The sequence below is a fragment of the Paenibacillus sp. GM2 genome (assembly GCF_900069005.2).
GTDB lineage: Bacteria > Bacillota > Bacilli > Paenibacillales > Paenibacillaceae > Fontibacillus.
Genome location: NZ_LN831278.1, coordinates 57,672 through 112,371, shown reverse-complemented (window position 1 = coordinate 112,371; position 54,700 = coordinate 57,672). Strand labels below are relative to the sequence as shown.

The following is a 54,700-nucleotide window of genomic DNA, read 5'->3' as shown; positions in this document are numbered from 1 at the left end:
AAAAGAGGCCGGCCCCGCCGCTGCTTGGCTCCGGGGAACCCGGTGAGAAGCTTTATACGTATCGGCTCGGCGGGCCTACCTGTCTCTCGGGCGACAACATCGGCGATTACTCGTTCGATCAGCCGCTGAAGAACGGCGACCGCCTCGTCTTCGGCGACATGGCGATTTACTCCATGGTGAAGAACACGACCTTTAACGGCATGCCGTTGCCAGCCCTTGTGCTGCGCGACAAAACCGGGAGCTGTCAGATCGTGCATGAATTTGGCTACGAAGACTTCAGAATGCGATTGGCTTAGGAGATTTAGGCGCTTTGTATTTCAAGAATAGTTGCAGAAATGCAATTATACTCAGGAATTCGCCTCGAAATTGGGGAATAGCTGCATGTATGCAACTATTCCCTGATTCCGACCCTAATTAAGGAATGATCCAGCCAAATAGTTGCATATTAGTACTTATGATCAGGCACATAAAAAGGACTTGGCATTAGCCAAGTCCTTTTTGCTATTTATTGAACTATCGCCAAGCTATATAACAAACGATGCAGGAATACAGCTGCTTCGGCACGGGTCGCCTGGTCGCGCGGTTTGATCCGATCACGGTCTCCCTGAATCAGACCCTGCTCAACCATTCCCGCGATATGACTTGCTGCGTAATCGGCTACCACCGCCGTATCCTTGAAGCCTTCCAGCGATGCCAAGCTGCCCGAGATCTCTTGTCCCTTTGCCGCCTGGATCGCCCGAGCTGCCATTACCATCATGTCTTGTCTCGTTATCTTCCCTTGCGGAACGAACTTATCGCCATCCATCCCCGTGACGATACCAAGCTGCTTCGCAATCGATACCGCATCATAATAGTAATCCTGTGATTGCACATCGGTGAATGCACCGCTTCCGTCTGCCTTCAAATCCAGTGCCCTCACCAGCATGACAATAAAGTCTGCACGGCTTACCTGCTCGGTCGGACTAAATGTTGCCGCTGATGTCCCCTTTACAATCCCTAAGGCGGCCAGCTGCTCGATCGCTTCCTGTGCCCAGGCATGTTTGCCCAGATCGGTAAACTGCACAGCAGACCGCTCAGCAAATACTCCATACGTTCCGGTCTGACCGACCTGGAAGCTGATTTCCTGGCTCACATCGGAGTACGATGCTCCTGGAATGATATTAGCCGCATCCTGGTTATTGATCGCTAGAATGCCCAGGCTGGAAGCGGCCTCCGTATTAGCTCTAACATACGGAATTGCCATAGTAACTGGTGCCTCCTCATTCTTCCAAGCTATGCTCTTGCCATCGATCTTCACTTCCAGCCGAATGAGCGGTCTGCTGCCGATTTGGGCCTGTGCGGATTTGCTCAGGGCTTGAACATCCCCTGTACCAATGATCCAGCGTATTTGCTTGCCCAGATCAGCAGATTTGTCGAACATCTGCCCGGATAGAACAATTGACGCTTTTGGCGTGTTCATCTTGATCGACAGATTCGGATACTCGGAGAGGAATAAGGCCGGAAGATCCAGCGCATAATTCGCTGCATCACTAATGCTGTCCATCTTAAGCGTGATATTCAGCTTGCCATCCGCATCCGCCTTGGCTTCAGCCATCGCTTTCTGCAGATCCTGTTCGCTCACCATCCCCACGGCTGTTTTCCCATCGGAATCCAGCTTTGTACTTACCTCGCCCAAAACCGAGCCATCGGCTTGTGGCCTCAGTTCAACAGACGTTGAAGCAGAAGGCGAAGTTGGAACAGAGGAACCGCCGCCGCTTCCCCCACTACCATTATTACCGTTATTGCCATGGCCTTCATTCCCGTTGCCATTGCCTGGGTCTGCCTTCTTGTAGTCAAAGCTCACCTTAGCGGGCGTCACCATACCGTCTGTCGATACGTATGCCTCATAGGTTCCTTCCAATTGACCCTTCAGCGTAAATGCGAATTGGACTTTCCCCTCTGCGGTGCTTGCCTTCTTCTCTTCATAATCAACCTTGCCTTGAGGATCCAACACCTTCAAGCTTACTGCGGCTTGGGCTTCGCCATTCATTAGCAATCCGTCAATCATGACTTTCCTTGCTGCCGTGTCCACGGTAGCTTGCAAGCCGTCAATAGCCTGCACCTCAACGTCGCCGGAGAGGTTATATACTCCAAACTCGTAGAAGGAATAACCATAATCCGTGTTCCGATCAACCCCTTGGAATTTGATATATCTCGCGGTTACCGGGGAGAATTGCACCGTTTCTTTGCCATCCTGCGCTGTAATAACTCCGTCATTAGCCATAACATTAGTCCAGGTCTTTTTATCGTCGGATACAAGCAGCTTGTAGGTCTTAGCCCGGGCATATTCCCAATCGATGCGGATCGTATTGAACTCTCGCGCTGCGCCCAGATCAACTTGGAACCAGGTATTGTCTACATAGTCACTCGCCCATCTTGAGGCAGGAAACCCGTCGACGGCCTTTGCCGGTACATAATTAGGATTGCCCCCCTCCGTTGAAGAGGCTTCAACGGCTTTATCCTGTGCCAAGTTGCCTGTGAGATAATATACGATCTCCTTCAGTGTGTTGCAGGCCTCCGTCTTTACCATTCCGGCCTTCGTAAATTGATCCAGCTTAACGTTAAAGCCTTTAAGATACTTGGCAGCTTGTGCCGCGTCCTTTCCTTCATAGCGCTTCATCATTTCCAAGTAGTTATTCAAGGAATGCACCGCTGCTGCATCTGTAATTTTCTGTTCTTCTGCAAAGCGGTCAATGTATGCCCGGATTCCCTCTGCATTCGTGGACGCCTCCACTATATATGAGATTTTAACCGATTTGCCGGAGGTTACCGTAATGAGTAATTCATGTTTTCCCAGCTTGCCAGCCAGAGGGATGACTGTTCCCGACTCATATGCCTTTCCATCAAACAGCGCATTCACCTTGGTCAGTCCGTCATCCTCTCTCAGCTTCCAGGTGAACTGAGCCGACTCTGTCTCCGGCAGCACAACACCGCTTTGGAATGGCTCGCCATTCATCAGTACATCTACTTCGGGAGGCACCGCATTATTCATCTGATACGTCCCTTGTACATATTGATACAGCCAATCATATAGAACCCTGTTGCTCGGATCCGGACTCTTCGCACTGTTATATACAGCGTTATTTCCTTGATAGTATGCATTGAAGCCACCCCTCATCAGGCCGGTCTCAACACCGCTGTTCAAGTAATCGATATATCGTTCGCGGAAGACCCCGTCGGTCAGCATCCGGTCATCGAATTCGAATTCATTGGTCATCCCGTACCGCTTCGCAATATTCGCCGCGTCCTCCAGACGATCATAATCCATCGGTTCAAAGAAATAGTTCGGCTGGAAGGCTACAGCATCAAACCCGACATCCTTCCACATGAAGCTCTTATAAGCCAGGAAATGAGGAATCCAGAAAAATTTCATATTGCTGCGGCCGGAAACCGTCATCGTATGGACCTGGTCGCTAACCAAGCGGATCAACTCCGGTCCATTGTGATCGGTGCCAATCTGCTCTTCCAGCCAGTACATCCCGACAAGCTCAAGATGGGAGTAATCCGCCGTTTCCCATCTTTGCTTCACTTCATCCAGGTACCATTGAACCGCCTTTACCCGGTCTGTAAGCGCTTTAAAATTTTCGGATATATTATCGCCATCCACATCGCCGAAACTGGTTACTCCCTCATCCGGATAAGGGATCATCAGCACAACCTTCTCTTTCTGATTCGGCTGATTCAGCTTGGCGCCCACTTCCTTGGTCGCTTCATTAAGCTGGTCCATGTCTCCTTCGGAAGCAAATGTCTTATTCAAATACCATTCCCAATCCTCTTTCAGCGACGGATTACCTGATCCGGCACCAAACCCGCGGCCCAGATCCGAGAAGGTCCCCAAATACAGAACACCGTCAAAGAGCCAATCGGTTGGCTCCCCGGCCTTATCCACGTAGCTGATATTCGGAATGATCCGCTCCTTCTTCCAGGTTCCCAGATCATTGCTGTAATGCCCGTTATAGAGCAATCCAAGATGCTTAATCCCGGCCGTCGCCTCGCCTGGAGTAAGGAATGCTGGCTGCTGCGTTGGAACGGTTACCGCACCTTGCACCTGTCCGTCGCTACCCCAAATTTCAATCTCATCCACGAAGCTCATCGCCTTGGTATGCATCGAGAACATAACCTTTACGTAACGGGCATAAGCGATTTTCGCATCAGGACCTATGCTCTTAATGCCATCCTTGCTTCCATCCCACTCATAGTTCTCCTTGTATTGTCCGTCTCTCCAGAGCGTCTGAGTGGCATAATGCGAGAGCAGTCCCCAATTCTGCTTATCATCGGAGACATACATCGAGACTGTCAGCGGCATAAGCACATTATTATTTGGCCAGTCCTGCAGGAAGTTCGCCTTAATCTTCGTGATCGACTTCGGATCACCGAGATCAAATACGACTTCACGCGTTTTCTTCTTGAGATGTCCTACCCAGGCTGGATCGGATATGTCCAGCTCTCCGTATTTGCCATCCGTCAGTTTGCCGCCATCATCCGAATATGCCGCCTCCGGCGCTTCTGACCATTCATAAGTGAGACCAAGAGCCAAATTATATGGCTGATCATATACCGCTGAGGTTACGTTTTGCGGCTCTGCACCCAGGGCCTGCTCAGCAGGTGGAACAACCTGATCCGTGCCTTGAGCGGCTTCGTTAGTCGGATCAATGGCCCCTTCTCCAGGTAAGGCTGCCGGAACTGATCCCAAGCCACCCTCGTCCCTCTGTTCTGCCGGCACCTGACCATCAGGCTGAGCAACCGGTTCTAAATTCAGGTCGCCACGCGCGCCCTGACCGGCAACAACCTGCTTGCTGTCCTGTGACGATGTTGCCTCTGCCACATACGCAGCCGGAATAAGCGTGAATAGCATGACTGCAATTATGACCATTGATAACCATCGTTTACTTCTCATACATGCTAGCCCCTTTCTTTTACTCCCTATCCTTTGCATCGATCAAGAAACCAGATTAACTTTCTTCAAGCAAGCTATACTTTACAAGCTGAATTCGATGCTCCCTCCTCCTTTCCGTGATTTTATCACGTGATCGAGCACCATAAGCAACGACCTACTGTAACAGTATGAAACTTGGCTCTGAATTCAAATAGATTAATCATGACCTTGTATATACATTTATTTACCTGTCCCGAAAATAAGGCAGCTAATCTTCCTCTCCCCTCCGAACTTCCTAAGACAATACAACCAGGCATAGAGATTCAGAATCTAAGGAGTCGGGCATACAGAACTATGACGTCCATTGGCCAGCCGCCGGAGCAAACACAAAAGCCCCTGACTTCTTAGTCAGGAGCTGCGAAACGTGGGAAATATACTTTCACAAAGGTTAACGAGGATTTCTAGCATCGCACCTCATTAACCTTCCATTTGACGTGGTGTCATCTGTTTCTTCTGCCTGCTCAACTTGATCTTATAGATGATTTGCTGGACGGCCAACGCTGAATACATCAGCAGGAGCACCACCGTCGGGTAACCATATCTCGAAAAGGCAATAAACGGAACATAAATTCCTGTAAAATACAAGATCGTCAACAAAACAGGCAAACGACGCTTCCGTTCCTCTGATCTTCGCGACATCACCATGCCGGCAATGCTTAGCCCGATCAGCAGCGCTTGAATCACATGCGCAGTCACCAGATCCAGACCCAAGATCGGCAGCCAGTAATAGGCTTCGAAATATAATCCGATAAATTTACCCAGCGTATACCATAACAGGTACAGTAGCGGAGCATGGGTAAAGCCGTATTTCAATATGTCGATTCCTTTGGCTGCTGCAGTTGCATCGTGGCCTTGAAAGAGCGTCTCCGGATGATATTGCGGATAAGCCTCAAAGAACCCGTCAGGCGGCATAAGATGAAAAATCTGAGTTCCCAGTAAAAATGGGCTGCCCCCCGATTCCGTAAAAAGAATAAAGTGACCCAATGTAATTATGTTGCGAACCCACCATGGAGACAGCAGAACAATATACACCATGCCGATCATACAGGTGAAACGCAGCATTTCCTTCCATGTATACTTCTCTCTCCACCATAAAATAAGTAGAACGGCAGGGAACAAAGAAGCCTGGGGCTTAAAATAAGCCGCGACGGCAGTAAGCACGCCTATCAGTACATAGCATTCCCATCGTTTGGACTGTACGGCGGAGATAAGCGCGCAGACTAACAGCAGCACAATGATCCGGAATATCGTCTCCGACAGAATGACGCCCGATGAGAAGTAGTCTGGAGGATATAAGGCGCTTATTACGCAGGCTATTAAGGCAGTCCGCGAATTAAATATATAACGTGCAATAATGAAGATAAAATAGAGAGAACCCGCTTGAAGCAAGCACTGAAATAGTCGAAAGGCCACTATCCCTCCGCCATCCTGCCCAAAGACCGCCAGAAATCCCGCCAGGATCAGCGGAAAGCCCGGCATAATAAATGAAGTAGGTTCTGTTCCGGTATTGTAGGCAAGCGTCCCTTCGTTCAGCAAAATTTTTGCCGTCTGAATATATTTCACATCATCATTATTGGGAGCATTCGGATCTCCCAGAAAGAAATAATCGCCATAATACAGCACAATCGATACGGATAGTACTAACACAAATGCCATTAGCCCAAACAAAATTTTTCTGTCTTTAGGACCCCCGATTTTATATGAAAACAAGTTTTCTCTCTCCCATTCTCCTTAACAATACACCTTGTAAAATTATTTCTTTCCCAATTGCTCACATGAGCATATCACAAATTATTTTATATGTCCCCCGCCCCGGGCGTATACGCGCGACTGGACTATTTAAATAACGTCTATTAAGACGGAGTCGACAAATCCTTATGTCTTGTTATAGGATACAAATGGATTGTAGAGAATAAAACAGAACGGATGGTGACTTTATGTTACAGCTGCTGCCTTTCATGATCGAAAAAATAGGTATTATTGTGACTGCAGCCTTTTTACTCTCTCAAATGAAATCATTCCGTCAAATTGTACAAGGTGAACACAAAACAAGTGAGAAACTGAAACTCACTATCCTGTTCGGGACATTTGGAATTATTAGCAACTATACGGGGATTGAAATTCACCACAGTACAATTGCCCACCATAATTGGCATTGGCTAGCTTCTATTGGTTCCGAGAATGCAATTGCCAACACCAGAGTCATGGGCGTTTTCATTGGAGGCTTGCTGGGAGGGCCTGCAGTTGGAATAGGAAGTGGACTGATTGCCGGTTTACACCGTTATTCACTTGGAGGTTTTACCGCTGCAGCCTGCGCCCTATCAACTGTTTTGGCAGGCGCTACGGCCGGATATATAGGAAAATGGCGGCGAAGGAAGTCTAATAAACTTACTCCATTTTTTACTGTTTCCGTAGGAATGACATTAGAAGCGGTCCAGATGATAATTATTTTGATCATGGCCAGACCATTCGCAAATGCCTGGGAGCTTGTCCAGCTAATCGGACTGCCCATGATTATTGGGAACGGCTTTGGGACTTTGCTATTTGTCTTTATCATTCAGTCAGTGCTGAATGATAAAGAAAGGACCCGCGCATTCCAAACCAATCGAACCTTTCAAATCGCAGAGCAAACGCTTCCTTTTTTTCGGCAGGGCTTGAACCCGGATTCGTGTAAGGAGATCTCCAAAATTATACTCTTGGGAACGGATGCGGATGCTGTAGCTATTACTGACGATAACAAGCCACTGTCACATGTTGGTGTTGCTTCCGATCATCATGCACCTCTTGAGGGACTGGCCACTAAATTAACTAAAAAAGTGCTTGAACAAGGTGTGATTCATGTAGCGAGATCAAAAAAAGATATTCATTGCTTTCAAGCTGACTGCCCATTGCAGGCCGCTATTGTGATTCCTTTAAAAGTCCATGGGACAACGGTCGGATCACTTAAAATGTATTTCACACGGCCGGACAAATTAACAGAAGTTCAGCAAGAATTAGCTGAAGGATTAGCCAATCTATTCTCCACCCAGCTAGAATTAGCTCAAGCTGAGCAGCAATCGAAGCTGCTGAAGGACGCGGAAATCAGAGCTTTACAAGCGCAAATACATCCTCATTTCTTCTTTAATGCGATTAATACCATTTCTGCATTATGCCGTACTGATGTCGAAAGAGCGCGAGAACTGCTCATTGATCTAAGTAATTTCTATCGTAGTAATTTGCAAGGGGCACGGCAATTGCTCATTCCCCTGGACAAAGAAATTGAACATGTTGAGGCCTATTTGTCACTAGAGCAAGCTCGCTTTCCGAATAAGTACCAAATTGTGTGGAATATCAGGCCAGGCCTAGAGAAAGTCCTTCTGCCTCCATTTTCCTTACAACCCCTTGTGGAGAACGCCATTCACCATGCCTTTACAAATATAAAAGAGAACAGAAAAATGACCATCAGCATTGATGCCGCAAAGGAATCTATGAATATAGTAGTTGAGGATAACGGGACAGGCATTAATAGCGACAAAATGCGTGTACTGGGTGAGCAAACAGTTGATTCCCAAAAAGGAACTGGAACGGCAATTTTTAATATTACTGAACGCTTAGAAGGCATTTATAATGGACGAGCTTCATTAAGGATCCAGAGTGAAGTTGGCAAGGGAACTATAGTCACCATGTCTATCCCTCTTGATCATACAGAGGTTGTTTAAAAAGTCACCCTTTTGATTGATCACGAAGCTATTTGGGAAGCGTATTTGACATCGAATCTGAACCCAGCCGACCCTTCCGGGCTCACTTACAAGCTGCGTCATTCGCTCCTCATGACCTAGCTTTATCCAGCCTTCTCAGTGCTGAAAATCCGACTTTTTAAACACACACATAAAGGAGAGAATGAGTCATGCTGAGAGCATTTATCGTAGATGATGAACCGCTTGCCAGAGATGAGCTAAAATATCTTTTGCTTCGGAGTAAACAGGTAGAGATCGTCGGTGAAGCGGATTGTAAAGAAGACGCACTCGACCAAATTCCAGCTTTGAGGCCAGATGTTGTATTTTTGGACATCGAGCTCGCAGAAGATAACGGGCTTGAGTTAGCCAAGCAATTGCTAACCTTGAATCCGACTCCTGTTATTGTATTTGCTACAGCCTATGATGAATACGCCCTAAAGTCATTCGAATTAAATGCGATTGATTATATCTTAAAACCATTTAATGAAAAGCGAATCCAACAAACGTTGGAGAAAGTAAATAAAATACACAGAGTTCCGGAGGAAATTCATCAGATAACTCCACCGTCCACCCAATTTGGCAAGATAGCTGTCCTTATTGAGGAACGAATCGTCTTAATCGATTATCAAAAGATCTCTTACGTAGGCTCGTGTGAAGGCAAATGCGCAATTAAAACATTGGAACGTGAGTACAAGGTTTGTGATTCGCTCACTATGCTAGAGAAGAAACTCAATTCCGACCAATTTATTAGGGTTCATCGCGGATTCATCGTCAATATCGATCACATTACTGAAATCCAGCCTTGGTTCAATTCAACCTACAATCTGATCATGAAGGAAGGGTCCAGTATACCTGTGAGTCGTACTTACGTAAAAGATTTAAAAAATTTATTCGGTTTTTAGATTAAAAAGCTATTCGTCTCACTATTTCTCCCGATGTAAGCGCTTTTGTATTTCGTCGTTCCCTTTTTGTAATCCATCCCCTCTTTTCGGTGTTCTAAGATGAAAATCATAAATTTCAGTTTTCATCAGGTATGATTATCTCAAATTCTCATTATTTTCATCCGATGGGGGGATCATAATATGAATGCGGTTACAATAGTAGTCGGTTCCATATGTATCTTGTTAATTGCTTACCGTCTATACGGTACATTTGTGGCAGCAAAAATATTGAAGCTTGAGGAGATGGATGCCGCAAAGGACACACCCGCCCATGAACTGGAGGATGGCAAAGATTATGTGCCCACCAATAAATGGGTCACCTTTGGTCACCACTTTGCAGCCATCGCTGCCGCAGGTCCATTAGTAGGTCCTATCTTGGCCGCGCAGTTCGGTTACTTGCCTGGACTCCTCTGGTTGCTTATTGGGGCTGTTATCGGCGGAGCCGTACATGATGCCGTTGTCTTATTTGCTTCCATGAGAAAAAATGGACAATCCCTCTCTGAAGTTGCCAAAGAGGAGTTGGGTCCCGTTGCGGCTTTTTGTACAGGACTTGCCATGTTATTTATCATCACGATCACCATGGCCGGACTTTCTATGGTAGTACTTCATGCCCTGGAGCACAATCCTTGGGGTGTTTTCTCCGTGGGCATTACCATCCCGATTGCTATGGGCGTAGGGGTCTACCACCGGATTACAGGCCATTTAAAGGGAGCAACCATCGTCGGCTTTATCTTGATTATGGCTGGAATTCTGTTTGGACCGAGCATCCAGGGTACAGCATTTGGAGATTTCTTAACACTCGATGCGAGCACGCTTGCCATTATTTTACCCATATATGCCTTCTTTGCCGCAGCATTACCCGTTTGGTTATTGCTTGCACCCCGTGATTATTTAAGTACCTTCATGAAAATCGGAGTTTTCGGAGCATTGATTGTTGGCGTGTTCTATGTAAATCCGACGGTTCAATTCCCCGCTATTATCCCCGACTTCATTCATGGTGGAGGTCCCATCGTCGCAGGTCCCGTTTGGCCATTCATTTCCATTACCATTGCTTGTGGCGCCATTTCAGGATTTCACGCATTCGTAGGATCAGGCACTACACCTAAAATGATCAATCGCTGGAAGGATATTAAGCCCGTGGCCTTCGGTGCTATGCTTGTTGAATGTCTGGTAGCCATTATGGCTTTGATCGCTGCTGTTTCCCTTCAGCCGGGAGATTACTTTGCAATTAACTCCTCACCTGAAGCATTCGCCGCCCTCGGAATGGATACCGTTCATCTGAAAGATTTAGCCGCAGAGGTTGGCATGGATTTGGAAGGACGTACGGGTGGAGCGGTCACGCTGGCTGTGGGTATGACTTATATCTTCACTAAACTTCCATGGTTTGCAAACTTAGCTTCTTACTTCTACCAATTTGTCATTCTGTTTGAAGCGGTCTTTATTCTTACGGCAATCGACTCTGGTACTCGTGTAGCACGCTATTTGATTCAGGATTTCTTCGGAGATCTCTATAAACCATTAAAAAGAACGGATTGGCTGCCTGGCAACATTTTCGCAAGTGGGTTGGCGTGTTTCGTCTGGGGCTATCTTCTCTATTCGGGGGACATCAGCTCGATCTGGGCATTATTCGGAGTTTCCAACCAATTGATGGCATCCATTGGATTAATTGTTGGCGCGACAATTGTTCTGAAGATTGCAGATAAACGCTGGTATGTGCTCACATGCTTGGTACCGCTAGCCTATCTATACGTAACTGTCAACGCCGCAGGCTACTGGATGGTGAAACATGTGTATCTGAACCCAGCTTCCAATAGTTATAGCTTGTTAAATGGCATTCTTTCCATCGTCATGTTGATATTAGGGTTAATTATTATGATTACCGCGATCAAGAAGTGGATTGAGCTCTGGAGAGTCCCACAGACCGAATTAGCAAGAGAATATGGCATATAATCAATCATTAAAATGGCAAAACCCCGGCCACAATATCCTTTTGCACTTAATCATTGGATATCTGCCCGGCGGCCGCACCTCTATCATCAAAAAAACCACTAAACGTTAGGTTTAGTGGTTTTTGATAACCTTACATTCTGGCCTCTTCGTGGATCAGGTTCAACTTAGTCTCTGTGTCCGGATTCTCATTCTCCATATAATAGTCCTTCAATTCATCCTGAGCGCTCTCCTCTGCCAATGGCACTTGATGACGATAGGCTGCCCGGCAGATCACGTGAGCCGCTACCGGAGCTGTCAGAAATACAAAGAAGATGCCCAAGATGAGGCGGATGCTGAAATAACCGTCGGAAATCAAGAAGTACAGCAAGGTTCCAACCAACGTACATAGCACGCCAAGCGTAGAACTTTTAGATGCAGCATGAGATCTCGTATACACATCCGGCAGTCGAACATTACCGATAGCGCTGATCAAGCTAATAATGGCCCCGATCAGGATAAAAACCGCACCGACGACTTCACTGCTTCCGCTCAATGACAACACCTCTTTCAATGAACCTGGCAAAGGCCACCGTTCCTATAAACGACAGGATGCCGATCAATAAAATCAGATCAAAGAAGGCATGGGTGTGCAATAACACAGAGAACACAGCAATACTAGCGATCAGATTAATGCCGATCGAATCGAGGGCTTGAACCCGATCCGCACTGGATGGTCCCTTGATAACCCGATATAAATTAGCCATAATCGCCAGCATTAACAGACATAAAGCGATCGTTAATATGATTTCAAAGATCATTTTCTCGTCACATCCTTTATCGCTTTTTCAAACACTAATTTTGACTTTAACACCGAATCCTTGGACTCAGGCATATTCAGACCATGCACGTACAACACTTTCTCATCTGGGGTGATCTCCATAACGACCGAACCTGGTGTTAAGCAGATCAATAAGGACAGGAGCGTAATTTCCAAATCCCCCTCCAAATCCGTCTCCACTTTGAAAATTCCCGGTTTGACATCGAGCTTAGGACGGAGTACATGCTTCATAACCATCAACGAGGAAGTAGCCAGCTCGTGAATAAATATGATCAGCAGCTTGCCGACCGCAGCCAGTGTGAAGGGATAAAATGGCTTTTGAAAGAAGCGACGCATAAAGAACAGAACCAGTAAACCAACAAAATAGCCGCTGATAAAGTTAATGATGCTCGTGCTGTCCTGAAGAAACATCCATAAGTAGGCTATAAATATATTGAGTAGAACCTGAACGGGCAAAGTGATCTCCCCCCTTTAGTCAAACACTGCATGAATATACAGACTCGGATCAAGCAATTCTTCTGCGGCTTGGGCCACATATCCGGCAAGGCCTTCAGCGCCAATTCCCAGGGTAAGACTGGCGATGGTCAATAGAGCAATTGGAAGCAGCAAACCCTTTGTGGTTCCCTTCTCTTCCTCCGCACTCAGGATCGTCTCCCCCCAGAATGCATTCATAAAGATTTTGATCATGGAGTACAGAATGAACAAGCTTGCCAGCAGACCGATTCCGCCAAGCCAGAAATAACCGGCCTCAAAAGTCCCCTGCGTGATAAACACTTTACCGAGAAACCCACTTAACGGCGGTATCCCTACCATGGATAAAGCGGCAATGAAGAACATCCAACCCAACTGCGGATGAAGGCGAATCAAGCCGCTGATATCCTTCAGATTACTCGTTCCCGTCAGATGGATAAGGGTCCCCCCGATCAGAAATACAAGCGCCTTAATCAACATGTCGTGGATCAAATAATAGATGGAGCCCGTGATGCCGGCCGGGGTTAATGCGACGAGTCCAGCCATAATAAACCCGACACTGATGACCACATTAAACGTTAATATTTTTCGCAAATCCCAATAACCTATCGCTCCGAGCCCGCCTAAGACCATCGTAATCGCAGCCAATATTCCTATAAGGAGATGGGTGATCTGAGGCTCGTGGTAGAAGATCAGCGTGAACATTCTGAAAATAGCGTAGATCCCCACCTTGGTGAGCAGCGCGGCAAAGATGCTGGCGATGGCCGTTGGCGGCACGCTGTAGGACCCCGGCAGCCAGTAATACAGCAGCAGTCCCGCTTTTAGGGCAAATACAATCAAGAATAGAAAGGCAACGGTTGTAATTAACCCGTCCTGGCCGACCTCAGCAATCCGAATCGACAAATGGGCGAGATTGAGCGTACCTGTGATGGAGTATAAATAAGCAATACCTATTAGAAAGAAGGCCGATGAAATAATATTTGTAAAAATATATTTAAGTGACTCCCCAAGCTGTCTCTTCTCTCCCCCCATCGTAATTAACACATAAGAGGCAACCAGGAATACTTCAAAAAAGACATATAAGTTAAATAAGTCTCCCGTTAAGAACGAGCCGTTAACACCAGTAACCAGGAACAAAAACAACGGATAGAAATACAGCTTCTCTTGCTTGCGGCCTATCGATGAGAAGGCATAGATCAGACAGCATATCGAGACCACCGAGGTTGCCAGCAGCAGCAACGCGCTGAACATATCGCCAACAAAGCTGATGCCAAACGGCGCTTCCCAGCCGCCTAACTGCAAGGTTTGAATACCGTCATCTCTAATCTGGTTCATTAACAAAACGGATATTACACTTGTCACCAATAAAGCAATCAGGCTAAGCACCCGCTGAAGCTTAATATTTCTCTGGAAAAGGATCAGCACCATTCCTATAAACAGAGGAATGACGACGGGAGTAATCAATAAATTATTCATGCTCATTTCCCCTTAATTGCTCCATGTCATCCGTCCCGAAGTTTTGATAGGTACGATAACACAAAACTAGTACTACCGCTGTCACAGCGAAATTGATAACGATGGCTGTTAGAATCAATGCTTGCGGGATCGCATCCGTATAGGTGGCCACCTTCTCTCCAAGAAGCGGCGCGCTCCCCGTCTTCAGGCCCCCTGAAGTGATAATCAGTAAATTTACGGCATGACTTAGAATAGATGCGCCAAGCACAATTCGCAGCAACTGCCTCGACAGAATCAAATAGGTTCCAATGGATACTAAAATACCGACAAGTATGACAATAAGCGTCTCCAAATTAGCGGTCCTCACTTATGCTTAGAATAATGTTGACTGCGGTCCCTATCACAGCTAGGGCAACCCCGGTATCAAAGATTAAAGCAGAAGCAAGCTCAGTATCGCCAAAAATGGGCAAATCAACATGACCGAAGGTCTGGGTCAGGAACGGCTTGCCGAACAGTACACTTACCGTTCCCGTTCCAATAGCGATAAGCACGCCGATGGCGGCAAGCTTCTTGAAATCCATTCGTATATTCTCCCTGACCTTCTCGACTCCAAAGGAAAGATACATGAGGACAATCGCCGCTGCGGTACTCAGCCCGCCAATAAATCCGCCTCCGGGATTATGGTGACCGTTCATAAACAAGTAAAATGAGAAGGTTAGAATAATGACTACGGCGACTCGGGTGACACTTCTCAATATCACATTATTCGGTTTCACGTTGTTCCCTCCTTTTAGAGCGCTGATGCACCAGGATGTATACCCCCAAACCAGCAATCGTTAGAACGGATATCTCCAGCATCGTATCAAAGCCGCGGAAATCGACTAGTATCGCATTAACGATATTTTTGGCCCCTGCCAGCTCATACGCATTTTCAAAAAATGAGGTAATCGGTTCAAACAGCTTATGTCCATTCGCGGACAAAGCCAGTATAGTTACTGTTAATCCTACAGCGATGGATATAATCAGGTTCGTCAGTTTAAAAGGAATACGTTCGATCCTCTTCGTCATCTTCGGCAGATGGTAGAAGCACAACAAGAACAGTACCGTTGTTACCGTCTCAACAACCATTTGTGTCAATGCCAGATCCGGTGCCCGGAAGATCACAAAGAACATAGAAACCATATATCCTAACGCGCCCAAGGCAACAATCGCCAATATTCGATTGCCCGCTAGCAATACGGTTAATGAGGCAATAATCATAGCGACTACGAGCCCGGCCTCATAAATGCTAATCGCTGCGTCATTGGAGAAATCAAACTGGATGCCATGGAACAGCAGTAGCGATCCCAGCAGCAAAATTACAAAGAACGAGAAGATGTAGATTAAATAATGTCTCAGCGATCCTGTCATATATCGATTGGTCAGGGAAGCCGACAGCCTCTCGGTTCCTGATAAGCCCACATTGTAAAAATGATTAAGCGTTAGTCCCTGCGGATAGTTCCGCATGATCTGGATCCACCGCTTCGCTGTTTTAAAGAGGAGCAGACCGATAACCACCACCCCGATCGTCATGATGAGCTCTAAATTTAGTCCATGCCAGGCGCTTATTTTTACATCATAGGAAGAAATTGGGTTGCCGGGTAAAATCGAAGTTAATGCTGGGGTAAGAATGTATTTCCCCAACACATTCGGGAAGAAGAAGATGATTATGACGAACAAACCTAATACAATTGGAGAGATCAACATCCCCAGAGGAGCCTCATGCACTTGGCGCGTCAGCTTTTCGGGACGATACACCCCGCCAAAGGTTTTGAAAATGAAAATCATGCAATAGACAAACGTAAATATGCTGGCTACCCAAGCAATGATCGGGAACAACAACCCTATCTTGCCCAACCCGAAAATGCCGGCTTGGGATACGTCATTCACCGCGGCAAAGAACATTTCCTTACTCAAAAATCCGTTAAATGGCGGTAAACCTGCCATAGACAAGCCACCGACCAAGGCGATCGTGAACGTGATCGGCATCACTTGCATAAGACCGCCTAAATAGCGAATATCCCGACGGCCCGTCTCATGGTCAATAATTCCGACAACCATAAACAAGCTGCCTTTAAAGGTAGAGTGATTGAACAAATGGAATAAGGCAGCAAATGTAGCCACCATGAACACCGTTCCAGTCTCGCCAGGTCCAAAATAGACCGCTAAAGAACCGATACCCAATAAACACATGATCAGCCCTAATTGGCTAATAGTAGAATAGGCCAGTAACGCCTTCAAATCCGTCTGTCTAAGCGCAGTTAATGAGCCATAGAGAAGCGTAACAAGTCCAATTCCAGCTACAAGCCAGAACCACACCGCGCTGCCGCCAAAAATCGGAGTCATTCTCGCGACTAAATAAATGCCCGCTTTGACCATCGTCGCAGAATGGAGATAACTGCTCACAGGGGTTGGCGCTTCCATCGCGCCCGGCAGCCATATTCCGAATGGAAACTGAGCTGACTTCGTAAAAGCTCCTAATAAAATGCAAAGCAGCGCAGGAATGAACAGGGTATGCCCTTGGATGACATCCATATTCGCAATGAGTTCCCGAATACTGTAGGTATCCCCCATCATGATGAGCATAATAAACCCGGCCAACATACCGAAGCCGCCCAATACAGTAATCAATAGCGCTCTCAATGCGCCCTGACGCGAACCCTTCCGCTCATACCAATAGGCGATAAGCAAGAAAGAGGAGACGCTGGTCAACTCCCAGAATCCATACAGAACCAATAAATGATCCGAGAATACGAGCCCCAGCATTGCGCCCATGAATAAGAGCAGGTATACATAGAAGTTATGGAGAGCCTCCCGAACCTTAGACATATAGAAGATAGAATAAATGATAACTAAGGTCCCGACGCCCGTAATAAGTAGAGCGAATAGCAATCCGAGGCCGTCAATATAGGACGTAATACCAATTCCGAAGCTCGGAATCCAGGTCAAGGTATATTCAAATGTTGTCCCGGATGCTACGCCAGGTATATATTTCAGCAGGTAGATAAAGATGGTTAAGGGTACTAATAATACAAACCACCCTGTGTGTACTTGACGATTCAAATACTTATACAAGAAGGGGACAAGCAACGCGAAAATAAACGGAAGAAAAACAAAGCTATAGAACGTAATCAAAGTACTCCTCCCCACTAATGAGTTTTATCAATCTTATTGTCTTAATTAGGGTTTGACTCTTTGGTTAACATCAATTATAGTCTTACATAGTTTAAAGGAGCCTTACTATTAAACTTGAGGTGAAAAGGTCAAAAATGAATAATTTGTATAACGAAAGTATCCTTGTCTGCGTTTATTATGGACCAAATGGAGAGCGGCTAATCAAGCGCGGTTGTAAGATCGCCAACATGCTACAGGCCCCACTCTATATACTCACAATTGATCCCAAGCCGTTCGATGAACTCGATGCCGAGAAGGTATTTTATATTGAACAATGGAAGAAGTTCGCCAATTCTCATGAATCCGCACAATTTATTATCAAGGATAATGAAAGCCGCCCTATTTCCAAAGTCATTGCAGAAGTAGCCAGAGATCACAACATTACACAGATCGTTCTCGGCCAGACGGCCCATAGTCGTTGGGAGCAAATCACGAAGGGATCGATTATCAATTCCTTAGTCCGTGATATCCCATTTGTTGATTTGCACATTATTTCTGTTGCCCGCTATATCCGGGATGAAGAAGGGATTTATGAAAAGGGTGTACGTGCTTATCTGATGAAGGATGAAGATAAATTTCAGCTTAGCTTCAATCATGACAAAGATACCGTATATGAAGGCATCTTCTTCAAAGAAGTTGATACTGACTTCGATAATGGAATATTCCGCTTTATGAAAGACGCTGAAACTCTGCAAGTTCTGGTTACCGATGGAACGGTTACCGAATTGAAAAATGTGGATATCCCGCCAGCGTTGAATCTAGACCATGTAGAGGAATAAAAAAGGAAATGTATTCAAGCTCTCCGCATCATTGCATGTGGGGAGCTTTTATTATGCCGCAAGACGGACCCTTATAAATTCACATCTACTTTGATAGGCTGATTTTCGCTGCGATCGACCCCTAAATACTTCAAGGTTTCTGCTGTAGAGTGATGATTCAAAATCGACTTGATGATGGAAATGGCAATGCCCTTATGGTACGCATGATAACCAAATGTCTTCCTCAGTGTATGCGCCCCGATCTTCTCTGAAATCCCTACCTCCCTGGCTACGTGATTAATAATACGGTAAACCTGCTGGCGAGTAATAGGCTGGGAATCCTTCTTCGACTTGAACAGGTAATCCGCTGCCTTCCAATCCATACTGGACAGATACTCCACTAAAATCTCCGCAATTTTGCTGTTCAGGTAATAGGCCTTTTCTTCCCCAGTCTTCTCATCCTTAACATAAAGGTACTGCTTAGCACTTTGGCCATCCCAGACATCCTGTACAGTAAGGTGCAATAAATCAAAAAGGTTAATCCCTGTATTTATTCCTAATACAAACAGCAACAGGTCTCTTATTGAACTCTTCCTCAGCTCCAGTTTCATCGCTTGAATCGTCTCAACGTCTCGAATCGGATTTACATATTGCACCGAGTATCCCTCCGAAATAATGTTACATAATTGAAGTTTAACATATATTAAGTAACATAACAAACCAAAAAACACTTCATTTTGCTGATTTATTTTCCCAAAACACAGCAATTTTCTGCTCAAAATTACAAGAAAGTGACCTGTTAAAACGCAAAAAGACCACCTTTATGGTGGTCTTTTAACGATGAATAGGATACAGGCTTAATCCAAACAGGCCATATGATCAGATCACCCTGCTCTGTCTGGCAGACAATTGTAAATCGCGTGTTGCCGTCGGATACTTTAACATCCGGCCATCCTCCAAGCTGGTTAACGGAAAACCGATCATATTGAAAAAATTGATTGTCTGACGAGCACCAAATTGCTGCAGAACCGGGACCGATTATTCACCTTGCAGACACCTTTTTAAACTCGTCACATAGGCTAATGAATAGACCGATCTAGGAGGATTGTTATGAGATACCGCTGTCCCTTTTGCGGCTATTGGCGGGCTGACCCTACCATCATCAATGAATGGGATGCCGTAATCCCCCCGCCTGCGCCAGAGTTAAAGTCGATCTACGTTGATCCCAAAAGTACCGCACTCCTTATCCTGGATATGGAGAATTCGATATGCAACAAGCATCGCTGCGTGGCGTCCATTCCCAGAATCAAGAGCTTACTGAATAAGGCACGTCAGGCAGGCATGTTAGTTGTCTATAGCCTTACCCGTACAGGGAATATAGCCGACATTAATCAGCATTTAAGTCCCTACACTACAGATCCCATCGTAAAATCGAACGTAGATAAATTCTACGAAACAAACTTGGAAGATATTTTACGTAAACACCATATTCAGAACGTTATTATCACGGGGTATGCAGCAAACGGAGCTGTTCTTCATACAGCGGTAGCCGCCGCATTCCGTGGATATCAGGTCGCGGTTCCCGTTGACGGAATGTCAGCTGCCCATCTATACCCCGAACAATACACCGCATGGCATCTTCTCCACAGTCCAGGATCCCGGGACCAAGCAGTCTTAACGAGGACCGATTTAATATCAATTTCAAGTGAGCCTTCAAATCATGTAAAATAACATAAATTATTGTCATATTTTCCAAGCGACCCTATAATAGCTTGTAGAGTCGATGCCCTAATTTTTCCCACATGGAGGGCTTTTTATTGAAAAATCCAACTGCATTTAAAATTTTACTATAAACATACTCTATGGTCTAAGCCTGCTATTGTATCCTGTAATGCTTATCATCGTTATCTACTCCGGTGATGGTCCCGCCGGTAGAACCTTGAGTTGGGCCGACTATGGCCTTTGCAACAATATTAATCAGTTATCCGTTGGGACCACTTCTGTCGTATTTTGCTGGTTGTTTCACAAATATATCTCCATGAAATGGGCCTATATCATTGCGAATCTACCATTGCTATGGTTGCTCGCATTAATAATATGTATCACTTCTGGCTGGTGACCTAAGCGACCTTATTGGTCGCTTTTCCTGTTTAATAGAGAGTCATTATTTGCTCCGGGGCCAAACACCACAATGGTAAAAGCTCGGATTAGTCCAAACAACCTGTTCAGTGCTGCAATATAATATCTTCAGGATGTACTAATTCTGTTGTATATATGATTAAGAGTGGGGTTGATGATATTCTTATGATCTATACAGCTCTTGGAGATTCCATCACCTATGGGGAGAATGCCTCTTCACTGGCTAAGGCTTATCCCAGGTTAGCCGTATCTGCAATGGATTCGGATTCATGCAAGGTTCGCGGGTTCGTTCTGGCCCAGCCTGGCTGGAATAGCCACGATCTATTGGACGCTGTGATATGGCGGGGAGGCCCTGTCATCCAACCTGCCTCTGTCGTATCTGTGTGGATTGGAGGCGTAGACTTGGCCAATGCGGCCCTGTCTTCGCTCAAAAGCAACAAGCCACTAGCCATAAAACCATTTGTCACCAACTATAGACGTAATCTAGGCGCCATTTTTACTCATATCCGGAAAGGATGCCACGCTCGGATCATATGCTGTACGCAGTATAACCCGTTTCCGAACAGTCCCCTCGCGGTCGAATCGATCAGTGGGCTTAACCAAATCATAAGCGAATTGGCCCAGCACTTTAATGTCACGGTAGCCCCCGCTCATAAATGGTTTGAAGGAAGACAGGCGGAGCTTATCTACGGATATCAAAACGGAAAAATAGAAGATGCGTTAAGCGGACGACTGCCTATCCACCCCAATGATCGGGGACATCGTGTTATCGCATCGCGACTCACCCCATACCTCTTCCCACAAAGTCAAACCTGCGGACGGATCTCTGCCCGAAAGAAAACCACTAAACGTTAGGTTTAGTGGTTTTATGTGTAGATTCTTAAACACTATTGTCGCTTTTTTCAAGTTTACCTATAATGTAACATGTAGAACTAGTATAATTGATCCCCTCTGGAGGACTTTTGTTTGAAAAATCAAAAAGCATTTACGATTCTGCTTATTTTAAACATCTTCTACAGTCTGACCCTGCTACTGTATCCTATGATGCTCATTATCGTTGCCTTTTCAGGTGATGGTCCCGGCAACTCACCCGCAAATAGGTTCATAGGTGCTTTTGCAATAATTATGATGAGTTATCCACTCGGTCCCCTTTTGTCGTATTTTTGCTGGCTATTTTACAAACGCCTCTCCTTTAAATGGGCTTATGTCATGGCAAATCTACCGCTATTATGGGTAATCGTGATCGCGATAGTTATATTCCTTATTCAGAACACCCGCAGTTAGGCTGCCAGCCGAAGAACGTCATCCTCCTATTCTGCTCTACAAAAACAACACTCCGACCTCTTGCGGTCAGAGTGTTGTTGGTTTTTTAGTAGAGGCCTATTCTTACAAGTTCGGGATTTGCCAATCAATTTCCGGGAGCCCCGCCTCGCGCAGAAATTCATTCGTACGAGAAAATGGCCTGCTGCCAAAAAATCCCCGATGCGCAGACAACGGACTTGGATGCGGCGAACGAATAATCCTGTGCCGCGGGTTTGTAATAAGCTCCACTTTCTTCTGAGCATGACTTCCCCATAACAGGAACACGACAGGCTCCTCTTTCCGGTTAACAGTCTCAATCACTTTATCCGTAAAGCTCTCCCAGCCCTGGTTTTTATGAGAATTCGCCTCATGCGCCCTTACTGTAAGCACCGTGTTTAGCAGCAGTACCCCTTGCTGTGTCCATTTCACCAGATGACCGTTGTTAGGAATATAGCAGCCCAGATCATCGCGAAGCTCTTTGAACATATTTTGCAAGGATGGGGGTGCACTAACGCCCTCTTTTACAGAAAAGCTTAGGCCGTGAGCCTGTCCCGGTCCATGATACGGATCCTGCCCTAAGATGACCACCCTCGTATCCGCTAATGATGTATAGTGCAAAGCATTGAAAATATCGTATTTATCCGGAAAAATAGTTCTCGTCCGATACTCCTCCTTCAGAAATTGTCGAAGATTTAAATAGTATGGCTTCGAAAACTCCTTCTCCAGTTCAGACGCCCAGTCATTCTTCAAAATAGCCATTTCAAGTTTTATCCTCCCGCCAGTGAAAATGATAACTAAATTATAACATAAGCTTTCTATCTCGTTGGGTCTTGATGTATCGTAGATAGATATAGGCTGTTCATATGGTAAAAATAAAAGGAGATCCGCAGATCTCTGTCGAAGCTAAGCCTGAAATCGTTTATTTTTAATTTTGAGGTTGAGAAGGTGGAAAAGTGTCAAAGCAAAAGTTCTATGTGGTCTGGGCAGGCCGAAGACCTGGAATATATCATACGTGGGCCGAATGTCAGGCGCAGACGAATCAATACGTCGATGCAAAGTATAAGTCATACCATTCTTATAAAGAGGCCGAGCAAGCGTTCCAGGAGGGGTGGCATAAGCATTGGGGTCAAAAAAGCACCGCGAAGCCCGTCCAGCAGAAACAGGAAGCACTCGCCAAAAACCAAACTGGGGACATAGATATGGATAGTATCAGCGTTGATGTCGGTTGCAGTGGAAATCCGGGAATTGTTGAATACAAAGGCGTAGATACACAAACGGGCGAGCTTCTCTTTTATCACGGTCCCATTCAGAAAGGCACCAATAATCTCGGAGAATTCATTGCGATTATTCACGGACTAGCCTATTTAAAGGAAAAGGGCAGCAACAAGACCGTCTACTCGGACTCCAGAACGGCCCTTAGCTGGCTGAAAAAGAAAGAAATCAACTCTAATCTTGTAAGAGATTCTTCTACGAAGGAGATTTGGGAGCTGGCTGACCGAGCCCTGAATTGGCTTCGTTCAAACACTTATAACAACAAAGTCTTAAAGTGGAATACCGAAGCCTGGGGCGAGATTAAGGCAGATTTCGGCCGAAAGTGATCAGTAAGTTATATAGGCGCAGCCTGAAGGAGATCTCTTGATGAAACACCTTATTATCGCGGAAAAGTGGAAATCGACGGGGATTGTAACGATCGGTGGCATATTGATAGGCGCAGGGCTTGCCGATTGTCTGTTTGCCATGAATCAACTGGATTTAAACCAAATCGCTAGAGGTTTGACGGTCTTTAGTGCAGGCCTCACCATCCTGGTCATTATGGATAATTCCAAAACGCAGAAAAACACCGAGAAAATCCAGCAAGAAGCCCAAGTTCAGCTGGAAAAAGTAGCGGAACAGCTACAGGCCATTCATCAATCGCAGCAAATAACTGAGGAACAAGTCCGTGAAATAAAGGAGCTTTTGAATAAATCGGATACGTAGAGGACCATCCTTCCAAGAGTCCCTGTGATTCTTGTATAAACACTTTTCTAATCGTGCATTTTATGAAACTGTATAATTCTTCTAAACACTTACAATAATGAAGAAGGAGATAAAGTAGGGATAGCCCATATTAAAGCTGTATTAAAGCCAAAACATAGGAGGTCATCATGGGTAGATTAGTTCACTTCGAGGTTCACGTCGATGATATGGAACGCGCAAAAAAATTTTATGAAGAGGTCTTTGGATGGACGTTTGAAGATTGGAGCGACTATGCCGGAATGCCCTATTTCGGGGCAGTGACGGGCGATGATAATGAATTAGGAATCAACGGGGCTTTAGTGAAACGTCACGGTATTTCCCCGCAACCCGGTCAGCCTATGAACGGCTATGCCTGTACTATAGGAGTAGAAGATTACGACTCCACCGAAGCAAAAATCCTTCAGCTTGGAGGCAAACTCGCATTACCCAAATACGCGTTGCCCGGAATGGCTTGGCAAGGGTATTACATCGATACAGAAGGAAATACATTCGGTATTCACCAACCCGATAAGAACGCCAAATAAATATAGCTTTGCACACTGAACCCCCGGCCTAGCGGTCGGGGGTTCAGTGTGGTGGTGAGGGAATTGAACTGGTTTACCTTTATAAGAGGCATCATTCTTAATTAAAAACAAATTATTCAAACGCTCCTTGCAAGCTTTGAACTTCCCAGGCTACCGCAAACTGGCCAGCTTCTCCAGAAAATCCGCCACGATTTCCAAAGATGCCGCGTCGAAACCGGCCAATAGTTCCATTGCTTTCTGATCTTTCTCCTGGTGAAAGAGCCTGTGCAGCTCCGCCAATTCGGCACCAAGCGGAGTGACCAGGAAATAAATCTCCTTTTGATTGTCCGGCAGTTGGGTCTTCCGAATCAGCCCCTGCTCCAGCAACCTTCGGGTAATTTTGGAGACGGTGCCTTTTGTTATGCTCATTTCACGTGCGATATCAATCCCTTTAATACCATCATGTGCATAGATGACTTCCAAAATGTGCAGACCAGAGACGGATATGCGGGGGATCTCATCCTCTCCTTCAAAATATAGTTCCCCACAAAATTTATACTTTATAACATTCCTTAAATGCTTAGTACTCTTATACTTCCTCTCGAAAATCCCAATATACTACTTTATTCTAAAAAACTAGCTGCTTGTTCGCGCGATGCTAGATAATAACCACCAGACCAATGCCCACATTAATTTCCGGAAGTTTTGCGAATGCTTGGACACGTTTACATATGGTTATACTTCCACTTTCATCGAAATGCCAAACCTTCCAATCCGTAGTTTCATGAATGGTCTGCTAGAGATAAAATGCTATTCAGTGCATTATAATTTCCCTTGATTTCACCAATTTCTTTTTGAATCGGAGAAATTGCCTCCAGATCAATAACACCTAATAAGCTCTTTTTCACTCAGATTTCATCAATATCAATTTTAACAAAGTACTATAAGTTGCCACGAATTTGCCCTTGGAATTTTAAATATATTATAAAAATAGAAAATATAGGAGGAAATTGGATATATATGTAGAAATATATTTAACAAGGCAATAATATAAGGAAGGAATGGTAAATATGAAGAGAATATGTTTGATTTTATCTGTTTTACTCATAGTAGTATCTATACCATTAACAGGAAATGCTGCAGGACAAAAACAATATTCGGAAGAGGAGCTTGACAGTATTTTAGTGCGAGCTGGTTATCCTTATCTGAACGAATTGGATTATGCAGGCAAAGATTTTTTTGTTAAGAATTCCGGTGAAAACTTAATCTACACTGGTCGGTCAGTCGAACATTACAAGCAACTAGAAGATGGTTCATTAGAAAAGATAGAATTACCGCAGGGTGAAATTCAACCAATGGCGACAATCCCTACAAGTAGCCTTGATGTATGGTTCGATTCATTCATAGTATATGTAAACAATGTAAAGCATGTAGATGTATACCCAAGTTTCCAATGGAAACACGGTGCAGTAGTCAAAAACGATAGTATGGCGGTCGCTATACCAGATGGGTGGCAAATTATCTCTGGTGTTAATAGCTGTCGGACTTATAATACAACCATCTACAACTATGGAACACCATATGAAAAATATGATGATTCAACGCAATGTGGTGGAAGACCAGCAGTTGAGAATATTTATGGAATGTCCTGGTCGAACTTTGCCGCTAGTACTCATGGTACAGCTGGAACTTTGGTTTATAAAGGAACTGCATATTTCCGAGCTAAAAAAACAAGTTCTAATGCAGTTAATCGGTTCGTAGGTTCATATGTCCATGATACTACGAGCAAGTTCAACTCTTCCTACACAGTTTCACTTGCTTATGGTGCTGTTAGCTTCAGCGTATCAGGTGGTAGCTCAGGTGGTTCTATTGATACTGCTGGTTTTAGCAAAGATGTGAGTTGGTAAATAAATGAAATAAAGGAGAGTCCTTAAGGACCCTCCTTTATTTCATTGGTTCAATTTCATACAAATAATATAATCCATTATTACGTTTAGTGTAATGAGCGACATACTTCTCATCAATCTCAATAAGATTCCATAAATTTTTATCTTCTAAATTAATTTTAAATTCATTAGCCTTATTTTTGTCTTGATCCGGGGCTGAGACGAGTATCCAATACTCACCATCATCTGCTTTACCTTTATCGATCACTTGAATATAAGATACTGTTGCAGATATATCTTTCTCATTTGTTTTTGAACAAGCAGCTAATGGACAGACAACGAGAGAAAATATTGAAACAACCATCACAATTTTCTTCATTAACATATTTAATTATCTTCCCTCCCTTAAAAGTCAACCGCCAAGCTCTAACTCTTTAATCTGGAGTGTATATAATTGGATTATTAATGGATTAAGATTAAAATCACAAATAGCTTATTGGCATATATTAAATCTCACCAAGCTGAAAGATGTTGTTGTCTTGATGGCCCTGTGGTTCTTCAAAACAACAAGTCTTGTAAGAAGCGATTTCCTTTCTTTACGACACCGTTATTTCTTTAATTTTCCAACTATGTAAGTACATTAACACAGATATTAATTTGATTGCAAATCTTTGATTATAACATCTCTAAGTTCATTTCCTTCGACCTTAACGCCGTTTACTATAAACGACGGTGTTCCATACACGCCATTGGTAGCAGATGCTTTAAATTCCTCTTTAACATTGAACAGGTAAGTCTTTCCTTTAAATCTGACAGATATGAATTATGATTTGCTTCAGCTTAAGAACCGTATTGAAAAATCAATGTATCGGATCTTCATCAGCGAAACGGATGAGGATCATGATCGGCTTTGGCTTACGGAGCAAATTTCCTTCATATTCAGTAGATATCGTGCAAATATCTGCGACTTGGTTGAAGAGAGACCACTGGTTAAATGCGCAAAGGCATAATAGCTTCGTTAAGATAGTACAGCACTATATTCAGGACCACTACGCCAAACCAAATTTGTCTTTGGAGTTTGTATCCAACTTTGTAGGCCTTTCACCTAGCTGCCTGGGCTAATTTTTTAAAGGATCTACCGGTAAGTCCTTTAGCGAGTTCCTGAACTATACCCAACTGGAAAAAGCAAAGGAACTGTTAATAAAAAACAATGAAACAGCCGCCAAATCAGTTTCAACTTTATTTAAAAAGAAGTACGGAATTTCTCCTTCAGCCTACCGGGAACAAGCTTCCATAAGACGAAGCATGGACGGAACGGAGCCAGTCTGATGATTTAATGATCGTGATTGGGGATTATTGGAATTACACATAAACGATATCCCTCCAATCATGAGGAGCCCCTGGAACATTCAAAGGGTGCTTCTCCGCGGGGTGTTTAGACCTCTGTCGCAGCAGCTCAGCTTGGCGCCATCAGGCCCTGAACGTTGCCCAGAAACGGGAGTATGGATTGGACCACTCTGTATCCCAGCTACAACTGGAACGAAATGTTGGAATATATGAACGAATTCAGAATATCCCACGCCTATAATCCTTCTACAACTTCAGGCATAACAAAAACCCAGTCCTTATATCAGGACTGCGCCGGGGACGACATTAACGAGTTCTCACCTCCCTCCCCTTACAGAGTATTCAGTAACACAAATGGGCTAATGCACATAGACTGGTTTAAATATAGACCAGATTCTTTTGCATTGGAGATGTGAGAATTGAGTAATACAAAAATAAAGGATAAAACCAAGCAAATACCTATGAAAAAGCTTTCTCCTGTAAGCATTGTAAGGGAGCTTCCACCCGTCCACGGTAATGTAAGAATCTCCTCCTCAAATCCTAAGCCTACTGATCATGAAAAAGGGACGTCATCGGCTATCAATGCATGTGTAGATCGCGCTTTTCGAATTCCTATATTTTTGAGTACAACAAACACGGTAAATGATCTGCAGGGGCAATTTCTGAACCGTCTTATTGCGGAAATTGAGGACGCGCTGCTCTTTCCCCGTACATTGCCTGTAAGTGAACAATATCCGGAGAACATTCTGACGAATATACGGCGTTTGGTTTTTTCCAGCTATGGTTTGCTCGCAATCAACTTTCGCAGATTTCTTGTTGAAATTCTTCAATCCAATGTGGGGCAACCGCCAACGACCGTTCCGTTCTGGGAAGGATCAACTTTTTCTCAAATCGAGCCTGCCATGGCTTTTCAATTCGGAATTCCCATATTATTAGTTAGAGAGATGGGAACGGACGACAGTAATGGAATTTGGGCTGGAGGCATCACACCTCTCAACATATTTGTGGATTGGGATTCTGAAAATCAATCCGTAGATGATTTCTTTAAAAGCGTTCAATGGAGAGAAGTCTTTGCAAACTGGGCCGCAGAGGTAAGAGGCAACTATTTACTCCGCACCGAACCTCCCTTCAATAACCAGCATTAACTAGAAATCCACAGCCTGAATGGCTGTGGATTTTATGAATAGAGGCGAACTATGGCTGTGCAAATCCACAATTCGCCGGCCTGTATTCCCTGCGTGCGGAGAGCGAACAACTATCAAAATTTTTCCAAGGCGCCTGTAAGTTGATCAGCAAGTGCCGTCGCGGCGGAATAGCCGGAGCTCCAGGCCCATTGCAGGTTATAGCCACCACAATCTCCATCCACATCCATCACTTCGCCGGCAAAATAAAGTCCAGGTACTAGCTTCGATTCTAGCGTTCCTTCTCTTAACTCTGTTGTATCGATGCCGCCAGCCGTCGTTTGTGCATTCGTGAAGCCATTGGTATCGGTTACGATAAATTCCCAACGCTTTATGAGTTGGCACAAGATTTTCTTAGTTTTCCACGATAAATCCTGACATAGGAGGTTCGGCTCTTGGTCGATCCCCGCCTCTTTTAACAGAATAGGGACCAGCTTCTTGTTAAAGATGCCGATCATGGAAGCTGCAACAGTCCGGTATCCGAACATTCCCCAATGCGTATCGAGAAAATCGACGACTTCTTCCTCCGTGCGGTCTGGCATCAAATCAAGCGATAAGGTTACTGTTTCTCCTCTTTTGAGCTGATACGCAGCCTTCCGGCTTAGCTGGAGAATCGGTGGGCCGGAGACGCCGTAGTCTGTAAACAGGATTTCCCCATATTCGCTGCGGATAACTTCGCCGTTGACGATGATATGGCCCAATCCCTCGAATTTGACTCCGGACAACTCCTTTAGATTTGGATATTGCAGCTTCAATTGTACGATCCCAGGTACAGGATCGATCAGTGTGTGTCCCAACCGCTGGGCAAGCGTGTAACCAGATCCATCCGTTCCTGTCTTTGGTGCGGTAAGGCCGCCTGTACATATAAAGAGATAATCGCTGGTATACACGACCTCTCCCTCTGTCTCCGTTTGGCACAAAATCGTGAAGCGCGGATGTCCCTTCGATACGGTAACATCCAATACTTTGGTCTTGAAGTGTATCGGAACATACCGATCCTCTAGTGCAATTCGGAAAACTTCCAATACAGATGCAGCCTGCAACGACATCGGATACATCCGGCCATTCTCCACGGCGACCAACGGAAGGCCAAGTCTGTTGAAGAAATCGATGGTTTGGCGGACGCCGAATTGCTGCAGCACGGGCAGCGGGAATTCCATTTGATTGCTGTGATATTTACGCGATAGTGCGATCGCTTCGTCCGTACCCTTCGCCGTGGATTGGTTCGTAATGTTACAGCGACCATTGCCGGTCGTAAGTACCTTCTTTCCTACCCGGTCGTTGCCTTCAATGATCGCGGTATCGATCCCTCGGTCTCGCGCGGTCACGGCGGCCATAAGACCTGAAGCACCTGCACCGATAATGAACAGCTCGTGGTGCATTGTAGATTTCGACTTATACATATGTGTTAAATTCATTCCTTTTTCTAATGGCTTCATTTGAAAATGTGTTTCCCTAACGCCATCGCGGCCGCATAGCCGGAACTCCAGGCCCATTGCAGATTGTAGCCGCCGAACTCGCCGTCCACATCCATCACCTCACCAGCAAAATAGAGACCCGGCACGAGCTTGGATTCTAACGTGTCGGCAAAGAGATCTTTTGTAACGATGCCTCCGGCTGTCGCTTGTGCCTTCTCGAAGCTATGGGTATCTGTTACTTTAAAGTCCCAACGCTTCAATATTTTATAAAAGATCCCTTTCGTTTTCTGCGAGAGATCCTGGCAAAGTAGGTTTGGCTCTTGGTCGATTCCTGCCTCCTTCATCAGGACAGGGACCAGCTTCTTATGTAGGAATCCGACGAAGGATTCCGCGACCGGCCGATGTGCGAATGTTCCCCAGTTCATCTCCAGGAATTCGATAACCTCCTCCTTCGTGCGGCTCGGCATCAAATCGACGGACAAAGTCACAGAATCCCCTCTTGAGAGATGAACGGCGGCTATCCGGCTGAGTTGAAGAATCGGTGGGCCGGAAAAGCCGTAATCGGCGAAATGAATTTCACCGGATTCGCTGCGAACGACCTCGCCATTCACGAGGATGTGGGCTCGTCCCTGGAGTTTGATGCCAGATAGAGCCTTCATATATGGATATTGCACCTTTAATTGCACTATTGCCGGCACGGGCTCTACCATGGCGTGCCCCATGTTTTGGGCAAGCACATACCCGGACCCATCCGTCCCCGCATTCTGGCCAGTGAGGCCGCCCGTACAGATAAACAGGTATTCGCTGGTATAGACAACCTGCTCCTCTGTCTCGTTTTGGCATGTAATCTTGAATCGCGGCTGATCCGTTGATGCGGTAACCTCCAGCACCTTGTTGTTAAGGTATACCGGAACGTTCCGTTCCTCCAGAGCAAGCTCGAAAATATCCAACACGGATGCAGCCTGCAGCGACATCGGATACATTAAGCCCTCTTTCAATTTTGTAAGTGGCAATCCAAGCATATTAAAAAAATCAATGGTTTGACGGATACCGAATTGCCGCAGCACAGGCAACGGAAATTCAGCCTGACTGCTATGGTACTTGCGCGATAAGGCCATCACTTCGTCGTCCGTACCCGTCATAGTGGAATCATTCGTAATATTGCAACGACCGTCACCTGTCATTGAGATTTTTTTCCCAATCCGGTCGTTACCTTCTAAAATGGCGGTGTCGATACCCAAATCCCGCGCAGTAACAGCAGCCATGAGTCCTGATGCGCCTGCACCGATAATAATCAACTTGTGGTGCAAGAAAGTCTGATAATCGTGCATGGTTGGTTAATGCACTCCTTGTCCAATAGATTTATATATAGGAAATGTATTTTTTCGAATGAACTGCGCTATATGTAATTATAGCATAACCAATAGAATTCTCCCGACATCACGTCTTTCCTGCGGGTGGGCGATCCCTCACAGGAATTGAACTCCCTAATATCGCCTTGTATCGCCTGCGACCAAACGCAAAAAAGACACCGCTGAGGTGTCTTTTTTCATGGTTAAGTGGAGGCGAGGGGAGTCGAACCCCTGTCCGAAGGCAACGCCACATAGGTTTCTACGGGTGTAGTCACGGTTTTGATGTCACCTTAGCAAGCGCCCCGTAACCGGCTATCGCTAAGGTCAGCCTGATTGTCTTCTTCAGCACACCCCAGGCGGAGATGTGACAGCGTATCCCACTAAAGTTGGGCCCCTATCCCGGCACATGGGCGATGCAGAGTAGGAGCTCGCTAACAGGTTATTAAGCTGCTAATGCGAAGTTGTTTTGTTGTTTGCCGTTTAATTGGCTTTAGCGTTGATGAAGTGGACGCGTCCCCACTACCCGCTACCCATGCTCGATCTACCCCCGTCGAATCCAAAAACGCCCCCGAATGATAAAGGCTGGATCTCAAGAGTTATCCGGCAAAGGTGCATCATAAATCATTACTTTCTTACATCACTCAGTATAGCATACTTTGAGTCCACTTTGCTTATGGACTTCAAGGAAGAACAGGCAATATATAGCCTATCCATTTATCGGAGTATCTATCTTGCCACTTTCTGCTTCTCCCGCAAAATACGTTGAATATCACGTTGAGCATCCCGCTTGGCGGCCGCCTCACGCTTATCGTATTGCTTCTTGCCTTTACCAAGCCCGATCAGCAGCTTCGCGTATCCGTTGCGAACATAAATCTTCAGCGGAACAATCGAGTAGCCTTCCTGCTTGGAGAGACCGAGAAGCTTGTTAATCTGTGCTTTATGCATCAGCAGCTTGCGAGCCCGGGTCGGATCCGTCGGATTATACCGATTCCCTTGCTCAAAAGGGCTAATATGCATGTTATGAATATGAATCTCACCATTACGAATCGTCGCAAAAGCATCATTAATATTCACCCGGGCATTGCGAACGGATTTAATCTCCGTGCCCGTCAGCACCATGCCTGCCTCAAAAGTTTCTTCGATGAAGTAGTCATGGGAAGCTTTTTTATTCTGCGCTAAAACCTTGCCATCATTTTTCTTGCCCATGTCCATTCTCCTCCTCATCGTTCAACCAATCGATCAAGCACGCTAGAGATTAATTGTACCAACTCTACAGGCTAAAATCAAGAATCTGCCCACACCACATTATCACTCAGAAAGATCACCTAAAAAGCCATTAGTCTCCTCAGATTAGCTAATAACGAGATAAAAATATATCGTACAATCATTGATTATATGATATACAAATAAACACACAATAACGCATATATAAATGCATAATTTTGATATACAATCAATATATCAGAATACGCAAGCTCAATGGCAAACCAATCAACATGGGAGGACCTGATCCAATTTTGAAAATTTCCTCTAAGTTAATGAATTATAATCTATTATGGCCCACTCAGATAACTCATTATCCTATGATGCACCTTAAATATATATAATCATAAACAATAATATACATACACTTTTGATATATTTTCTCTCCAACTACGTCTCTTTCACATGGACAAATCCCAAAAATGTCCTCTCAAAAGGTGGACACTGGAGATATAATCGACTTCGTCGCCAAAAAACAATATATAGAATCTCAAATTACAAAATCATCTATATATATGGTATCCATAAACTTTACACACTTAACTCGACCCTAGCCGAGTGGCCACCTTTCAAAAGACATTTTGACGAAAAGTTCCCATACAGAGGACAACGCAAGTAATTTCAAAAGTCCAGTAATCCAATTTACATTCGGCGGCCAAAGAGCTAAAAAAAGAGCGAACGAAGCACCTGGCTCCATCCGCTCCTCTAACAAGTCTCTTTCGACAAAGATATTCCCCTGCATTTCTATCCTTGATAAGATCCAGGCAGGCTTACTTTCTCTTCTTGCGTACAAAAGCTGCGGTGCTACTCCCACCAGACTTGGCTTTGCGGCTACTGCTGCTGCTCTTACCGCCACGTCCCTTACGCGGTGGCGCTGCCATGGACTCATCAGCGACAATCCCTTCGCCACCACCCATGTTCTCCTCACTCGTACGCTCATTGCGCCGCGGGCGCTTCTCTCCGCTGCGATAGCCACCACCGCCATTACGGCTGACGGTAACCGATCCGGCGGCATAACCCCCCTTGCCGGAGCCAAAACCAAAGTTCACCAATGGCGAGTCCCCAGCGCCGTCGCCCGCGGACTCCTTGCGCTTGCCACGCTTTGCTTTATACATTCCATTATCAATAGGAATACTATCTATCCAATTCTCGCCCGCACCAGCCTGATCTGCACTAGTTGTTGCCGAGCCCTTACCCGCCTTACCACTCTTACCGCTCTTTCCGCTAACGGACTTATCCGTTTTGCTTACTTTGCCACTTTTTCCGTCCGCCTTGCCTCGGGTTTTATCTCCAGCCTTGACGGCCTTTCCTGGTTTACCACCGGACTTGCCTCCGGCTCCGGCACGAGCACCGCTGCCCTCACCATCGCCAGTTCTGCCGCCACGGCGTTTACCTGCTCGGAGACCACCACCGCCACGCGCGTCGCGTCCACCGCCTTCGCCACCGAAGAAGCCCTCTCGCTTCCGCGGCTTCATATCGACAAGCTCAAAATCTATCGTATGCTCGTCCATATTGACCCGAGCCACACGGATCTCCACTTCATCGCCGATGCGGAAAATTCGTGAAGTCCGCTCCCCGATCAGCGCCATATGCTGTTCATGGAAATGATAATAATCGTCTGTCATCGCACTTAAACGAATCAGACCCTCTACCGTATTCTCCAGCTCGATGAACATGCCGAAGCTTGTCACACTGCTGATCATGCCAGGGAATACCTCTCCGACCTTATCGAGCATATATTCGGCCTTCTTGAGCTGTTCTGTATCCCGTTCCGCTTCGACAGCAACGCGCTCACGCTCAGACGACTGCTGTGCAATCTCCTGCATCCGGCTAGCCAGGTACTCCTGCCGATCTGCAGGCAGTGTGCCGTTATGCTCTATCACCTCGCGGATAATGCGGTGAATTACAAGGTCAGGATAACGGCGAATTGGCGAAGTGAAGTGTGTATAGAACTCCGCAGCCAGCCCGAAGTGCCCTGTGCTCTCCGCATCATACTTCGCCTGCTTCATCGACCGCAGCATCATCGTGCTGATTACTGTCTGCTCCTTCATGCCCTGAATATCCTCTAGCAATTTCTGCAGCGCACGCGGATGCACCTTATTGCCCTTTCCACCCTTCACAGCATAACCAAAGTTAGCAACAAAGGCCATAAAGTTCATCAGTTTCTCCTGATCCGGGTCTTCATGAATTCGATAGATGAACGGAACCTTCAACCAGTGGAAATGCTCGGCCACTGTCTCGTTCGCTGCCAGCATGAACTCCTCGATGATCTGCTCGGCGATCGAACGCTCTCTTTTGACAATATCCGTCACCTTGCCGTTCTCATCTACCAATACCTTCGATTCTTCAAAATCGAAGTCGACCGCGCCGCGCTTCATCCGCTTCGAACGCAGCTTCATCGCCAGGTCGCGCATCGTCTTGAACATATCAACCAGATCGCTGTAACGCTCGGTTACCTCTGGATCTTCTTCAAGCAATATTTTGCGGACATTGGTGTACGTCATTCGCTCCGTTGTCCGGATCACGCTTGCAAAAATATCATGCTTCACCACATGCAGCTTATCATCGAACTCCATCTCGCAGGACAGTGTGAAACGGTCCACCTTCGGATTCAGCGAGCAAATCCCATTCGATAATCGATGTGGCAGCATTGGAATAACCCGGTCGACCAAGTAAACACTGCAGCCCCGGTTATACGCCTCATGATCCAGCTTGGAGCCTTCTCTGACATAATAGCCTACATCAGCAATATGCACGCTGAGCTTATAATGCCCGTTGGACAGCAGCTCCACATTGACCGCATCATCCAGGTCCTTGGCGTCCTCACCATCAATAGTAACAATGACTTTATCGCGCAGATCACGCCGTCCCTGCTTTGCGATCTCTTCTTTATCAATCTCATCCGGAGCAGCTGCCGCTTCAGCCATCACATCATCCGGAAACGCCTCTGGAAGCTGATGCTTGCGAATGATCGAGAGGATATCAACACCCGGATCATCCTTATGTCCGAGAATCTCAATAATCTCGCCCTCTGCAGCCGACCTTCCCTCCGGATAGTTCACGATGCGAACAACAACCTTCTCCCCGTCAACGGCCCCGGCAAAAGACTCCTTCGGAATAAAAATATCGCGATTAATCCGCTTATCATCCGGCAGTACAAAGCCATACACATCAAAGTTCTGAAAGACACCAACTACCTGAACAACGGCCCGGTTCACAATACGGACAACTTCTCCCTCCAGCTTGCCGCCGGCTACGCTCTTCGAGTTAATCCGCACCAGCACCGTATCGCCATTCATCGCGCTCTTCAGATCATTAGCATGAATATATACATCCGGATGCTCACGGTCTTCAGGAATCAAAAATGCAAATCCTTTGGCATGCGCCTGCAAACGGCCGCGCACCAGATTCATTCGCTCCGGAATGCCATAACGTTGGCTGCGTGTCAGTAATATTTCCCCTTCTTGTTCCAATCTGTTGAGCAGCTTGAGGAACTCCTTAAACTCCGCTGCATCGGATATTTGAAAGTGCTGCTCCAATTCTTGATACGTCATCGGTTTATATGCCTGTTCGCGCATGAACGCGAGCAGTTCTGTTTCCGTAATCATAAATTCCCACCTCAGGCCGGCTGTCCACTTTACCGGTATGTATTTGAATTTTTCATCATTGCCTGAATATAATTCCAATAGTTCTCTCTACTCTAGTATACACGAAATGCCATTCCCGCATCCCTTTTTCGCCAACGAGCCAACACCTGTGTACAACAAAAAAGGGTTGTCCCTAATATCTTAACGATAAGGACAACCCTTCATTACATTAGTTAAGTAACAGACTACTTCGCGAAAATAGCCACGACGATCGCCATAATGAAGAAACCGGCGGCCAGCACTACTGTGGTCCGTTCAAGCACGAGTTCCATACCGCGTGCCTTCTTCTTTCCAAAGAGATGTTCTGCACCCCCGGAGATGGCGCCGGCGAGACCTGCGCTCTTCCCTTCCTGCAGCAATACAACTGCAATCAAACCAACTGAGAAAATAACGAGCAGTACCTCTAAAAAGACATTCATCCAAATCCACCTCCTAAGTCAGAACTCACGGAAAATGTATTTCCCTACCAGCTTAAATTTAGATATAAAAACAGCATTATTATTGTAGCATAATACCCAGAGAATAACAACCAGAACACAGGAAGGACCTGCCGACGTCTCGGACAGGTCCTTCTTTGTTGACTGACTATGATGCTTGAACTAGCTAGTAAGGTTGCACAGATTCTTGGATGACTGACATACTTATGAAGCTGCTCCGTTTAGTCTTGATGACTGACTTGGTGCGCATTGAACGAAGAGCAGCATTTAGTCGAGATCCCCTATATCTTAGGAACGCTTCAAGTTGTAGAAGGATTTCAAGCCGTTATATTGAGCAAGCTCGCCCAATTGGTCTTCGATACGAAGCAATTGGTTGTACTTCGCGATACGGTCTGTACGGGAAGGAGCACCCGTCTTGATTTGGCCAGCGTTTGTAGCAACCGCAATGTCAGCGATTGTGCTGTCTTCGGATTCACCGGAACGATGGGAGACAACAGCTGTGTAACCAGCACGTTTAGCCATTTCGATGGCATCGAAGGTTTCTGTCAAAGTACCGATTTGGTTAACCTTGATCAAGATGGAGTTACCGATTCCTTCGTTGATACCTTTTTCAAGACGCTCAGTATTCGTTACGAACAAGTCGTCACCAACGAGTTGGATCTTGTTGCCGAGCTTCTCAGTAAGAAGCTTCCAGCCTTCCCAGTCGTCTTCGGAGCAACCGTCTTCGATCGTGATGATCGGATATTTATCAACCCAAGAAGCAAGCAGGTCAACGAACTCAGCAGAAGTGTAAGACTTGCCTTCACCTTCAAGATGGTATTTGCCATCTTTGAAGAATTCAGTTGAAGCTACGTCCATACCGAGGAATACATCAACACCTGGTTTGTAACCTGCTTTTTCGATAGCTTCCATGATGGAAGACAATGCATCTTCGTTGGAAGTGAAGTTAGGAGCAAAGCCGCCTTCGTCACCAACCGCAGTGTTCAGGCCTTTAGCCTTCAATACGGATTTCAGGTTGTGGAAGATTTCTGCGCCAGTACGAAGAGCTTCCTTGAAAGTAGGAGCGCCCACAGGCAAGACCATAAATTCTTGAACGTCAACGTTGTTGTCGGCATGTGCGCCACCGTTAACGATGTTCATCATAGGAACTGGCAATTGTTTTGCGTTAAATCCGCCAAGGTATACATACAGTGGAAGATCCAAAGCGTCTGCTGCTGCCCGTGCTACTGCCATCGATACAGCCAAAATAGCGTTAGCGCCGAATTTGCCTTTGTTAGGCGTTCCGTCCAAAGCGATCATCAATTTATCGATGCCGAGTTGATCAAGAGCATCCATACCGATGATTTCTGGAGCGATATGTTCATTTACGTTCTCAACGGCTTTCAATACACCTTTACCGAGGTAACGGGATTTGTCGTCGTCACGAAGCTCAACAGCTTCATGGGCACCAGTGGAGGCACCGGATGGTACGATAGCGCGGCCGATCGCACCGGATTCCAGATAAACTTCAACTTCTACAGTTGGGTTACCGCGGGAGTCAAGGACTTCGCGAGCGTATACGTCAGAAATAATCGTCATTGAAATATCTCCTTTATAGGTGTTTTTAAATTGATTGGTTTATATCATGTATCTTGCTAGAATACCTTAATATTTATGCTTTGCGGCTGGCAATCATTGATTGGCCAGTCATCTCTTCCGGCTTAGGAAGTCCCATCAGATCAAGCAGCGTTGGAGCCACATCAGCCAGAATACCGCTCTCGCGGAGCACAACGTTCTCATCGGTCACGATGAATGGTACAGGGTTCGTTGTATGCGCAGTGTGTGGACGTCCGAGCTCGTCGAACTCCATATCCGCATTACCATGGTCAGCGATAATAATAACTACGCCGCCTTTGGCCTTAACTGCATCAACAACCTTGCCTACACATTCGTCGGTTACTTCAACCGCTTTAATAGTCGGTTCCAGCATACCGGAGTGACCTACCATGTCCGGGTTGGCGAAGTTGAGAATGATTGCATCATGCACGTCCTTCTCGATTTCCTTCACACAAGCCTCAGCCACTTCATAAGCACTCATCTCAGGCTGAAGGTCATAGGTTGCAACCTTCGGCGAGTTGATCAGTACGCGAGTCTCGCCTGGAAGCTCAACATCGCGTCCGCCGCTGAAGAAGAACGTAACATGCGGATACTTCTCGGTCTCAGCAATACGAAGCTGCTTCTTGCCTTGCTGTACCAGCACTTCGCCAAATGTATTGTCCAGGTTCTTAGGAGAATATGCCACATATCCGTTCACGGTCTCCGAGAACAGCGTCAAGCATACGAAGTAGAGATCCTTTGGACATTTCGGCCCACGGTCAAAACCGCGGAAATCTTCGTTCGTAAATGCATTGGACAATTGAATCGCACGGTCAGGACGGAAGTTCAGGAAGATTACGGAATCTTCCGATTCAACCAAACCAACAGGCTGATCATTCTCATCCACGATAACTGTCGGCATCACGAACTCGTCAAATACGGATTTCTCGTAAGATTCCGTAACCGCCTTGATAGGATCGGTATATTTCGGTCCTTCGCCATATACGATAGCACGGTAGGATTTCTCTACACGTTCCCAACGCTTGTCGCGGTCCATCGCATAATAACGGCCTTGCACCGTAGCAATCTTGCCAATGCCAATCTCATTGATCTTGTTGATCACAGTCTCCAGATATTTCTTCGAACTGTCTGGAGCTACGTCACGGCCATCGAGGAAGGCATGAATATAAACTTCATGCATATCTTCTTTCTTAGCCAGATCGAGCATCGCCAGCATATGGTTAATATGGCTGTGCACGCCGCCGTCGGACAGAAGGCCATACAGATGAAGCTTTTTGCCTTTGTTCTTGGCACTGCGTATCGCATTTACTAGGGTTTCGTTCTCAAAGAATTCACCTTCGCGAATCGACTTCGAGATCCGGGTCAAGTCTTGATATACGATCCGGCCGGCGCCGATGTTAAGGTGACCTACTTCGGAGTTGCCCATTTGACCTTCAGGAAGACCCACCGCTTCTCCACTAGCTGTCAGTGTAGTATGCGGATATTGCTTCAGATAACGGTCATAGTTAGGCTTATTCGCTTGAGCAACCGCGTTGCCTTCTACTTCCTTACGAAGTCCGAAGCCGTCCATGATGATTAATGCTACCGGTTTTGGAGTCGTCATCTTACTTTGCCCCCTCAACCAATTGAATATAGGAAGCCGGCTGCAGGCTGGCACCGCCAACAAGCGCGCCATCGATATCGCTTTGGCCCATATATTCCTTCACGTTCTCAGGTTTCACACTTCCGCCGTATTGGATACGGATCTTGCCAGCTACCTCATCATTGTACAAGCCTTGTACCAGGCTGCGGATGTAAGAGATAACTTCGTTGGCATCTTCAGAAGTAGAAGATTTGCCCGTGCCGATCGCCCAGATTGGCTCATAAGCGATAACAACTTCAGCAGCTTGTTCAGCAGTCAATCCTTTCAGAGCAGCCTCGGTTTGACCCTTAACTACATCCTTCGTCTTGCCAGCTTCACGTTCTTCCAGCTTCTCGCCTACGCAAGGGATTGGTGTCAAGCCATGCTTGAATGCAGCATGTACTTTCTTATTAACAATCTCATCGGTTTCTGCAAAATAAGCGCGGCGCTCGGAGTGTCCGATAATGACATAATCAACGCCCAGCTCTTTCAGCATTCCTCCGCTAATTTCTCCGGTGAATGCACCTTCCTCTTCGAAATGCAGGTTTTGAGCGCCGATCTTGATCGACGTTCCTTTGGCGGCTTCCACCAAAGCCGGAAGGTTCGTAAATGGAGCGCAAATTACGCTCTCTACACCGTCTACCTCCGCTTTACCTTTCACCGCTTCGAAGAATGCTTTTGCTTCAGGAACAGTCTTGAACATCTTCCAGTTCCCTGCAATAATCGGTGTTCTCATGCGGCTCAACTCCTTTATGTTACTTAGTTTAGATCAGCTTATTTATCGTTCAGAGCCACTACGCCTGGAAGCGCCTTGCCTTCCATGAATTCCAGGGAAGCGCCACCGCCAGTGGAGATGTGGTCCATTTTATCGGCCAGATGGAATTTCTCAGCTGCTGCTGCGGAATCGCCGCCACCGATAATCGTGTAGCCTTCAGTTGTTGCACAAGCTTCAGCAACTTCTTTTGTTCCGTTCGCGAAGATGTCGATTTCGAATACGCCCATTGGTCCATTCCATACAACCAGCTTGGAGTTCTTGATAACATCAGCGTAAAGTGCACGTGTCTTCGGTCCGATGTCCACACCTTCCCAATCTGCAGGAATGCTGTCGATATCTACAGCCTTATGGTTCGCATCTGCACTGAAGTCATCAGCTACTACGCAGTCCACTGGAAGATAGAAGTTCTTGCCGAGCTTCTTCGCCTTTTCAATGAATCCCAGCGCCGCATCCAGCTTCGTGTCATCAAGCAAGGACTTGCCGATTTCATGGCCTTGCGCCTTGAAGAAGGTGTAAGCCAAGCCACCGCCAATCAATACATTGTCAGCGATGTTAAGCAAGTTATCAATTACATCGATCTTATCCTTAACCTTGGAACCGCCGATAATTGCGGTGAAAGGACGATCCGGGTTAGACAAGGCTTTGCCAAGCACGGACAATTCTTTCTCCATCAAAAGGCCGGATACTGCTGGCAAGAAATGAGCGATACCTTCTGTCGAAGCGTGTGCACGGTGAGCCGCGCCGAACGCATCGTTCACGAACAGGTCAGCCAATTCTGCGAATTGCTTAGCCAGCTCAGGATCATTCTTCTCTTCACCTGGGTAGAAACGAACGTTCTCAAGCACCAATACGTCGCCGTTGTTCATAGCTGCTACTTTTGCTTTAACTGCGTCGCCTACAGCTTCGTCAGCCTTGGCAACTTCTTTGCCAAGCAATTCGGACAAGCGCTGAGCCGGAACAGTCAGACGCATCGATTCGTTCACTTGGCCCTTTGGACGGCCAAGGTGGCTGGCAAGAATTACTTTTGCACCATTTTCGATCAAGTATTTAACCGTTGGCAAAGTCTCACGAATACGAGTATCATCTGTAATCTGGCCATCCTGCATTGGCACGTTAAAATCTACACGCACAAATACGCGTTTGCCGGTTACTTCCACATCACGTACGCTTTTCTTGTTCATCTCCACGTTCCTCCTATTAAATATGCACGGTGCCGCTCCCTCACTCACTAGCTTCATCCTACCTTCTCGGTGCTGATAAACCGATCTTTGTGAACTCACACTAATTATGAAATGGCCGGTCCCTCACAAATTCAAATATGACTTCGATTTCTCTCCTAAGCGGTAATGCTCTCTATCTAATTTATATGTGTGTGTGAATGTCCATCTAAAAACTTAGATTTACATAGTAATTTATAATCAATTCATGAATCAAAGAGGAGTCCTTATAGCAGGTCGCTCCTCTTTGGTATGTGATATTTCAATAAACAGAAATTACTTAACTTTCTTTGCGAAGTATTCCAGGGAACGAACCAATTGAGCAGTGTAGGACATTTCGTTGTCGTACCAAGCTACAGTTTTAACGAGTTGTTTGTCGCCAACTGTCAATACTTTAGTTTGTGTAGCATCGAACAGGGAACCGAAAGTCATACCCTTGATATCGGAAGATACGATTTCATCTTCAGTGTATCCATAAGTTTCTGGGTCAGCAGCAGCCTTCATTGCAGCGTTGATCTCGTCAACAGTTACGTTCTTCTCAAGAACAGTAACCAATTCAGTCAGGGAACCAGTTGGAACTGGAACGCGTTGAGCCGCGCCATCCAATTTACCTTGCAATTCTGGGATAACCAAGCCGATTGCCTTTGCAGCACCAGTTGTGTTAGGGATGATGTTCTCAGCAGCTGCGCGAGCACGACGGAAGTCGCCTTTCGCATGAGGAGCATCCAACGTGTTTTGGTCGCCAGTATAAGCGTGGATCGTAGTCATCAAGCCTTCTACGATGCCGAATTTGTCTTGAAGTACTTTAGCCATAGGAGCCAAGCAGTTTGTTGTGCAAGAAGCACCGGAGATAACCGTTTCGGAGCCATCAAGAATTTCATGGTTTACGTTGTATACAACGGTCTTCATGTCGCCAGTAGCTGGAGCGGAGATAACGACCTTTTTAGCGCCGCCTTTAAGGTGAAGTTCAGCTTTTTCTTTAGTTGTGAAGAAGCCTGTGCATTCAAGAACGATGTCTACGCCAAGCTCTCCCCAAGGCAATTCTTCAGGGTTGCGGTTAGCAAGAACCTTAACCTCTTTACCGTTAACTTTGAAGAAGCCGTCATGAACTTCAACATCGCCGTCAAATTTGCCTTGCGTAGTATCATATTTCAACAAATGAGCCAACATTTTAGCATCTGTCAGGTCATTGATTGCTACTACTTCGATGCCTTCAACATTTTGAATACGACGGAAAGCCAAACGTCCAATACGTCCAAATCCATTAATACCTACTTTTACACTCATGATTGATCCTCCCAGTGTTCTTTTTTTATTATTCAAGACAAGGCAAGTAAGCCTGTCATGAGTAAACCATAGTCATGCTGCTTATTTGCTTTCGATTGTCCCCTGCCGCTCCATCTCTCTCACAATCTCAACTGCTGCCACTTCGTCCACAACGAGAATATCCTCGTGCCCGAACTTAAGTACGGCGTGGATGGCCTTCGCCTTATCCTTGCCTCCGGCAATGCCCACGACCGTGTCGGCCTTTATGATGTCCTCCAGACGAAGTCCAAGGGTCAGCATCTTATGAACGACGACTCCATCCTCATTGAAATAGTAGCCAAAAGACTCAGCAAGGGCTCCATCTCTTTGCAGCTCTTCAATGACCGGCTGCTCCAATTTGCGGCGCCGAGCCATCTGCATAGCATCCCCGATGCCGTGTACGATAATCCGCGCCTGGCGGATCATATCCACGATATCATGGATGTTCGGATCATGTACCAATGAATCATATGCGTCTTTTCCCAGAAGATCAGGTACATGCAGCAGTCTGTATCCAGCTCCGACCCTCTTGGCCATGCCAGAGGCGATCGTATTCGCTTGAATCTCCAGACTTTCACCAAGCCCGCCCCGCGCTGGAACGAACCAGCTTTGCTTCAATGATATATTCGCTGGCGGAGTAAGCTGCTCCGCAACTTCTGCCAGCGTTGTCCCGCCGGTTACAGCGACAACATCATCACCTTGCATCGCATGGAGCAAAGCCTTGGCACCAGCCTTCCCTAGTTCGCGCTTAACGAGCGGGGAAGCCTCGCTATCACCGGCAACCACCACAACCTTACGAAGTCCGTAATGGTTGCGGATTATCTCCTCCAGATTGGCCAGACCGAAGATTTCCTTCACTACCGGCTCCAAGCCCTCCAGTAGTTTTCTGCCCGAATCACTGATTCTCATGCCTATATTCTCGATTTCTATCAGGCCCTGAGCCTTCAGGAGATCCGTCTCGGCCCGCAACACACGCTCTGTCATGTTCAGTGAGACCGCTAGCGTTCTGCGGCCGATCACATCCGACAACATGATCTGGTGAAGAATGGTATACCTTTTCTTGAGAATTTCCATGAGATCAGGAAGAAGCTGCCTTTGCATTTCTAAAATTTCACGCATGCTTTCCACTCCTGCAAGCTTCGTCTTCTCTCTCCTTCTCCTGGTCTTAAAATGTCCCGGGTTAACTTTTTAAGTCCCACTGTCATTTTAACCAATTTTTATTCCAGTTGCAAGCCTGACGTCCGTATATTTCTCAATACTATAACCACTTATGCATGCAATTGAATATCACTTCATATTTGAAATCTGGAGAGAAGGCTTCTGCACCGCACAAATACCTATTTTACGCGCAAAAAGAGCCTCTAATTTGCAAATAGATTGTGCATCTATTCACAATAAGAGAGGCTCTCATGGGGAAGCTTTATACTATTTATTTTTGAATAAAAACCGTCATTGCACTTTTAGCCTCTAGCTGGAAACTTAATACAGATTCTTCCTGAAGCTTTAACTCAATATTGCCTGTCTGCTCACTATCATTAAATAAAATAACCGCAATGGATCCATCGGTATTTTTGAAGGCAACGGAACGAATGTGGTCATAACTGCTGGAACCGATACGTACTGCCTTAGGACGAACGAACTTGCTGAAATGAGCTAATGCATAGTAGTCCAGCGTGTAGGTCAGCTCACGGGTCTGCTGATTCACCAGCACGATTCCACGGCAGGTACTCTGTCCAAACCCGGGAACCGTAGGCCCGTTATGCTCGTCCAGAGCCATATTCCATAGCACAAATGATTTACTATGATTCCGCAAAATCTCAATCCCGGTTCTCATCACATTGGAGAAAGCCGGCTCAAAGGATGGAATCCACTCGCCGCCAGAGCCCTCAGTAAAATGGACCTCCTTCGTCGGATAAGCCTGGTGAACATCGCTCTGCGCTGACGGAATGCCACCGTACCAATGCCAGGCAACGCCATCCACCTCGTCGTGTGCTTGCTCCAGTACAGTCAGAGGATAATCCGGGCGATCCCAGTTATGATCGTAGCACAATATTTTCGTATCGATCTGATTTTTAACGAATTCAGGCTTCAGATGATTCTTAATGAATTCGCTCTGCGCCTCAGGCAACATCAGCATGCCAGGATAGTGGCCGGGCACGAACAAAGCTTCATTTTGCGGCGTGATTGCGTATATCGGCAGTCCATGCGAAGCATAGGCCTTAATATAACGCACGAAATATTCAGCATAGACTGGATAGTAGTCCTGCTTAAGTTCCCCGCCGATCATATGGCCGCTTGTCTTCATCCAGCCCGGAGCGCTCCATGGCGATGCCATCAGCTTGATCTCAGGGTTGAGCTTCACCGCTTTCTGCAGCAGAGGAATGATGTCCTCTTCGTCATGGGAAATAGAGAATCGCTTCAATTCCAGATCTGTCTCGTTCTCCGGAAGATCATTATAGCTGTATATCTCACGAGCATAGTCGGATGCGCCCATCGGGTTGCGTAGAACCGATAGTCCAATCCCTTGATCGGGATCGAACAGCTTGCTCATCAATTCGCCCCTTTGCGCCTCATCCAATACTTGATGAATCAAATAAGCCGCTGAATCGGTAAAAGAAGCCCCAAATCCATCCATGACCTGATAGGTCTCCTGCTCATTAATGCCAATTGTACTTACCGGGTGTTCTGTCGAGATCGCCGCCAGTTGCTCTGGGCTCCTGCTCACAAACAGTTCATTCTCCCCATTCGACTGATAGATGCTTAGCTTCAGCATGTATGTTCCTCCACTTCTATTGTGATCTTGTATATGTTAGCCATGCCAAACCTGGTTTGAATAAAGAAGGCCCCTGGTTAAGGGGCCCGCTCAAATAATGAAAGCTGTTATTTTATACCCAATTTCTCTTTATTTTGTTGCATTTTCTCCGTACGGACCTTCAGGATCTTATCCCAGTTGTTCTCATCCAGGAAGGACTTGTAGGATGCCAGATTGTTGTTGAATTCATTGTCATCCTTCGAGCGAATCATGCTGACCATCGTTGTATTCCACTTCGTGTTGATAGCGCTAAGCGAACGTGCCTCAAGGCTGCCTTGGTCCGGATCGATATTCTCCAATATGAAGTGCGGTACCAGCTTGCCCTTGCCCCACTCTTGCATTTGTTTAATCGATTCAGGGAAGGAGTCTGTGCTGAGCGCTTTATAACGGTCATGACCGAAGAAAATGAACTCGCCCATGCGATATTCCTTCTTGAATTTGTCCGGATTGTTCAATTGCAGGTCCTTCACTTCAGGCAACAACTCATATTTGCCGTCGCCGATCGATTTATATGTTTCGCCTTCGATTCCGTAGTTCACCAGCATTTGACCTTCGTCACTAAGCAGGTAGGTGAAGATTTGAATCGCCTTGGCAGGGTCCTTACAATCCTTCGTAATAAAGTTAATCATCCAGCCGGTAATTCCGGATTGGTTCAATGTCGGCTGGTTGCCAACGGTACTCTGTGGTCCATCAATCGCAATATATTCTTTACCCTGATTCGCACTCAGGAAGATCTGCAGGTTGCCGCCCTGCTGCGGTGTTCCGTCAAGAAGCATTGTTGCATATTTACCGGACTTAACTTTCTCTTCGAAGGCTGGACCGTCATCAGCGAAGCTGTCATCGCTAATGCTGCCATCCCTATAAACGGTGTTCAGGGTTTTCAGCCATGTCAGATAGTCTTCGTTCAGGTTACGGTTGTAGAAGCCGTTGTTGCTATCTTCGAGCGGTACACCGATGAAGTCCTGCAATACTTCACCCAGAGAACCGGTGCCCTCCCCGATGGAGTTGAAGCCAAATGGAATCAGGCTTGGGAACTTCGCTTTAATATCCTTCAGTACACTTTGGAATTCCTCCGGTGTGCTCATGCTTGGATTACCCAGCGCTTCGTATACGTCCTTGCGGATTACGAAAGCTGTCTTCGCCGGGATTTGTCCACTATCATAGTCCACCTGCGTATTGGAATAGTCCGGATATCCATAGGTCTTGCCGTCCTTCAGCTTGAACCAGTTCAACGTATCCTGCGCCGCTACTTTATTGAAATAAGGATCATACTTCTCAGCCAGATTGTTCAGGGAATACGCCCATGTATCTGCCTTCTGTACAACAGGAGAGCTGGCACCAAATGTCGTGATCAGATCCGGCATTTCGCCACCGGCGAAAAAGGTGTTCAACTTGGTGTCATCACCCGTAATGAACTTGATATTTACGTTCAGATCCTCCTGGATCTTTTTCGTTACGACATCTTTGCCAAATTCCGTGTTCCACCAATCAGCATTCACATACCAGGTCAACTCGGTTGGCGCTTCTTTCTTATCCAACTGCCATGCCGGCGTATCCGCGCTTGGCGTGTAACGGTCTTCAATGGAAGCTAATTCGCCTTTCTTGCCTCCGCCCTTGGAGCCACCGCAACCGCTAACAATTAAAGCTACAGCCATCAAGGCAATACCAAGCTTAATTCCCGTCCTTCTCATGCTCTTCTTGCTCTCTTTCATTTTTTACCCTCCCTTTGATAGATAGAACTTTAAGACTGTGCGCTTATTCAGAAGTATTCCTACTCTTTGACCGCCCCTAACATCATGCCTGAGATGAAGTACTTCTGTAATATTGGATACATCACAACGATCGGCAATGTCGTAATGACAATCGTTGCTAGTTGGACCCCTTTGGTCGTTGTCTCGATGACCGCTGAACCCCCGATATTTTGCATCGACTGGGTTTGCGACTGAACGATAATTTCATACAGCTTCATCTGCAGCGGATACAGAGTCTTATCCGTCACATACAGCTTGGTTGTCATGAAGTCGTTCCACTGGCCAACCCCGTTGAACAGCGCAATCGTGGCAATCGCCGGCATGGACAGAGGGATGAATATTTTCAGGAATACCCGCCAGTCTCCCGCCCCGTCAATCTTTGCCGATTCTTCGAGCGAATCAGGCACATTACGGAAGAAGTTCATCAGGATAATTACGTCGTAATAGCTGAATAATGCCGGTATGATATACACCCAGAAGCTGTTCAGCAAACCGAGCGATTTGATTAACAGGTATGTTGGAATCATTCCGCCGGAGAAGAACATCGTAATGACCCCCATCGTCACATACAGCTTGCGGCCGCGAACCTTCTGCTTGCTAAGCCCGTAACCGATCATGGCACAGAAGAAGACGTGGGTGATAACCCCAATAACGGTCTTGGCAACAGATATGAAAAAGGATTGCCAAATGCTTGAATCTCTAAATACAGCTTCATAGTTCTCGAGCGAAAATTCCTTTGGCCAGAAGATGAATCCGCCCTCGGCGAGGGACTTTCCCGAGCTGAAGGAAGATATAATGACATTCCACAGCGGAACGATAATAATAATGCTAAAGATCAGGAGCAGCGTTACATTCACAGTGTCAAATATTCGACTATCGATGTCTTTTTTAAGCGTATTTCGATTCACAAGAATGCCCCCTCTATAAAACCGATTGGTTGTCGTTTAATTTACTTGTCACCTTATTTGCAGTAACAAGCAGAATGACGGAGACGATAGAGACGCCTAAACCAACCGCGGTTGCATATGAGAAGTCGCCTTGCGTCATCCCCATACGATACACATAGGAATTGATAACTTCCGCTCTGACACGGTTCTGCGAGTTTATCAGAACGAGCGTCTGATCAAGGTTCGACCCCAATAAACCGCTTACAGTAAGGATCAAGTTCAAGCTGATAATCATCTTCATGTTCGGCAGGGTAATATTCCAGATCTGTCTCATACGGCTCGCACCATCAATCTTTGCTGCCTCATAATAGGTCGGATCAATCTTGGCCATTATCGCCAAATACAAAATTGTCCCCCAGCCTGCCTCCTTCCAGATGTCCGACAAGGTAGCAATCCACCAATACTTGCCCGGATCGAGCAAAATATTTTGCGGGTTAGTGATCACCCCAAGTCCGATTAAAATCTGGTTGAACAAGCCCGAAGTGGAGAGCCAAGTAATCAGCATACCGCCGAGTACGATCCAGGACAGGAAGTGCGGAAGATACGAGATGGTCTGTACCATCTTCTTGAACCGCCCCATGCCCAGTTCATAGATCATAATTGCCAATATGATGGGGATAACGAAGCCGATCAATAGCTTCAGGAAGCTGATGCCCAGCGTATTGATTACGGAATCCCAGAAATATCGGTCCGACAGGATGATTCTGAAATTCTCAAGCCCTACCCAAGGCGCAGAATCCAGAGTATCGATAACGGTGTAATTCTTGAAAGCGATCGTCAGACCATAAATGGGTACGTAACAAAAAATAATCATAAAAATAACGCCCGGGATAATCATCGATTGAATTTCCCACTGGTTCTTGAAGTCTACGCAAAATTGCTTAACCCTTTGTCCCATAGGCTTCTTAGCAGGTGCTCCGGCTAACTTCTCCATTTAAGACTCCCCCTCTTTTAGTAGCAAATCCAATAAAAACGTTTTTATTTTTGCAAAAAATGACCCTACTCGCTGCAAAAATAGGAATGACCCTATATTTGTCTTTCTAAATAAGATCATCCCGCTTTATCTTTACCTGACAAGAACCGCGCACTACAATCTCGCTAGACAGCTTCTGCAGTTTGCCCTGCTCCTTCTTCTGAATCAATCGAACCAGGTGATCGATGACAAGCATCCCTTGTCTGGCAATCTGGTTCCTTACCGTCGTGAGCGGCGGCGAGAAATATTGAGCAATTTCAATATCGTCGAAGCCCATGACGCTTATATCCTCGGGAATTCTGTATCCCTCTGACTTTAAGGCGCGAATACATCCGATTGCACTCAAATCGTTCCCCGCCAAATATGCGTCCGGTACTTTGTCATGATGCGAGCGGAGGAATGATTTCACCACATTGTAAGATCCTTCTTCCTCAAAATACCCTTGTAAAATATAATCTTCATCCGTCTCCAGCCGATGCTCCCGAAGTGCAGCCAAATATCCTTCTCGCCGCTGTACGCTGTCATACATTGTATCAACGCCTGATATATAAGCGATTTTCTTATGTCCCAGACTAATCAAATATTTAGTCGCCTCATAACCGGCCACATACGAATCGAAGATCACGCTTCCCATCGTCTCGTTCTCCATGACCCGATCCAGAAATACCGCCTTGATCTTGTCTTTCTCCATCGCTGCGATGTCGTTCTCATCAATTTTGAGCTCTTCGTAAATAACCACACCATCGACACGCCGACCAAGAATATTGCTCATAATAACCTGTTTCTCCTTGGTAACGAATACGTTCAAGCCATAACCCAGGCGCTCACATTCGCGGGCCATCGACTCAACCAAAATGTAGAAATACGGCCCTGACACGCTGGTTGTAAAGAAGCCCAGCATCTTCGTCTTGCCTGACTTCAGCAGCTTCCCATTCAAGTTCGGCACATAATTCATACGCTTTGCTACCTTGAGTACATGCGACTTCGTCTCCGGAGTCAACACATCCACATCGTTTAATGCATTGGAAACCGTAGAAATGGATACCCCGGCTTCTCTAGCAACGTCCTTAATTGTAACTTTCGCCATTGGTGATCGTCCTTTTTAACAAAAACGTTTTTATAGATTTAAATTAACATAAAACGCTTTCAAAGACAATAACTTTATTTTATATCTCAAAAAGCTTTATTTCAGCGGGCTAACTCTCTACTTTCCGCCAATCAATATAGAGATTCAGGGAGCTATTTGATCAAACTCAATAGAAGACAGGCCGTTCAAACCTCAGCCAGCGGTTCTCGAGCCGCAACTCCTTATAGTCAATAGGCAATCAATTTTAAGGAGTAATGAATTTCTCTTGCATTTTAGTCTCTAATGCCATATAATCAATTTTGTTGCACTAAAATTACGCGCCCGTGGTCCAATGGATATGACGTAGGCCTCCGGAGCCTGAGATCGAGGTTCGATTCCTCGCGGGCGCGCCATAATTTTTCATACAAAACCCGTTGTGGGCTTTTTTATTGCCTTGAGTTTGACTATCTTTGACTTTTGATAAAAAGTTAGTTATTATAGGATTACAAATCATCAATTCCGTCAATTCTGGAATTGATCGAACTAATATATGAACAGCTTGAAACCAAGGGAGCTTCCCTTTGGGCTAATAATAAGGAGGGTTTATCGGTGAGTTATATTCCAATGGTTGTTGAACAGAGTAACCGTGGCGAACGTGCTTACGACATTTATTCCAGATTGCTGAAAGACCGCATCATTTTCCTTGGTACACAGGTTAATGACGTCGTAGCCAATTCCATTATTGCGCAGATGTTATTCCTGGATGCCGAAGATCCCGGCAAAGACATTCATTTGTACATTAACAGCCCTGGCGGTTCGATTACAGCCGGCATGGCCATTTTCGATACGATGCAATTTATCAAATCCGATGTATCCACCATTTGTGTTGGTTTAGCTGCTTCCATGGGAGCTTTCCTGCTGAATGCAGGCGCACCTGGCAAGCGATTTGCCCTGCCGAACAGTGAGATTATGATCCATCAGCCGCTTGGCGGCGCAGAAGGTCAAGCGACGGATATCGAGATCCGCGCCCGCCGCATTCTCAAAATGCGCGACAATTTGAATCGGATTCTCGCCGAGCGTACTGGCAAGCCGCTGGAGCAAATCGAGCGCGATACGGACCGCGACAACTTCATGAGCGCTGTAGAGGCCATGGAATACGGACTGGTCGACAAGGTTATCGATAAAGCCAACGCTTAATAGGGACAATAAGAACAGCAGGCCTGGACTTCCAGACCTGCTGTTTTGCTGTCTTTTATGTGATGATGGGCTCGGGCTCGGGCTCCTACTTAGCGATTTTCGACGGTTTCACCCCAAGCTCTGAGAATGAGAAATAGAACTCAGGGAAGCCGTTCACATAAGGCAAATACTCGTACAACGGCAGGAAGATTACGACTCCATCATTTTTCAGATAATAGCTTGGATTCTTGCCAATTGTCTTGAAGCCGCCAAAATACCCCTCGGTCGCCTCCAATTGCTTGGCAATCGCCGGATCGACAATGTTGCGGTAATCCGGATTGTCCTTCAGCACTTCGTCGAGCGTCAGCAGCTTTCCGTCACTGAGCCGGAAGGTCAAGCCTTCACGAACAGGGTTGCCATGTGCCCCACCCGTATATGAATAATACTGCAAGAGAATACTTAACAGCCCTTCACGATTGAATGTCACCGTGTAGTTGCCCAAAAACTGATAGGGCTCACCATTTGGAGAGGGACCTGCCTTTGTCTCTTGTAGCGATTGCTTGATAAATTCATCCGTCTTGCTCTGCAGTACGCTGTTGATTTTCCGCTCCGCAGTTTTATTCTTAAGTCCGCTGACCTGAGGGTACTCGACCTTAATCATGGCCTCGGGGATCGACTTATCGACCACGCGGGTCCCTACTCTGATCTTGTTCAGCTTATGCGGAACGAGGTCCAGCGTCTGCTTGGACGCATCATAAGTCGAGGTAAATCCCAGATGATCTGTCAGTACCTTGGCCGATACATAAGGCTGACCATTCAGCTCTTTCCATTCATAGGGAAGCACTTGCGTACTCCCGTTTACAACCGCCCAAGCTCCGTCCTCTTTCGGGGTGAGCTGAACAACAACATGATCTCGTCTCAGAAAATAGCGGTTGCTGCCTTTATCGTATTTAACCTTTACTTTTAACCCTCTCTCGATAAGCTCGAGCGGAACAAGCACATCCTGTTGCCCTTGTATGCCCTGCAGCTTCAGCGGCTTGCCCTTTAGGGTAATCTGCACAGAGGCAGGCTCCTGGTCAGAGTTCCGTACAGCAGCCCCCTGAGGCAGGGATTCTGCCCCGCCTGTTTCACCTGTTATGTGGTTGTTGTCCAATATAGCAGCCGATGCAGGTACAGAACCCCCTAGACCGCTTATAGTAATTACTGCTATCAACACAATAGCCAGAGCAGAAGCCATTACCTTTGAGATCCTAGTTGTCATTGGACTTCTCGTCCTCCTTTCATAGTTATCCCAATTTTTCCCCTGCTGTCCAGAATTCATGCAAATGACGGAAGATTACTGCTTTATAAGGGACAATAAATAGATACAGGAGATAAACATACCACTTGAGGGCTAGTACCTATGAAGGAACGGAATCCATAACAGGCTCGATCAACTTCGGCCTAATCTAACGAAACTGAGGAACGCTATGTAAGGGAAAATCCGCATGATGTGAATCTAACGAAACGGTAGAGCGTTATTCATGCTAATTTAGACCCGAATAGCTCTTTTTTGATCAAATAGCGATATCCTGTTTCGTTAGATTTTTTGGAGGCCACTTTATGCCCAAATAACGATTGCCAGTTTCGTTAACACGATCAAACTAGGGCCTCCGTCCATGCATGCGCCAATACTGCCGTTTTTTTTCGTCACGAACCGTAACACCCAGCTTGGAAAGCTCTTTGCGCAGATCCTCCGCATCCTCTTTATCTTCTCTGTCAATAGCCTTCTCCCTTGCTAGGAATAATGCATTTGCACCCGGGGACAGCCCGGGAGCATCGGCTACCCATCGCGCATATTCTTCAGCAAATGGGTCTTGCTCCCGCCAGTCATATCCGGCGCGGATAAACGCTTCCGCTATAGCTTTAGACTTCCCATCCGCCTCGTCCCGGAAAAGCTCACGCCCGTTCATATCCAACAGGACCAACTGCTTCTGATCCAGAAAGATTGCGGCCACCTCCTGTCTTGCAAAGACCCGTTCCTCATCGTGGATCTTCAACCGGACCTCCCGATCAGAGAGACGAATTTGCAAGCTTTCCTTCACCGCGATTATGGAGAGAATTCCCCCGCCAACCAGGCCAAGCGCCGTCATCACGGTTGAGCCCCAAGCCCCGTGCATAGAAGAGACCAACTTGAACACTCCCTGAAAGGGAAACCATGGTAATGCCACGATCCATTTGGCCAACACCGGTATAAACCAGCCGGCCACTGCCCCAAGAATCGGGAACACCGCCCAAATTATTATTTTGTCCTTCCTGGAGACCCCTAGCTCCATCCATTGCGATTGCGATTCATATTGCAACGCTATTCTCCCCTTCCTGAGCAAACATCTGCTGTCTCTTTTGTATTTTTTCGCGGGAACTTCATGATCACCTTGGCACCCTGTTGCGGCTCCGACTCCACCCGAATCTGCCCTTTATGGGCGATCACGATCGCTTGGGCAATACTCATGCCCAGACCTGCCCCGTCGGTCGTCTCATCCGTGCTTGTGCCACGATAATACCGCTCGAACAAATTGTTCCGCGTCTCTTCATCCATCCCCTGACCATTGTCCGATACACAAATCCAGGCGTAATCCCCTTCCGTACCGGTGCTTACTGTAATCTCCGTTCCCTCAGGATTGTGCTTCACCGC

45 protein-coding genes, 1 tRNA gene, 1 other RNA gene and 1 pseudogene (1 of these 48 running past the window's edge) are annotated in these 54,700 nt (G+C 46.2%); 15 read left to right on the top strand and 33 right to left on the bottom strand.

Translation table 11 applies throughout. The features are described from left to right. Positions 1 to 296, top strand: a pseudogene (locus tag BN1360_RS07365) (carboxynorspermidine decarboxylase); the annotation flags it as partial. 209 nt (positions 297 to 505) lie between these two features. On the opposite strand, the gene BN1360_RS07360 reads toward BN1360_RS07365, so the two are convergent. Both BN1360_RS07360 and BN1360_RS07355 read right to left on the bottom strand, forming a co-directional pair. Continuing rightward, the gene (locus BN1360_RS07360) at positions 506 to 4,936 is read right to left on the bottom strand and encodes a DUF4855 domain-containing protein (RefSeq protein ID WP_148466531.1); all 4,431 of its coding nucleotides are present in this window, start codon (positions 4,934 to 4,936) and stop codon (positions 506 to 508) included. Positions 4,937 to 5,392: 456 nt separating this feature from the next. Further along, complete coding sequence (locus BN1360_RS07355) at positions 5,393 to 6,631, bottom strand: ArnT family glycosyltransferase (protein WP_068779241.1); 1,239 nt, start codon at positions 6,629 to 6,631, stop codon at positions 5,393 to 5,395. 281 nt (positions 6,632 to 6,912) lie between these two features. On the opposite strand from BN1360_RS07355, the gene BN1360_RS07350 reads away from it, so the two are divergent. The 3 genes from BN1360_RS07350 to BN1360_RS07340 all read left to right on the top strand — a co-directional run bounded on the left by BN1360_RS07350 (position 6,913) and on the right by BN1360_RS07340 (position 11,582). Then, on the top strand, positions 6,913 to 8,673 hold the full coding sequence (locus BN1360_RS07350) for a sensor histidine kinase (RefSeq protein WP_068779231.1): 1,761 nt from the start codon (positions 6,913 to 6,915) through the stop codon (positions 8,671 to 8,673). A 188-nt stretch (positions 8,674 to 8,861) separates the two neighbouring features. Further along, positions 8,862 to 9,593 (top strand): LytR/AlgR family response regulator transcription factor, encoded by a 732-nt coding sequence (locus tag BN1360_RS07345; RefSeq protein WP_068779230.1) that lies wholly within the window; start codon positions 8,862 to 8,864, stop codon positions 9,591 to 9,593. Positions 9,594 to 9,773: 180 nt separating this feature from the next. Beyond that, complete coding sequence (locus BN1360_RS07340) at positions 9,774 to 11,582, top strand: carbon starvation CstA family protein (RefSeq protein WP_068779229.1); 1,809 nt, start codon at positions 9,774 to 9,776, stop codon at positions 11,580 to 11,582. Between the two features lie 130 nt (positions 11,583 to 11,712). Here BN1360_RS07340 and BN1360_RS07335 read toward each other — a convergent pair whose 3' ends face one another. The 7 genes from BN1360_RS07335 to BN1360_RS07305 are packed head-to-tail and all read right to left on the bottom strand — an operon-like array spanning position 11,713 to position 17,499. Further along, on the bottom strand, positions 11,713 to 12,114 hold the full coding sequence (locus BN1360_RS07335) for a Na+/H+ antiporter subunit G (protein ID WP_068779228.1): 402 nt from the start codon (positions 12,112 to 12,114) through the stop codon (positions 11,713 to 11,715). Then, positions 12,098 to 12,379, bottom strand: coding sequence for a Na(+)/H(+) antiporter subunit F1 (locus BN1360_RS07330; RefSeq protein WP_068779227.1), 282 nt, complete (start codon positions 12,377 to 12,379; stop codon positions 12,098 to 12,100). The genes BN1360_RS07335 and BN1360_RS07330 overlap by 17 nt, the downstream gene beginning before the upstream one ends. Continuing rightward, positions 12,376 to 12,855 (bottom strand): Na+/H+ antiporter subunit E, encoded by a 480-nt coding sequence (locus tag BN1360_RS07325; protein WP_068779226.1) that lies wholly within the window; start codon positions 12,853 to 12,855, stop codon positions 12,376 to 12,378. Before BN1360_RS07325 ends, BN1360_RS07330 begins: the two co-directional genes overlap by 4 nt. A gap of 15 nt (positions 12,856 to 12,870) precedes the next feature. Continuing rightward, on the bottom strand, positions 12,871 to 14,346 hold the full coding sequence (locus tag BN1360_RS07320) for a Na+/H+ antiporter subunit D (RefSeq protein WP_068779225.1): 1,476 nt from the start codon (positions 14,344 to 14,346) through the stop codon (positions 12,871 to 12,873). Continuing rightward, positions 14,339 to 14,677 (bottom strand): Na(+)/H(+) antiporter subunit C, encoded by a 339-nt coding sequence (locus BN1360_RS07315; protein WP_068779224.1) that lies wholly within the window; start codon positions 14,675 to 14,677, stop codon positions 14,339 to 14,341. The genes BN1360_RS07320 and BN1360_RS07315 overlap by 8 nt, the downstream gene beginning before the upstream one ends. A 1-nt stretch (position 14,678) precedes the next feature. Beyond that, complete coding sequence (locus tag BN1360_RS07310; RefSeq protein WP_068779223.1) at positions 14,679 to 15,101, bottom strand: Na(+)/H(+) antiporter subunit B; 423 nt, start codon at positions 15,099 to 15,101, stop codon at positions 14,679 to 14,681. Next, on the bottom strand, positions 15,088 to 17,499 hold the full coding sequence (locus BN1360_RS07305; RefSeq protein ID WP_068779222.1) for a Na+/H+ antiporter subunit A: 2,412 nt from the start codon (positions 17,497 to 17,499) through the stop codon (positions 15,088 to 15,090). Before BN1360_RS07305 ends, BN1360_RS07310 begins: the two co-directional genes overlap by 14 nt. Before the next feature lie 134 nt (positions 17,500 to 17,633). Between BN1360_RS07305 and BN1360_RS07300 the strand changes: the two genes are divergently transcribed. Continuing rightward, on the top strand, positions 17,634 to 18,317 hold the full coding sequence (locus tag BN1360_RS07300; protein ID WP_068779221.1) for a universal stress protein: 684 nt from the start codon (positions 17,634 to 17,636) through the stop codon (positions 18,315 to 18,317). 71 nt (positions 18,318 to 18,388) lie between these two features. Here the strand turns inward: BN1360_RS07300 and BN1360_RS07295 are convergent, their stop codons facing one another. Next, positions 18,389 to 18,952 carry a tyrosine-type recombinase/integrase gene (locus tag BN1360_RS07295; RefSeq protein WP_068779220.1) on the bottom strand — a complete coding sequence of 188 codons (564 nt, stop codon included), beginning with the start codon at positions 18,950 to 18,952 and terminating at the stop codon, positions 18,389 to 18,391. Between the two features lie 454 nt (positions 18,953 to 19,406). Between BN1360_RS07295 and BN1360_RS07290 the strand changes: the two genes are divergently transcribed. The 3 genes from BN1360_RS07290 to BN1360_RS07280 all read left to right on the top strand — a co-directional run bounded on the left by BN1360_RS07290 (position 19,407) and on the right by BN1360_RS07280 (position 21,719). After that, complete coding sequence (locus BN1360_RS07290; RefSeq protein WP_068779219.1) at positions 19,407 to 20,027, top strand: cysteine hydrolase family protein; 621 nt, start codon at positions 19,407 to 19,409, stop codon at positions 20,025 to 20,027. 543 nt (positions 20,028 to 20,570) lie between these two features. After that, complete coding sequence (locus tag BN1360_RS07285; RefSeq protein ID WP_229520880.1) at positions 20,571 to 21,290, top strand: SGNH/GDSL hydrolase family protein; 720 nt, start codon at positions 20,571 to 20,573, stop codon at positions 21,288 to 21,290. A 111-nt stretch (positions 21,291 to 21,401) separates the two neighbouring features. Beyond that, positions 21,402 to 21,719 carry a hypothetical protein gene (locus BN1360_RS07280; protein WP_068779218.1) on the top strand — a complete coding sequence of 106 codons (318 nt, stop codon included), beginning with the start codon at positions 21,402 to 21,404 and terminating at the stop codon, positions 21,717 to 21,719. A 102-nt stretch (positions 21,720 to 21,821) separates the two neighbouring features. Here BN1360_RS07280 and BN1360_RS07275 read toward each other — a convergent pair whose 3' ends face one another. Then, complete coding sequence (locus BN1360_RS07275; RefSeq protein ID WP_068779217.1) at positions 21,822 to 22,496, bottom strand: uracil-DNA glycosylase; 675 nt, start codon at positions 22,494 to 22,496, stop codon at positions 21,822 to 21,824. 194 nt (positions 22,497 to 22,690) lie between these two features. On the opposite strand from BN1360_RS07275, the gene rnhA reads away from it, so the two are divergent. The 3 genes from rnhA (at position 22,691) to BN1360_RS07260 (ending at position 24,277) form a co-directional block, all read left to right on the top strand. After that, the gene (gene rnhA / locus BN1360_RS07270) at positions 22,691 to 23,335 is read left to right on the top strand and encodes a ribonuclease H (RefSeq protein ID WP_068779216.1); all 645 of its coding nucleotides are present in this window, start codon (positions 22,691 to 22,693) and stop codon (positions 23,333 to 23,335) included. Positions 23,336 to 23,375: 40 nt separating this feature from the next. Beyond that, complete coding sequence (locus BN1360_RS07265) at positions 23,376 to 23,714, top strand: hypothetical protein (protein ID WP_068779215.1); 339 nt, start codon at positions 23,376 to 23,378, stop codon at positions 23,712 to 23,714. A gap of 167 nt (positions 23,715 to 23,881) precedes the next feature. Beyond that, a complete protein-coding gene (locus BN1360_RS07260) occupies positions 23,882 to 24,277 on the top strand; it encodes a VOC family protein (RefSeq protein ID WP_068779214.1) in 396 nt (131 codons plus the stop codon). Positions 24,278 to 24,427: 150 nt separating this feature from the next. Here BN1360_RS07260 and BN1360_RS07255 read toward each other — a convergent pair whose 3' ends face one another. After that, entirely contained in the window at positions 24,428 to 24,739 is a 312-nt protein-coding gene (locus BN1360_RS07255) for a MarR family transcriptional regulator (RefSeq protein ID WP_068779213.1), read from the bottom strand. Between the two features lie 587 nt (positions 24,740 to 25,326). Here BN1360_RS07255 and BN1360_RS07250 point away from each other — a divergent pair. Beyond that, positions 25,327 to 26,163, top strand: coding sequence for a hypothetical protein (locus BN1360_RS07250; protein ID WP_068779212.1), 837 nt, complete (start codon positions 25,327 to 25,329; stop codon positions 26,161 to 26,163). Positions 26,164 to 26,200: 37 nt separating this feature from the next. Here BN1360_RS07250 and BN1360_RS07245 read toward each other — a convergent pair whose 3' ends face one another. Beyond that, positions 26,201 to 26,527: a hypothetical protein gene (locus BN1360_RS07245; protein ID WP_068779211.1), complete on the bottom strand. Its 327-nt coding sequence runs from the start codon at positions 26,525 to 26,527 to the stop codon at positions 26,201 to 26,203. A 1,381-nt stretch (positions 26,528 to 27,908) separates the two neighbouring features. Between BN1360_RS07245 and BN1360_RS07240 the strand changes: the two genes are divergently transcribed. Next, a complete protein-coding gene (locus BN1360_RS07240) occupies positions 27,909 to 28,634 on the top strand; it encodes a hypothetical protein (protein ID WP_082789969.1) in 726 nt (241 codons plus the stop codon). A 113-nt stretch (positions 28,635 to 28,747) separates the two neighbouring features. On the opposite strand, the gene BN1360_RS07235 is transcribed toward BN1360_RS07240, so the two are convergent. The 17 genes from BN1360_RS07235 to BN1360_RS07155 form a co-directional block, all read right to left on the bottom strand. Further along, the gene (locus tag BN1360_RS07235) at positions 28,748 to 30,073 is read right to left on the bottom strand and encodes a BaiN/RdsA family NAD(P)/FAD-dependent oxidoreductase (protein WP_082789971.1); all 1,326 of its coding nucleotides are present in this window, start codon (positions 30,071 to 30,073) and stop codon (positions 28,748 to 28,750) included. A gap of 32 nt (positions 30,074 to 30,105) precedes the next feature. After that, positions 30,106 to 31,419 carry a BaiN/RdsA family NAD(P)/FAD-dependent oxidoreductase gene (locus BN1360_RS07230; protein WP_068779209.1) on the bottom strand — a complete coding sequence of 438 codons (1,314 nt, stop codon included), beginning with the start codon at positions 31,417 to 31,419 and terminating at the stop codon, positions 30,106 to 30,108. 226 nt (positions 31,420 to 31,645) lie between these two features. After that, positions 31,646 to 32,010, bottom strand: a transfer-messenger RNA (tmRNA) gene (gene ssrA / locus BN1360_RS07225). A 156-nt stretch (positions 32,011 to 32,166) separates the two neighbouring features. Continuing rightward, a complete protein-coding gene (smpB, locus tag BN1360_RS07220) occupies positions 32,167 to 32,646 on the bottom strand; it encodes an SsrA-binding protein SmpB (protein ID WP_068779208.1) in 480 nt (159 codons plus the stop codon). Positions 32,647 to 33,473: 827 nt separating this feature from the next. Continuing rightward, a complete protein-coding gene (gene rnr / locus BN1360_RS07215; RefSeq protein WP_068779206.1) occupies positions 33,474 to 36,311 on the bottom strand; it encodes a ribonuclease R in 2,838 nt (945 codons plus the stop codon). A gap of 224 nt (positions 36,312 to 36,535) precedes the next feature. Next, complete coding sequence (gene secG / locus BN1360_RS07210) at positions 36,536 to 36,769, bottom strand: preprotein translocase subunit SecG (RefSeq protein ID WP_068779205.1); 234 nt, start codon at positions 36,767 to 36,769, stop codon at positions 36,536 to 36,538. A 306-nt stretch (positions 36,770 to 37,075) separates the two neighbouring features. After that, positions 37,076 to 38,365, bottom strand: coding sequence for a phosphopyruvate hydratase (eno, locus tag BN1360_RS07205; protein WP_068779204.1), 1,290 nt, complete (start codon positions 38,363 to 38,365; stop codon positions 37,076 to 37,078). 73 nt (positions 38,366 to 38,438) lie between these two features. After that, entirely contained in the window at positions 38,439 to 39,986 is a 1,548-nt protein-coding gene (gene gpmI / locus BN1360_RS07200) for a 2,3-bisphosphoglycerate-independent phosphoglycerate mutase (RefSeq protein ID WP_068779203.1), read from the bottom strand. A 1-nt stretch (position 39,987) separates the two neighbouring features. Next, entirely contained in the window at positions 39,988 to 40,740 is a 753-nt protein-coding gene (tpiA, locus tag BN1360_RS07195) for a triose-phosphate isomerase (protein WP_068779202.1), read from the bottom strand. A gap of 38 nt (positions 40,741 to 40,778) precedes the next feature. Next, positions 40,779 to 41,960: a phosphoglycerate kinase gene (locus tag BN1360_RS07190; RefSeq protein WP_068779201.1), complete on the bottom strand. Its 1,182-nt coding sequence runs from the start codon at positions 41,958 to 41,960 to the stop codon at positions 40,779 to 40,781. A 312-nt stretch (positions 41,961 to 42,272) separates the two neighbouring features. Next, positions 42,273 to 43,283, bottom strand: coding sequence for a type I glyceraldehyde-3-phosphate dehydrogenase (gene gap / locus BN1360_RS07185; protein ID WP_068779200.1), 1,011 nt, complete (start codon positions 43,281 to 43,283; stop codon positions 42,273 to 42,275). Between the two features lie 81 nt (positions 43,284 to 43,364). Beyond that, entirely contained in the window at positions 43,365 to 44,420 is a 1,056-nt protein-coding gene (locus tag BN1360_RS07180) for a sugar-binding transcriptional regulator (RefSeq protein ID WP_068779199.1), read from the bottom strand. Between the two features lie 310 nt (positions 44,421 to 44,730). Further along, positions 44,731 to 46,074 carry a glycoside hydrolase family 30 protein gene (locus tag BN1360_RS07175; RefSeq protein ID WP_068779198.1) on the bottom strand — a complete coding sequence of 448 codons (1,344 nt, stop codon included), beginning with the start codon at positions 46,072 to 46,074 and terminating at the stop codon, positions 44,731 to 44,733. A gap of 107 nt (positions 46,075 to 46,181) precedes the next feature. Further along, complete coding sequence (locus BN1360_RS07170; protein WP_068779197.1) at positions 46,182 to 47,825, bottom strand: type 2 periplasmic-binding domain-containing protein; 1,644 nt, start codon at positions 47,823 to 47,825, stop codon at positions 46,182 to 46,184. Positions 47,826 to 47,884: 59 nt separating this feature from the next. Then, positions 47,885 to 48,772 (bottom strand): carbohydrate ABC transporter permease, encoded by an 888-nt coding sequence (locus BN1360_RS07165; RefSeq protein ID WP_068779196.1) that lies wholly within the window; start codon positions 48,770 to 48,772, stop codon positions 47,885 to 47,887. Between the two features lie 13 nt (positions 48,773 to 48,785). Continuing rightward, positions 48,786 to 49,745, bottom strand: a complete 960-nt coding sequence (locus tag BN1360_RS07160; protein WP_068779195.1) for an ABC transporter permease — start codon at positions 49,743 to 49,745, stop codon at positions 48,786 to 48,788. A gap of 106 nt (positions 49,746 to 49,851) precedes the next feature. After that, positions 49,852 to 50,871 carry a LacI family DNA-binding transcriptional regulator gene (locus BN1360_RS07155; RefSeq protein ID WP_068779194.1) on the bottom strand — a complete coding sequence of 340 codons (1,020 nt, stop codon included), beginning with the start codon at positions 50,869 to 50,871 and terminating at the stop codon, positions 49,852 to 49,854. Positions 50,872 to 51,188: 317 nt separating this feature from the next. Here BN1360_RS07155 and BN1360_RS07150 point away from each other — a divergent pair. Both BN1360_RS07150 and clpP read left to right on the top strand, forming a co-directional pair. Next, positions 51,189 to 51,263: transfer RNA gene (locus BN1360_RS07150), tRNA-Arg, on the top strand. A 196-nt stretch (positions 51,264 to 51,459) separates the two neighbouring features. Next, a complete protein-coding gene (clpP, locus tag BN1360_RS07145; protein ID WP_068779193.1) occupies positions 51,460 to 52,047 on the top strand; it encodes an ATP-dependent Clp endopeptidase proteolytic subunit ClpP in 588 nt (195 codons plus the stop codon). A gap of 85 nt (positions 52,048 to 52,132) precedes the next feature. Here clpP and BN1360_RS07140 read toward each other — a convergent pair whose 3' ends face one another. From BN1360_RS07140 to BN1360_RS07130, 3 genes are all read right to left on the bottom strand, one after another. Next, complete coding sequence (locus BN1360_RS07140; RefSeq protein ID WP_068779192.1) at positions 52,133 to 53,287, bottom strand: PdaC/SigV domain-containing protein; 1,155 nt, start codon at positions 53,285 to 53,287, stop codon at positions 52,133 to 52,135. Positions 53,288 to 53,669: 382 nt separating this feature from the next. Beyond that, positions 53,670 to 54,368: a YqeB family protein gene (locus tag BN1360_RS07135; RefSeq protein ID WP_229520878.1), complete on the bottom strand. Its 699-nt coding sequence runs from the start codon at positions 54,366 to 54,368 to the stop codon at positions 53,670 to 53,672. A 2-nt stretch (positions 54,369 to 54,370) separates the two neighbouring features. Continuing rightward, on the bottom strand, positions 54,371 to 54,700 hold the end of the coding sequence (locus tag BN1360_RS07130) for a HAMP domain-containing sensor histidine kinase (RefSeq protein ID WP_068779191.1). The gene runs 1,461 nt beyond the window's last position; the window shows 330 of its 1,791 coding nt (coding positions 1,462–1,791); its start codon lies off the right edge, out of view — the gene reads right to left on this strand; it ends in the stop codon at positions 54,371 to 54,373.

Bases quoted from the DNA above. Each gene is read 5' to 3' on its own strand.
- BN1360_RS07360 (WP_148466531.1), bottom strand. From the start codon at position 4,936: ATGAGAAGTAAACGATGGTTATCAATGGTCATAATTGCAGTCATGCTA.
- BN1360_RS07355 (WP_068779241.1), bottom strand. From the start codon at position 6,631: ATGGCATTTGTGTTAGTACTATCCGTATCGATTGTGCTGTATTATGGC.
- BN1360_RS07350 (WP_068779231.1), top strand. From the start codon at position 6,913: ATGTTACAGCTGCTGCCTTTCATGATCGAAAAAATAGGTATTATTGTG.
- BN1360_RS07345 (WP_068779230.1), top strand. From the start codon at position 8,862: ATGCTGAGAGCATTTATCGTAGATGATGAACCGCTTGCCAGAGATGAG.
- BN1360_RS07340 (WP_068779229.1), top strand. From the start codon at position 9,774: ATGAATGCGGTTACAATAGTAGTCGGTTCCATATGTATCTTGTTAATT.
- BN1360_RS07330 (WP_068779227.1), bottom strand. From the start codon at position 12,379: ATGATCTTTGAAATCATATTAACGATCGCTTTATGTCTGTTAATGCTG.
- BN1360_RS07320 (WP_068779225.1), bottom strand. From the start codon at position 14,346: ATGAATAATTTATTGATTACTCCCGTCGTCATTCCTCTGTTTATAGGA.
- BN1360_RS07300 (WP_068779221.1), top strand. From the start codon at position 17,634: ATGAATAATTTGTATAACGAAAGTATCCTTGTCTGCGTTTATTATGGA.
- BN1360_RS07290 (WP_068779219.1), top strand. From the start codon at position 19,407: ATGAGATACCGCTGTCCCTTTTGCGGCTATTGGCGGGCTGACCCTACC.
- BN1360_RS07285 (WP_229520880.1), top strand. From the start codon at position 20,571: ATGATTAAGAGTGGGGTTGATGATATTCTTATGATCTATACAGCTCTT.
- BN1360_RS07275 (WP_068779217.1), bottom strand. From the start codon at position 22,496: ATGGCTATTTTGAAGAATGACTGGGCGTCTGAACTGGAGAAGGAGTTT.
- BN1360_RS07265 (WP_068779215.1), top strand. From the start codon at position 23,376: ATGAAACACCTTATTATCGCGGAAAAGTGGAAATCGACGGGGATTGTA.
- BN1360_RS07260 (WP_068779214.1), top strand. From the start codon at position 23,882: ATGGGTAGATTAGTTCACTTCGAGGTTCACGTCGATGATATGGAACGC.
- BN1360_RS07250 (WP_068779212.1), top strand. From the start codon at position 25,327: ATGAAGAGAATATGTTTGATTTTATCTGTTTTACTCATAGTAGTATCT.
- BN1360_RS07245 (WP_068779211.1), bottom strand. From the start codon at position 26,527: ATGTTAATGAAGAAAATTGTGATGGTTGTTTCAATATTTTCTCTCGTT.
- BN1360_RS07235 (WP_082789971.1), bottom strand. From the start codon at position 30,073: ATGTATAAGTCGAAATCTACAATGCACCACGAGCTGTTCATTATCGGT.
- BN1360_RS07230 (WP_068779209.1), bottom strand. From the start codon at position 31,419: ATGCACGATTATCAGACTTTCTTGCACCACAAGTTGATTATTATCGGT.
- smpB (WP_068779208.1), bottom strand. From the start codon at position 32,646: ATGGGCAAGAAAAATGATGGCAAGGTTTTAGCGCAGAATAAAAAAGCT.
- rnr (WP_068779206.1), bottom strand. From the start codon at position 36,311: ATGATTACGGAAACAGAACTGCTCGCGTTCATGCGCGAACAGGCATAT.
- secG (WP_068779205.1), bottom strand. From the start codon at position 36,769: ATGAATGTCTTTTTAGAGGTACTGCTCGTTATTTTCTCAGTTGGTTTG.
- eno (WP_068779204.1), bottom strand. From the start codon at position 38,365: ATGACGATTATTTCTGACGTATACGCTCGCGAAGTCCTTGACTCCCGC.
- gpmI (WP_068779203.1), bottom strand. From the start codon at position 39,986: ATGACGACTCCAAAACCGGTAGCATTAATCATCATGGACGGCTTCGGA.
- tpiA (WP_068779202.1), bottom strand. From the start codon at position 40,740: ATGAGAACACCGATTATTGCAGGGAACTGGAAGATGTTCAAGACTGTT.
- BN1360_RS07190 (WP_068779201.1), bottom strand. From the start codon at position 41,960: ATGAACAAGAAAAGCGTACGTGATGTGGAAGTAACCGGCAAACGCGTA.
- gap (WP_068779200.1), bottom strand. From the start codon at position 43,283: ATGAGTGTAAAAGTAGGTATTAATGGATTTGGACGTATTGGACGTTTG.
- BN1360_RS07180 (WP_068779199.1), bottom strand. From the start codon at position 44,420: ATGCGTGAAATTTTAGAAATGCAAAGGCAGCTTCTTCCTGATCTCATG.
- BN1360_RS07175 (WP_068779198.1), bottom strand. From the start codon at position 46,074: ATGCTGAAGCTAAGCATCTATCAGTCGAATGGGGAGAATGAACTGTTT.
- BN1360_RS07170 (WP_068779197.1), bottom strand. From the start codon at position 47,825: ATGAAAGAGAGCAAGAAGAGCATGAGAAGGACGGGAATTAAGCTTGGT.
- BN1360_RS07160 (WP_068779195.1), bottom strand. From the start codon at position 49,745: ATGGAGAAGTTAGCCGGAGCACCTGCTAAGAAGCCTATGGGACAAAGG.
- BN1360_RS07155 (WP_068779194.1), bottom strand. From the start codon at position 50,871: ATGGCGAAAGTTACAATTAAGGACGTTGCTAGAGAAGCCGGGGTATCC.
- BN1360_RS07140 (WP_068779192.1), bottom strand. From the start codon at position 53,287: ATGACAACTAGGATCTCAAAGGTAATGGCTTCTGCTCTGGCTATTGTG.